At 37.6% G+C, this 42,058-nt stretch carries 37 protein-coding genes, 1 other RNA gene and 1 pseudogene; 26 read left to right on the top strand and 13 right to left on the bottom strand.

The window, feature by feature from the left end:
- A partial coding sequence (locus tag V7D82_RS07730; protein ID WP_333600401.1) for a hypothetical protein occupies window positions 1–2,653 on the bottom strand: 2,653 nt, incomplete at its 3' end.
- A gap of 755 nt (window positions 2,654–3,408) precedes the next feature.
- Here V7D82_RS07730 and V7D82_RS07725 point away from each other — a divergent pair.
- The 3 genes from V7D82_RS07725 to V7D82_RS07715 are packed head-to-tail and all read left to right on the top strand — an operon-like array spanning window position 3,409 to window position 6,930.
- Window positions 3,409–3,894: a SixA phosphatase family protein gene (locus tag V7D82_RS07725; RefSeq protein ID WP_333600400.1), complete on the top strand. Its 486-nt coding sequence runs from the start codon at window positions 3,409–3,411 to the stop codon at window positions 3,892–3,894.
- 2 nt (window positions 3,895–3,896) lie between these two features.
- Window positions 3,897–6,014 (top strand): polyphosphate kinase 1, encoded by a 2,118-nt coding sequence (ppk1, locus tag V7D82_RS07720; protein ID WP_333600399.1) that lies wholly within the window; start codon window positions 3,897–3,899, stop codon window positions 6,012–6,014.
- Between the two features lie 25 nt (window positions 6,015–6,039).
- Entirely contained in the window at window positions 6,040–6,930 is an 891-nt protein-coding gene (locus tag V7D82_RS07715) for a Ppx/GppA phosphatase family protein (RefSeq protein WP_333600398.1), read from the top strand.
- Between the two features lie 185 nt (window positions 6,931–7,115).
- On the opposite strand, the gene V7D82_RS07710 is transcribed toward V7D82_RS07715, so the two are convergent.
- Window positions 7,116–7,526 (bottom strand): DNA polymerase III subunit gamma/tau, encoded by a 411-nt coding sequence (locus tag V7D82_RS07710; RefSeq protein ID WP_333600397.1) that lies wholly within the window; start codon window positions 7,524–7,526, stop codon window positions 7,116–7,118.
- Between V7D82_RS07710 and V7D82_RS07705 the strand changes: the two genes are divergently transcribed.
- Entirely contained in the window at window positions 7,510–7,743 is a 234-nt protein-coding gene (locus V7D82_RS07705; RefSeq protein ID WP_333600396.1) for a hypothetical protein, read from the top strand. The two genes, V7D82_RS07710 and V7D82_RS07705, sit on opposite strands and share 17 nt — an antisense overlap.
- 28 nt (window positions 7,744–7,771) lie before the next feature.
- Here the strand turns inward: V7D82_RS07705 and dnaX are convergent, their stop codons facing one another.
- Window positions 7,772–8,854 carry a DNA polymerase III subunit gamma/tau gene (gene dnaX / locus V7D82_RS07700; protein ID WP_333600395.1) on the bottom strand — a complete coding sequence of 361 codons (1,083 nt, stop codon included), beginning with the start codon at window positions 8,852–8,854 and terminating at the stop codon, window positions 7,772–7,774.
- Window positions 8,855–8,979: 125 nt separating this feature from the next.
- On the opposite strand from dnaX, the gene rnpB reads away from it, so the two are divergent.
- Window positions 8,980–9,288, top strand: an RNA gene (gene rnpB, locus V7D82_RS07695) — RNase P RNA component class A.
- Here rnpB and V7D82_RS07690 read toward each other — a convergent pair.
- Both V7D82_RS07690 and V7D82_RS07685 read right to left on the bottom strand, forming a co-directional pair.
- Window positions 9,282–9,968, bottom strand: a pseudogene (locus V7D82_RS07690) (response regulator transcription factor); the annotation flags it as partial. The gene rnpB and the pseudogene V7D82_RS07690 overlap by 7 nt on opposite strands.
- A 3-nt stretch (window positions 9,969–9,971) precedes the next feature.
- Window positions 9,972–11,330, bottom strand: a complete 1,359-nt coding sequence (locus tag V7D82_RS07685; RefSeq protein ID WP_333600394.1) for a sensor histidine kinase — start codon at window positions 11,328–11,330, stop codon at window positions 9,972–9,974.
- Between the two features lie 124 nt (window positions 11,331–11,454).
- On the opposite strand from V7D82_RS07685, the gene V7D82_RS07680 reads away from it, so the two are divergent.
- Both V7D82_RS07680 and V7D82_RS07675 read left to right on the top strand, forming a co-directional pair.
- A complete protein-coding gene (locus V7D82_RS07680; protein WP_333600393.1) occupies window positions 11,455–13,545 on the top strand; it encodes an outer membrane beta-barrel family protein in 2,091 nt (696 codons plus the stop codon).
- A 90-nt stretch (window positions 13,546–13,635) separates the two neighbouring features.
- A complete protein-coding gene (locus V7D82_RS07675; RefSeq protein WP_333600392.1) occupies window positions 13,636–14,304 on the top strand; it encodes an FAD-binding oxidoreductase in 669 nt (222 codons plus the stop codon).
- A 2-nt stretch (window positions 14,305–14,306) separates the two neighbouring features.
- On the opposite strand, the gene rsmD is transcribed toward V7D82_RS07675, so the two are convergent.
- Both rsmD and V7D82_RS07665 read right to left on the bottom strand, forming a co-directional pair.
- Window positions 14,307–14,891 carry a 16S rRNA (guanine(966)-N(2))-methyltransferase RsmD gene (rsmD, locus tag V7D82_RS07670; protein WP_333600391.1) on the bottom strand — a complete coding sequence of 195 codons (585 nt, stop codon included), beginning with the start codon at window positions 14,889–14,891 and terminating at the stop codon, window positions 14,307–14,309.
- Entirely contained in the window at window positions 14,888–15,700 is an 813-nt protein-coding gene (locus V7D82_RS07665; RefSeq protein ID WP_333600390.1) for a DUF3822 family protein, read from the bottom strand. The genes rsmD and V7D82_RS07665 overlap by 4 nt, the downstream gene beginning before the upstream one ends.
- Before the next feature lie 122 nt (window positions 15,701–15,822).
- Here V7D82_RS07665 and V7D82_RS07660 point away from each other — a divergent pair, with 122 nt between their 5' ends.
- The 5 genes from V7D82_RS07660 to kdsB all read left to right on the top strand — a co-directional run bounded on the left by V7D82_RS07660 (window position 15,823) and on the right by kdsB (window position 20,640).
- Window positions 15,823–17,250: an ATP-dependent DNA helicase gene (locus V7D82_RS07660; RefSeq protein ID WP_333600403.1), complete on the top strand. Its 1,428-nt coding sequence runs from the start codon at window positions 15,823–15,825 to the stop codon at window positions 17,248–17,250.
- 13 nt (window positions 17,251–17,263) lie between these two features.
- Complete coding sequence (locus V7D82_RS07655; protein ID WP_333600389.1) at window positions 17,264–17,962, top strand: hypothetical protein; 699 nt, start codon at window positions 17,264–17,266, stop codon at window positions 17,960–17,962.
- Between the two features lie 142 nt (window positions 17,963–18,104).
- On the top strand, window positions 18,105–19,424 hold the full coding sequence (locus tag V7D82_RS07650; protein WP_333600388.1) for an alpha-amylase family glycosyl hydrolase: 1,320 nt from the start codon (window positions 18,105–18,107) through the stop codon (window positions 19,422–19,424).
- A 10-nt stretch (window positions 19,425–19,434) separates the two neighbouring features.
- Window positions 19,435–19,857, top strand: coding sequence for an EamA family transporter (locus tag V7D82_RS07645; protein WP_333600387.1), 423 nt, complete (start codon window positions 19,435–19,437; stop codon window positions 19,855–19,857).
- Between the two features lie 54 nt (window positions 19,858–19,911).
- Complete coding sequence (gene kdsB / locus V7D82_RS07640) at window positions 19,912–20,640, top strand: 3-deoxy-manno-octulosonate cytidylyltransferase (RefSeq protein WP_333600386.1); 729 nt, start codon at window positions 19,912–19,914, stop codon at window positions 20,638–20,640.
- A gap of 9 nt (window positions 20,641–20,649) precedes the next feature.
- On the opposite strand, the gene V7D82_RS07635 is transcribed toward kdsB, so the two are convergent.
- Together V7D82_RS07635 and V7D82_RS07630 are read right to left on the bottom strand one after the other, a co-directional pair.
- Complete coding sequence (locus V7D82_RS07635) at window positions 20,650–21,369, bottom strand: potassium channel family protein (RefSeq protein WP_333600385.1); 720 nt, start codon at window positions 21,367–21,369, stop codon at window positions 20,650–20,652.
- Complete coding sequence (locus V7D82_RS07630; protein WP_333600384.1) at window positions 21,366–22,031, bottom strand: spermidine synthase; 666 nt, start codon at window positions 22,029–22,031, stop codon at window positions 21,366–21,368. Before V7D82_RS07630 ends, V7D82_RS07635 begins: the two co-directional genes overlap by 4 nt.
- Before the next feature lie 58 nt (window positions 22,032–22,089).
- On the opposite strand from V7D82_RS07630, the gene V7D82_RS07625 reads away from it, so the two are divergent.
- The 5 genes from V7D82_RS07625 (at window position 22,090) to V7D82_RS07605 (ending at window position 27,594) form a co-directional block, all read left to right on the top strand.
- Window positions 22,090–22,641, top strand: coding sequence for a 1-acyl-sn-glycerol-3-phosphate acyltransferase (locus V7D82_RS07625; RefSeq protein WP_333600383.1), 552 nt, complete (start codon window positions 22,090–22,092; stop codon window positions 22,639–22,641).
- Between the two features lie 10 nt (window positions 22,642–22,651).
- Window positions 22,652–23,794 (top strand): M14 family metallopeptidase, encoded by a 1,143-nt coding sequence (locus tag V7D82_RS07620; protein WP_333600382.1) that lies wholly within the window; start codon window positions 22,652–22,654, stop codon window positions 23,792–23,794.
- Window positions 23,795–23,877: 83 nt separating this feature from the next.
- Window positions 23,878–24,360 carry an Lrp/AsnC family transcriptional regulator gene (locus V7D82_RS07615; RefSeq protein ID WP_121313528.1) on the top strand — a complete coding sequence of 161 codons (483 nt, stop codon included), beginning with the start codon at window positions 23,878–23,880 and terminating at the stop codon, window positions 24,358–24,360.
- Between the two features lie 80 nt (window positions 24,361–24,440).
- The gene (locus V7D82_RS07610; RefSeq protein ID WP_333600381.1) at window positions 24,441–27,026 is read left to right on the top strand and encodes a phosphoenolpyruvate carboxylase; all 2,586 of its coding nucleotides are present in this window, start codon (window positions 24,441–24,443) and stop codon (window positions 27,024–27,026) included.
- Window positions 27,027–27,075: 49 nt separating this feature from the next.
- Complete coding sequence (locus tag V7D82_RS07605) at window positions 27,076–27,594, top strand: DinB family protein (protein WP_333600380.1); 519 nt, start codon at window positions 27,076–27,078, stop codon at window positions 27,592–27,594.
- Between the two features lie 45 nt (window positions 27,595–27,639).
- On the opposite strand, the gene V7D82_RS07600 is transcribed toward V7D82_RS07605, so the two are convergent.
- The 4 genes from V7D82_RS07600 to aroB form a co-directional block, all read right to left on the bottom strand.
- Complete coding sequence (locus V7D82_RS07600) at window positions 27,640–28,062, bottom strand: DNA primase (RefSeq protein WP_333600379.1); 423 nt, start codon at window positions 28,060–28,062, stop codon at window positions 27,640–27,642.
- Window positions 28,063–28,073: 11 nt separating this feature from the next.
- Window positions 28,074–29,048: a deoxyhypusine synthase family protein gene (locus tag V7D82_RS07595; RefSeq protein ID WP_187661269.1), complete on the bottom strand. Its 975-nt coding sequence runs from the start codon at window positions 29,046–29,048 to the stop codon at window positions 28,074–28,076.
- Between the two features lie 109 nt (window positions 29,049–29,157).
- Window positions 29,158–30,558 carry an arginine decarboxylase gene (locus tag V7D82_RS07590; protein ID WP_333600378.1) on the bottom strand — a complete coding sequence of 467 codons (1,401 nt, stop codon included), beginning with the start codon at window positions 30,556–30,558 and terminating at the stop codon, window positions 29,158–29,160.
- A gap of 291 nt (window positions 30,559–30,849) precedes the next feature.
- Entirely contained in the window at window positions 30,850–31,917 is a 1,068-nt protein-coding gene (aroB, locus tag V7D82_RS07585) for a 3-dehydroquinate synthase (protein ID WP_333600402.1), read from the bottom strand.
- 136 nt (window positions 31,918–32,053) lie between these two features.
- On the opposite strand from aroB, the gene V7D82_RS07580 reads away from it, so the two are divergent.
- From V7D82_RS07580 to V7D82_RS07540, 9 genes are all read left to right on the top strand, one after another.
- Complete coding sequence (locus V7D82_RS07580) at window positions 32,054–32,344, top strand: TIGR03643 family protein (protein ID WP_333600377.1); 291 nt, start codon at window positions 32,054–32,056, stop codon at window positions 32,342–32,344.
- Between the two features lie 16 nt (window positions 32,345–32,360).
- The gene (locus V7D82_RS07575; protein WP_333600376.1) at window positions 32,361–32,780 is read left to right on the top strand and encodes a DUF2452 domain-containing protein; all 420 of its coding nucleotides are present in this window, start codon (window positions 32,361–32,363) and stop codon (window positions 32,778–32,780) included.
- An 18-nt stretch (window positions 32,781–32,798) separates the two neighbouring features.
- Window positions 32,799–33,437, top strand: a complete 639-nt coding sequence (locus tag V7D82_RS07570; RefSeq protein WP_333600375.1) for a flavin reductase family protein — start codon at window positions 32,799–32,801, stop codon at window positions 33,435–33,437.
- Window positions 33,438–33,439: 2 nt separating this feature from the next.
- Entirely contained in the window at window positions 33,440–34,951 is a 1,512-nt protein-coding gene (locus tag V7D82_RS07565) for a cryptochrome/deoxyribodipyrimidine photo-lyase family protein (protein ID WP_333600374.1), read from the top strand.
- Window positions 34,920–35,066, top strand: coding sequence for a DUF2256 domain-containing protein (locus V7D82_RS07560; protein ID WP_333600373.1), 147 nt, complete (start codon window positions 34,920–34,922; stop codon window positions 35,064–35,066). The genes V7D82_RS07565 and V7D82_RS07560 overlap by 32 nt, the downstream gene beginning before the upstream one ends.
- A complete protein-coding gene (locus V7D82_RS07555) occupies window positions 35,056–36,597 on the top strand; it encodes a cryptochrome/photolyase family protein (RefSeq protein WP_333600372.1) in 1,542 nt (513 codons plus the stop codon). Before V7D82_RS07560 ends, V7D82_RS07555 begins: the two co-directional genes overlap by 11 nt.
- Window positions 36,594–37,883: a DASH family cryptochrome gene (locus tag V7D82_RS07550; RefSeq protein WP_333600371.1), complete on the top strand. Its 1,290-nt coding sequence runs from the start codon at window positions 36,594–36,596 to the stop codon at window positions 37,881–37,883. Before V7D82_RS07555 ends, V7D82_RS07550 begins: the two co-directional genes overlap by 4 nt.
- Before the next feature lie 128 nt (window positions 37,884–38,011).
- Entirely contained in the window at window positions 38,012–39,184 is a 1,173-nt protein-coding gene (locus V7D82_RS07545; RefSeq protein WP_333600370.1) for a proline dehydrogenase family protein, read from the top strand.
- Between the two features lie 143 nt (window positions 39,185–39,327).
- Window positions 39,328–42,058 (top strand): lamin tail domain-containing protein (locus V7D82_RS07540; RefSeq protein WP_442902382.1); only part of this gene is annotated, 2,731 nt, incomplete at its 3' end.

Genomic DNA, 42,058 nt, shown 5'->3' with positions numbered 1-42,058 from the left:
CATTAGCCAGTACATTAGTGAAAGCCGTTCCACCTACATATCCGTTGATAGGAGCCGCAGTATCATTCACCGCATCAATAAGAGCAGCCGTTACAGAAACTGAAACCGTAGCCTGATCACAATTGGATGGATTAAGAACTTCACAGATTTGGTAAGTTAAGGTATAAGAACCAGCAGGAGTTCCCGGAGCCACAAGCACATTAGTGCCAGAAAGCGTTACTCCAGCATTAGTGGAAGACACAAAAGTAGTGTTCACTTGAGCCGGAATTACAGCCGCACCGTTAAGGGTATCATTAGCCAGTACATTAGTGAAAGCCGTTCCACCTACATATCCGTTGATAGGAGCAGCAGTATCATTCACTGCATCAATGGCAGTAGCCGTTACAGGAACAGTAACTATTCCGGTGGCACAACTACATGTTGCAGATACACCACATATTTTATATGTTAAAGTATAATTCCCGGCAGGTGTACCCGGTGCAACAACTACATTAGTTCCAGATAATGTAACGCCAGGGTTAGTGGAAGAAACAAAAGTTGTAGTTACCTGTGAACTTGTAATTGAATTGCCATCTAAAGTATCGTTAGCTAAAACATTCGTAAAGGAAGTACCACCCACGAATCCATTAATAAAACTGCCACTATCGTTATTAGCTACAAATTGTGCGGCATTAACGTTGATAGTTTGAGAAGCTGTACTGGTATTGTTACAGGTATCTTTGGCTGTCCAGGTTCTGGTTATTGAATAAGAACCATTACAATTTGGAGTAGTGGCTACATCATTAAAAGTCAAAGTGACTGTGTTACAAGTATCAGTAGCAACAGCTTGTTGGAAAGTTGGTGTTGTACTATAAGAAACGTTGCTTGGAGCCGGTAAACTGTTGAAAACCGGAGCTGTCGTATCATCAACTGTAATAGTTCTTGATACTGAGGCTAAAGCTCTTCCGCATGAATCGGTTGCAGTCCAGGTTTCGGTTACTTTTCCATTACAGGAACCAGCAACAGTAGTTGAGAATGTTGAAGGATTTGAAGTACCGCTAACTAAACAGCCACCGCTTAATCCATTGGTGAATGGAATTGTACTAGCAGCCGGAACGCCTCCACAAGTTACTGTAATTGGCGCTGGTGCCGTCATCGTTGGCAATGCAGCCGGACTTACAGTTATAGTTCTTGAAACCGGAGCCAAAGCTCTTCCACAAGAATCAGTAGCTGTCCAGGTTTCCGTAACGATTCCACCGCAGGCATTAGGAGTAGCTGTAAATGTAGAAGCATTTGAAGTACCACTTATTGCGCAACCGCCACTTAATCCATTGCTGAATGAAAGTGTGCTTGGTGCTGGTAATGAACCACAGGCTACTGTAGTAGGAGCCAGAGCTGTCATTGTTGGTAGTGCCGCTGGACTTACTGTAATAACTCTTGATACCGGAGCTAAAGCTCTACCACAAGAATCAGTTGCTGTCCATGTTTCTGTAACGGTTCCGCCACAGGCATTTGGTGTAGCTGTAAATGTTGATGGATTGGATGTTCCATTTATTAAACAAGAACCACTTAATCCATTGGTAAAAGGTATAGTGCTAGGTGCTGGTAATCCGCCACAAGCTACTGTAGTATTCCCCGGAGCCGTCATGGTTGGCAATGCTGCCGGGCTCACAGTGATGTTTCTCGTTTTGGTTATTATTCTGCCATAGGCATCAGTGTAAGTCCAGGTTTCTACTACTGTTCCTCCACAAGCACCGGTAGGTGTTTGGGTACTTAAAGTTGAAGTAACCGAGCCGCTGATTAGACAAGCTCCAGAGGCACTATTGGTATAAGTTAATGCGCTTGTTGTGGCAGCTCCACAAGGAACAGTAATGTTACTTGTAGCACTAAATACTGGAAGAGGTGCTGTAGTAGCGACTACTGTTCTCGATTTGGTAATAATACAATTGTTGGCATCTTTAATCACAACTGAATAGTCACCTGGTACCAAATTTGTTAAATCCTGGTTCGTTGACTGACCGGCAGGTACAACACCACCGTTGGAAGCTGTCCATAAATAAGTATAAGGAGCTGTTCCCCCTGTTGGTGTTAAATCTAAAGCTCCGGTTGCGGAACCACATTGCGAATCAATGCTGGCAAATTCACCATTTACACCACCGTTAACAGTAATGCTTGGGATTTTACCACATTTAGGCGAAATGTTGTTTGGGTCTAAAGGACAAGTTTCGTTACCACTTGAAGTGGTCCAGGCTTCCCATATATTTGAAATTTTAATAATATCACCGCAAGTATAGGTGATACTACCAAAGTTCAGATACGTAATTGAACCACCCGGTAACGGGCCGTTACATCCGGTTCTTGTTGTAGAAGAAATTAATGCACCGGTGGTACCACTGTAGATCTCAAGCGTTCCCCAAAAGGCAAACGAAGTTCTGGTAGATCCTGTGGTGTTATTAATTCCTAACATCAGGTTTCTTGTAATTGTTGTCGGGGTAGGACAGGAATTACATACATCTCCACCGGTTAATTTTGCCGCAACAACCTCAAGGTCTTTCGATGTACACGAGGTGTTGGCCGGGGGGAAACCAGTTTGCGCAAATGACATTGTAATACTAAAGAAAGTAAGAGCCAATGACGCAAACAATTTTTTTGAAATTGTAAAGTTTGATTTCATTTTTATTGGTTTTAAATCCTTAAAAATAAGATTGTAAAAAAATGAGAATACATAACTGACAAGCATATCAAGAGTCAGTAATAGAAATGTAATATTTGATTTCATACAAATTAGATTTAGGAGAATAATTTTTTGAAAACTAGCATTTTGTGCAGAGAGTCGTTTTGTAGGCGTTATGGTGAGATAGATAATTGGGTTATACTATTTGCTTGTAAAAATAGGCGCTTAGCTACTTTTTAGTCCATTTTCTCTATAAACGGCGCGAAAACTCGACAAAATGTCATTTTTCTTTCATTTTTGTATCGTATGATAGCTTTTTTTGGGGCTTTTTTCCTTGATTTTTGACATGATATTTAGGTTTTTGGGGTTACTATTTTGTTTTTTGCATTAGTTTAACAGTTCGAAAGTAGCATGTTTTTTTAGAACCACCAAAAAAAACATCGATAAAAAGCAATATTTCATAGATTAAATGCATTATTTAACATATTTAAAGGATAAAAACTTACAATTAATTATTAACAATCGCTGTTTATAACATTTTAATTTTTTTAACATTTATTTTAAAACTTTTAAGTATTCGCTAATTGAATATTTTCTGCCCGTTTCTTAATTATGATTTTTCTAGAAGTTTTAAAAAAAAACAATTTTAATTTTCAACTGGACAGTAAGTTTTGTATTAAACTCTTTCATTATATTTTCATTATACATATTAATAACTTAAATTTATACTTTCAAAACCTAGAAAATATTCCGTCATGAAACAGTTGATTCTTGTTCGCCACGCCAAATCCAGTTGGGAAGCACCACTTCGCGATTACGACAGACCTTTGACCGGCAAAGGCATTCAGGATGCTCATTTGGTTTCTTCCAATATTGGTAATCAGATTCCAAAATCGTTTGTGGTCTGGAGTAGTGCGGCTAAACGCGCTTCGGAAACAGCCATGATTTTTGCCCAAAACCTTTCCTTTCCGGTGGAGAGTATTGCATTTAAAGAAGAATTATACACTTTTGATGAAAGAAAACTGGAACAAATCATCAAGTCCTGTTCTGATGAATATGAGCATTTAATTGTTTTTGGGCATAACGAGGCTATTACAAATTTTGTCAATAAATTTGGGAACATTTTTATAGATAATGTGTCCACTTCCGGATTTGTGAACATTATATTTGACAAAGAGAGTTGGAATGACATAGAAAATGGCGTTACCCAAAAGGTTATTTTTCCAAGAGATTTAAAATAAGTATGAGCACAGAAACAAGTTTTCGATATATAGACAGAGAAAAAAGCTGGCTGGCATTCAACGCCAGAGTTTTACAAGAAGCCGCTGATGAAGCGGTTCCTTTATTAGAAAGATTACGATTCATAGGCATTTTTTCGAATAATTTAGATGAGTTTTTCCGAGTGCGCTTTGCGGCTATTCGTCGGTTAAGTTTGTCAGGCGTCACCGGAGAGAAGATCCTTGGTGGCATTTCAGCACAACAATTAGTTAAAGACATTACCGAAATAGTAATCAAGCAACAAGCGGAAAGTTTAAGGGTTTTAACGGCCATTGAAAAAGAACTGGTCAAGCAAAACATCATTATCATCAATGAAAATGAAATTTCGGATGAGCATGAAAACTTTATCAAAGATTTTTTCATCCAAAAAATAAGCCCTGAATTAGTTACGATTATCTTAAATGATTTAGCCGAATTCCCTTTATTAAAAGATACTTCGGGATATTTAGCGGTTAAATTGGTAATGAAAACAGAGCATAAATCTAAGATGTTAGGTTTGGTTAAAATAAAGCCGGAAGTTCGATACGCCATTATTGAAATTCCCAAAAACACCAATAGAATTGTGGAGCTTCCGGATAAAGATGGCAAGCAATATTTGATACTGCTAGATGATGTTATTCGATATAATCTGAGCAGTATTTTTAATATTTTCGATTACGAAAGCATCTCGGCCCACATGATTAAAATCACACGGGATGCCCAGCTCGATATTGATAGTGATATGAGTAAAAGTATGCTCGAAAAGATTGCTACTTCGGTAAAAGACCGAAGAATTGGCGAGCCTGTTCGTTTTGTTTACGATCAATCCATTGAAAAAGATACACTGAAATTTTTCCTGAACAAAATGGGAATTGATGCTTCCGATGGTATTATTCCCGGTGGAAGATACCACAACCGTCGGGACTATATGAACTTCCCTAACTTGGGTCGCTATGATTTATTATACCAACCTAAAACACCGCTGCCCGTAGAAGGATTGTCGCTAGATGGGAGTATTTTAAATAAAATTGCTAAGAAAGACTATCTCGTCAACGCACCGTTTCAGTCGTTTTCGTATCTGATTAAATTCTTGCGGGAAGCTGCCCTAGATCCCAAAGTTACCTCTATAAAAATTACATTATACCGTTTGGCCAAAAACTCTCAAATCGTAAGTTCCCTTATCAATGCAGCCAAAAACGGAAAGAAAGTTACGGTTCAAATTGAGTTGCAGGCGCGTTTTGATGAAGCCAGTAATATTTCGTATGCCGAGCAAATGCAGCAAGAAGGGATTGAACTTATTTTTGGTATCAAAGGACTGAAAGTACACAGTAAAATATGCGTGATTGACAGAATTGAAGACGAAAAATTAAAGCGTTATGGATTCATTTCCACTGGAAATTTTAATGAAACAACGGCTAAGTTCTACACCGATTTGACTTTGTTTACCAGCCATCAGCAAATATTAAAAGACGTTTCTAAAATCTTCGATTTCTTTGATGTTAATTATAGGATTCATCGCTACAAACACTTAATCGTTTCGCCACATTATACCCGTTCCAAGTTTTATAAACTAATAGACCGAGAGATAAATAATGCAACTATTGGTCGCCCGGCTTATATTAATTTGAAAATGAACAGTCTTTCCGATTATCCTTTGATTGATAAATTATACGAAGCCAGTAATGCGGGAGTGAAAATAAAATTACAGGTTCGTGGCATCTGTTCATTGATTCCCGGTGTAAAAGGAATGAGCGAAAATATTGAAGCTATTAGCATCGTGGATTACTTATTAGAACATACGCGTTCCTATATTTTTTGTAATAATGATGATCCCGAAGTATTTATTTCTTCTGCCGATTTCATGACGCGTAACCTAGACGGAAGGGTAGAAGTAACCTGTCCAATCTATGATCCGGAAATCAAAAAACAAATTATTGATACTTTCTATGTGGGTTGGGGGGGTAATGTAAAAGCTCGTTTTCATTCAGAAAAATTTGAAAACAAATACCGAATCCGCAAAGAAGGAGAACCTATTTTCAGAGCACAATTTGAAATGTATAATTACTATCGAGACCGTTTAGAGGTAATTCAGGATAAACTATAATTCTCAAATTTTTTACAGACAAAGAATGATTTCAATTAAAAAATATGCAGCGATCGATATTGGTTCCAATGCCATGCGATTGCTCATTGCCAACGTGGTAGAACAAGAAGACAAGGAAACGCAATTCAATAAGAGTGCCTTGATACGCGTGCCGATTCGTCTCGGACAGGATGCGTTTACCGTTGGTGAAATCTCTGAAGAAAATATCGACCGCATGATTGATGCCATGAAAGCCTTCAAACTTTTAATGAAAGTATATAAAGTCGAAAAGTATAAAGCCTGTGCCACTTCGGCCATGCGAGAAGCCTATAATGGAAAAGAAGTTGCGGATATAATTTTGGAAAAATCGGAGATTGATATCGAAATTATTGACGGTAAAAAAGAAGCGGCCATCATTGCTTCTTCCGATTTGCATAGCTTCCTGAAAACCGATCAAACCTACTTATATGTCGATGTAGGTGGTGGTAGTACGGAGTTCTCTCTATTCTCGGAAGGCAAAATGATAGCTTCCAAATCATTCAAAAACGGAACGGTTCGTATGCTGAACAATATGGTAAGCGATATTGTTTGGCAGGAAATCGAAAAATGGATTAAAACCAATACCGAAGAATACGACTATGTTACACTCATAGGTTCAGGCGGAAACATTAACCGCTTGTTCAAAATGTCGGGCAAATTGCAGGACAAACCACTGTCTTTCCTGTATTTGAATTCGCAATACCAATACTTAAACTCGTTAACATACGAACAACGTATCGCCGAATTGGCAATGAATACCGACCGAGCCGACGTAATTATTCCGGCGACCAAAATTTATTTAAATGCTATGAAATGGAGTGGCGCCCGTCATCTATACGTTCCAAAAATCGGACTTTCCGATGGTATAGTAAAAGCAATGTATTACGGAAAAATTTAACTTATGAAAATCTTTAGAATAGTTTTTTTTATAATTTCTTTAGCCTTAATTGTCTATCATTTCTGCAATATTGACTATGAGGATTTGAGGTTTAAAACCAATATGACTCACTACCTGGGCATCTTTGCTATGACTTTAGTAGCCCTAAGTTTTCTGTTAGGAATTATAAAAGATAGAAATAGTCACTAAACATCTAAATCAAACATCTTTTTCAAAAGCTCCAAATTCGGATTGATTTCTACCAATCGGTTGTATTTATCCTGATTGGTAAAGGCTTTTTTGGAAACTAAAGTCTCATTGACTTTTACCTGAATTTGGATATCGTGATTGTGCAGTTTCCCTCGAAGATAGCCCAATAGTTCCGGTCTTTCTTTTTCAAAATCTATTTTGGAACTTTCATTCGGCAGCTCGTGAATTATGGTTGTCCCATCTAGTGTAGGGTCATTAATCGTTAACAACGAAGCGATGATGCGATAGCCTTTGTCTTCCATGCGCTGGGCATACTTGAGCCATTGCTCCAGCATTTCGGTTTCGGTAAACGGTTCACTCGGATTGTGAATGTCTTCTTTAACGGTAGCTTTGAACGATTCCGCCATTTCTTTTTTAGCTCGAATACTGGCTAAGGATAAAGCAGAAACTTTGGGTTGGTTAGCCGTTATGGATTGTTCCGGGATAGTTACTTTTGGTTCTTCAGCTTTTACGGTAACTACTGCTTCGGTTTGCTGTGAAGGAATTTCTGCGGTGGTAACTTCTTCAACTTTCTCAACAGGTTGTACTTCGTTCTTCGCACTTCGGACTTCTTGTATAGAATAACTATTGTTTCGGAAATACGTGGGTGGGATTATGAAGTCAGCTTTTTTTTTTCTCCATCAAAGGTGATGGAGGCAATTTGCATTAGAGCAAGTTCGACTAAAAGGCGCTGGTTTTGCGAAGACTTAAATTTCAAATCACAATCATTCGCAATGTCTATTCCTTTTAATAAAAAGTCTTGTGTTACTTTTTGAGCCTGTTGTCCGTAGAGTTGTTGGGCAGCTTCGCCCATTTCCAATAAAGAAAGCGTCGCCGGATTTTTGGCCACTAATAAATCTCTAAAATGCGAGGCCAAACCAGCAATGAAATGATGGCCGTCAAATCCTTTGGATAATATATCGTTATAAGCCAATAACACTTCCGGGATTTTGTTTTCCAAAATCAAATCGGTCATGTTGATATACGTTTCGTAATCCAGAACATTTAAGTTCTCGGTCACGGCCAGACGAGTTAAGTTATTACCGCAATAGGAAACCACACGGTCAAATATTGATAAGGCATCACGCATCGCACCATCGGCTTTTTGGGCAATGATATGCAGCGCGTCATCTTCAAAAACTACGCCTTGACTGTTGGCAACATCAGCCAAATGCTCTTTGGCATCTTTTACTGTGATGCGTTTGAAATCAAAAATTTGACAACGCGATAAGATGGTCGGAATGATTTTGTGCTTTTCGGTCGTGGCCAAAATAAAAATCGCATGCTTTGGTGGTTCTTCCAGCGTTTTCAAAAAAGCATTGAAAGCTGCCGAAGACAACATGTGCACCTCGTCAATGATATACACTTTGTACTGTCCGGTTTGTGGCGGTATTCTAACCTGATCAATCAGATTCCGAATATCATCCACCGAGTTGTTAGAAGCGGCATCCAATTCGAATACATTGAAGGCAAAATCCTCAAACGGATCGTCATATCCTGGCTGGTTAATTTTTCTGGCCAAAATACGAGCACAAGTGGTTTTACCAACGCCTCTCGGACCGGTAAATAATAGCGCAGATGCTAAGTGATTGTTTTCTATGGCATTAAGCAAAGTGTTGGTAATAGCTTGTTGCCCAACAACGTCTTTAAACGTTTGCGGACGATACTTTCGGGCTGATACTACAAATTGTTCCATAGGTTTTTACTGGATTACAAATATAGAATTTTTGTTGGTTTGGCGATTTGGTAATTTGGTAATTTGAGGAAAACTTTTCCACAATTTATTAATAGGTTTTACCAATTCTAATTTCTTACCTTTGCGCCGCAGACCGCCTTATCGTCCCGATTTATCGGGGAGGAAAGTCCGGACACCACAGAGTAGCATAGCGGATAACATCCGTCCGTCGTGAGGCGAGGACAAGTGCAACAGAAAGTATGTACAGGTAAGGCTGTAGTGAAACCAGGTAAACTCTATGCGGTGAAATTCCAAGTATATCGGCATTTAAGGATTACTCGTCCGTTGTCGAAGGGTAGGAAGCTCGAGCCAATGAGCAATTGTTGGCCTAGATAAATGATAAGGGTTCACCACATCGGTGAATACAGAATCCGGCTTATAGGTCTGCTTTTTTTATTTTAAACTCCAATCCAATATTTCGGACGCTTTCAATGGAAATGTTTGCGTCATCCTTAAAATATTTCCTGAGCCTGCTGATGAAAACGTCCATGCTTCTTCCGGAAAAATAATCATCTGTTTTCCAAATGGCCTGCAATATTTGATCGCGCTTTAGTAATTGATTTTTGTTATGGTATAAGAAGGTAATTAAGGCGGCTTCTTTTTCGGTGAGCTGTTGGATTTTGGTTCCCAATTTTAATTCCAGTCTATAGGTATGAAAAAGATAATTGCCGATTTGGATTTCGTTTGCGGTAGGCTGAATACCATAAGACTTGGAAGTTCTTTTTAAGATATTGGTAATTCTCAAAACCAATTCGTCGGCTTCAAAAGGTTTTATGATATAATCGTCAGCTCCCAGTTTCAATCCTTTTATTTTGTCTTCATTTTGGTTTCTGGCGGTTAAGAATAAAAAAGGAATTTCAGGGCGAAGGCTAACACATTGTTCCGCCAAAGTGAATCCGTCCATTTTTGGCATCATCACATCAAAAATGCAAATATCAAAAAATTCTTTTTGAAAAATTCCCCAAGCTTCAACACCATCTTTTGCCCAATACACTTCAAAGTTGTGAATCTCCAAATAGTGTTTCAGTACGTGGGCAAAATCAATATCATCTTCGGCTAATAGTATTTTTTTCATAACTTAAACAGCAGGAATACTAATGGTAAATGAGGCACCTTTGCCTAATTCGCTGACCACTTTTACAGAACCTTGATGCGCTTTGATGATTTGATCCACATAATACAATCCGAGTCCGAGTCCTTTGGTATTGTGAAGATTTCCTTGTTCTACCCGGTAGAATTTTTCAAAAAGCAACGGCTGTTTGGTTTTGGCAATGCCGATACCATCATCCTGAATGCTGATTTGAAACTGATCGTTTTCTAGAGAAGTATGTAGTGTAATATTTTGGCAGCCATATTTTACAGCATTTTCCAAAACGTTAGTAATGGCGGTGGTCAAATGAAATTTATCCAACGAAAGTGTCGTTTCAGCAGTTTTGAAGTCCTGTAGGATTTGAATGTTTGGATACGCCAAATGGAAATCATCAAGGATGGTTTGCAATAAGACATTGGGTTTTAAAGTTTCTTTTTGCAAGGCAATTTCTTCAAAGCCAAGCGAATTGCTCATCACTTGGTCAATGATATTTTGCAAGCGGGTATTTTGACGGTTTACAGTATCAAGGACTGAGTTAAAAATCGCCTGGTTTTCCTTTACGTCTTGTCGGGCTAACATTTTGGTGGAAACACTTAAAGTAGTAAGCGGCGTTTTCAATTCGTGCGTGATATTGTTGATGAAATCGGTTTTAACATCGCTCACTTTTTTCTGTTGGATTAAAGCTTTGATGGCAATAACAAAAAGCGTCACCAGTACCAGCATGGAAAAAATGGAAATGATTAGTATCGTTGCCATACGTCCCCAAATGATTTGTTCCCAATTTTTTACCGATACATACAGGCAATCTTCGGTGAGTAATTTATAGTTGCCATTTTTAAAACCGCTGGTAGTTCCCACGTAGTTTCTAATCAAAAAGGCATTGTCTAAGGAAGCTAAATTTCCGTAAATACTGTTTCGGATAAGTGGTTTTTCGGAAAAGATGGTATCCGTTTTGGTCGCGTTGTCAAACACTATGAATTTATTGGCAATCACGGCAAAACTGACTTGTTCCTTTGGGAAAGCGCGATTTAATTTTTGGCGTAAGCGTTGCGTTAAAATATCGCGGTATTGATTGGCTAATAAATCTTCCTTTAGTTGGTTTCGGTAGTTTTTGTCGGTGATGAATTTTTGAACCAAACCTTTGTAAAGAAGGTCTTTTTTTATAAAAACACTCGAATCCAGTTCGGTGTAATTATTGGTTATGTTGGCAATTTTGTCCTTTACTTCGCTGCGAAACTGCTCTACTTTATAGTCGTAAGTAGTTTTGACCAAATAGATTTGAATAGCACAAAGCAACAATAATATTACTGTAGAAAATCCGATTAAGAAATTGATTTTACGCTTCATAAATGCTAAATGACTTTTCAAAAATACTGGAATTCTGCCAAATAAAAAGGTTTAACGCTGCATTAACCTCCAATTAACTTTCGCTGCTGAAAAAATGAAACATTTTTGTGGCAAATAAAGAACCATGAAAACACCACTTGTCATTTTAGCCGCAGCCTTATTAACCACACTAGCTACTGTTGCTCAGGAACAGGAAAAACCCAAAGAATTGGAAGAAGTCGTAGTAGAGAAAGAAACCCGAACCTTTACCACCAAGAACGGAAACCTCAAAGTAGACGTTGCTAATTCTATATACAAATCAGTTCCAACGGCGTTAGATTTGTTGGCGAAGTTGCCTAAAATACAGCTTAGTCCCGATAAAGAAAGCATCACCCTTGTTGGAAAAGGAAGTCCGTTATTGTATATCGATAATCAAAAAGTAGATATAAATGAGCTGAATACTTTGGCGGTGGATGACATCAAAACGATAGAAATTATCAATAATCCGTCTTCGAAATATGAAGCCAATGGCAGAGCTGTAATCCTCATCACGCGTAAATTCAGTAAAAAAGAAGGGTATAAAGTAATCCTTTCCGAAAATGCACAATTCAAAAAATACTTCAATAACTACTCGGGAATCAATACCAATTTCAAAACCGGAAAGCTCGAGTTTAAAGCCAATTTCAACTACAACCAACTCAAAGTTTGGGAAAGCAACGGCAATGATTTCACGATGCCCGATTATAATATTCATTCCAGTTATTTGGTTACGGCGGTTACGCACAGGCCTCAGTTTTACTATGGTGGCGGTGTTTTTTATAAGATTAAGGACGACGATTATTTCTCTTTAAATTTCAGTGGGAAAAGTCAAAACGATACGTTCAATATCTTGACTCACACGCTCAATCAGCAGCAAAATGTTATCGATGATATCAATACGATTAATCTTAATGCCGAACATCAGGGTTTTTCGAATGCTTTTCTGAATTACAATCATAAGATTAAAAGCCTGGATGTTGTTTGGTTTTCTGGGTTTCAGTATTCGAATTTTAATCAGCAGATGGCGAGTGTTATTTCCAATAATTATAACGATACCGGATTTGCATTGGCACAAAACAGAAATCAAAAGTTTGACATCAATGTTTTCTCTGGTAGAACTGATTTGGAGAAGAAATTTAAAAATGAGATGAAGTTAGAATTCGGCGGACTCTATCTTCAGGCGGATGCCGATACTGATTTTGAGATTGAGAATGTAAATCCACCAAGTACGGTCAAATCGGTTTATCATTATAAAGAACAGAACATTGCGGCGTATTCCCAGTTTTCGGGCAGCTTCAAAAAAGTAAATTATACTGTAGGACTAAGAGCTGAAAATACTATAGCAAAAGGGAAATATGCCACAGAAAGTGCTTTGTCAATCGATAAAAATTATATCAATATTTTTCCAAAAGCCGAAATCGAAGTTCCCATTGACAGCACTAATACGATCAGTGTGAATTATGCCAAAAGCATCACCAGACCTAATTTTTCTTCTACCAGTCAGGCTTCGGTTTATATCAATCCTTATTTTGTTTGGTCTGATAATATCAATTTGAATCCAACCTTAACGGATGAAATTTCATTAACCTATCAGTATAACGACAAGTCACTCCGAATGGTTTACTACAAAACAACCAATCCGGTGTATTATGGCGCGTCTTATGACAACTCTCAAAATTTACTCACTTTCACCACCACCAATTTTGAAAGCGAGACTGATTATGCTATAGAAGTTATGCTTTCTTTTAAATACAAATGCTGGACAACCACCAATGTGCTGAACCTAGGACAAACCAAGATTGAAGATAAATCGGCCGTGGTAAATACTTCAAAACCATCTTTATACTGTTATTCCAATCACATTTTTGCGTTGCCCAAAAAGATAGAAGTATCCATAACCGCCTGGGGTTACACGCCGCAGCAATTGGGCGTTTTCAACAGAGGCGGCCTTGTTACTATGGATGCGGCTGTTTCAAAAACGTTTTTCAAACAACTGGATTGTAGTTTGAGTTGGAATGATATTTTCAGTAAGATGAATTTCAAGGATAACTTTACGATTAATAATGTGGCGGCCAAAGGCAGGTATTACAGCGATTCACATTTAGTTGCCTTGTCAATCAAATATTCATTTGGCAAAATCAAAAAATCGGAATTCAAAGAAAAGAACATTGACGAAAATTCAGGAAGAATACGATAAGGAACTGCTTTATATTGCGATTCTTTTGCTTATCTTCATAACTTTGTTGGAACAGCAGCTTTTTATTGTCAAATTAATTAATCCGAAGTTATGAGCGAACACATTGTCAAAGTTCTTGAAGCCAAATTTATCACGCACGATGTCAAACGATTTGTTGTAGAAAAACCCGAAGGTTATGATTTTATTCCCGGACAAGCCACCGATGTTTCTATAAATATTCCGGAATGGAAAGACCAATTACGTCCTTTTACTTTTACCAGCTTGCGCGAATCCAAATATCTTGAATTCATGATTAAGTTATACAGCGACCATGAAGGAGTAACTAAAATGTTGAGCCGGGTCAATGCCGGTGATGAGCTGATACTGCACGATGTTTTTGGAGCGATACAATATGAAAAACCCGGTATTTTTTTAGCGGCAGGTTCCGGAATCACGCCTTTTATTTCCATCCTTCGCGAATTGTATCGCCGCAATCAGATTAATGGCAACCGATTGATTTACTGCAACAAAACATCTGAAGACATTATCCTGGGTGATGAGTTGTATAAGATGTTGAAGAAAAATTTTGTCAATGTGCTGACTCGGGAAAACACTGTTGGCTTTATTGGCAAGCGCATTGATCGCAATTTCCTGATTGAAAACATAGTCGATTTCAGTCAGCATTTTTATGTGTGTGGTCCCGATAGTTTTGTTAGTGATATCAATAGACAACTGATTGATTTAGGAGCCGATACCGATACGTTGGTTTTTGAAAAATAAGCCTAGCTTTCGTCTTCGTCTTCCAAATCCTCTGATTCTTCTTCATCGCCTTCAAATTCGAAGAACGTAAAGACAGAGCCACCATAGTTTTTTTGGAACGAATAATTCGCCATGTGATTCAACTTGGTGTATTTGGAATGTTCAACAACCAGCATGCCTTCTTCATCCAATAATTCATTTTCAAAAATGAGTTCGATGATTGTTTCGAATTCCTTCTGAGTCATGCCGTAAGGAGGATCGGCAAAAATAATGTCATAATTGCCTTTGTGTTTTTCTAAAAATTTGAACACGTCGCTTTTAATGGCGGTAATATCAAACTCAAATTCCTTAGCGGTTTTCTTGATGAAATTCACACAACCCATATCGCCGTCAATGCACAAAATAGGGGAAGAACCTCTTGACGCAAATTCATAACTAATACTGCCGGTGCCGGCAAAAAGTTCCAAAATTTTCAGTTCCGAAAAATTAAAATGGTTGTTCAGCACATTGAATACCGCTTCTTTACTCATATCGGTCGTGGGACGAACCGGAAGGTTTTTGGGTGGTGTTATGCGTCGGCCTTTGTATTTGCCCGAGATGATTCTCATGAGTGTAGGAGGATAAAGTGTTCGCGGTTTTCGGTTTCTGAGAAAGTATTCGTCATAAAACTCACATCAAATAAAGAAACGTTGCGAACGTATTTATAAGCGATGTTGTAAAGCGCATCGCCTTCCTTTATTTTGCCGAGTAATTCCAACTTAAAGTTTTCCGGATTCAACTGCAATTGCTCAGCAGCGAATAAGATATAGTACAGAAAATCTTCCGGCGTTTTATAATCAAACGAATTGTATAGCTGTAGTTTTTGGTTTTGAATGACTACAATTTCAAAATGAGAATCGCTAACATGCACGAACATTTTACGCTCCTCCTTGTTTTTGGATACATCCAACAATTTGTTGACCAAAACCGTATTGGAATGCTTGTAATCAAAAGTACCAAAGCGATCAATGAAATAGTTGTTCATATTGACATACGGAATGTACACATTGTTCATTTCATAATTCGCCAATTCGTCAAACGCAAAGAAATCGGTTTCAAAAACCTTGGTGTTGAATTGCAAATAGCTTCCCAGATAGTCTTCGTCAAACAAAGCGGCTGGCACAAACGTCGATAAGTTATTGCTATGAATAATCACGATATCGTCATAACCGGCTTTAAGCTCCGGATGATTTTGAAAGGCCTCGGCAAACAAGTCTTCGATTTTGGTTGTCACGTGTACTTTGCCCAGATCAATTTTTTGCAAGACTAAAGGTTTGTTCAGCAACGTATCAAAGGTAGCAAAGGACAAACCATTCAGAGAAACCTGAATCGCCAGTTTTTGGTACATTTTATCAATAACGCTGGTGTTTTGCCACATAGTTAAAAGGGTTGTATACGAACTTGGCAAACTTACAATTTTATTGATGAGTTTGAAAGTTTATTTAATTTCAAAATTTTAAACTCCTATATTTGACGTTCCAATTTGACTTCCCATTATTTATGACTTCCAGCCAGTTTTACAGTGTTTTGCGCAATCAGTTTCCGTTTCAGCCGACTGTAAAACAGGATATTTTTTTCCAACAGATTGCCGTTTTTCTGACCAATACCAATAAAGAAGAGCTTTTTGTTTTAAAAGGCTACGCCGGAACGGGAAAGACCACCGTGATTTCTACAATAGTCAATAATCTAATTTCGATTAATAAGAAATACGTTTTATTGGCACCCACCGGAAGAGCTGCCAAAGTCATTGCTAATTACTCGAATAAACCGGCTTTTACGATTCACAAGAAAATTTATTTTCCAAAGAAAGGAAAGGGTGGAGGCGTTTCGTTTGTGATGCAGCCGAACAAACACAAAAACACCATTTTTATAGTAGATGAATCGTCGATGATTTCGGATGTGAATACCGAATCGAAGTTGTACGAAAACGGTTCGCTACTGGATGATTTGATGTCCTACGTATATAATGGTGACAATTGCAAATTGATTCTTTTGGGCGATACCGCTCAGTTACCGCCGGTGCAGTTGGATGTGAGTCCGGCACTGAATACTGATTCATTGGCTATGCATTACAACAAAGAAGTGTTTTCGATTGAATTGGACGAAGTGATGCGTCAGGAAGAAAAGTCAGGGATTTTGTTTAATGCTACTGAATTGCGGGAGTTGTTGAAAAGCTCGTTTGCCGATACGTTTCAATTTAACTTAAAAGGATTCAAAGACATCGTTCGCTTGACGGATGGTTTTGATATACAGGATGCGATTCAAAGTGCTTACAGCAATTATAGTATAGAAGACACGTGCTTTATCGTGCGTTCCAATAAAAGAGCGAATCAGTACAACCAACAAATCCGCACCAAAATTTTAGACAAAGAGAGCGACTTGTCAGTAGGTGATTATCTGATGGTAGTAAAGAACAATTATTTTTGGTTAAAAGAAACCGATGAAGCCGGATTCATTGCCAATGGCGATATTGTTGAAGTATTGGAGATATTCAATTTCAAGGAATTGTACAGCTTCAAGTTTGCCAAAGTCAAAATAAGAATGGTCGATTATCCGGATCAGAAACCGTTTGAAACCATGTTGCTTTTGAACACGATTACCAGCGAATCACCTTCATTGACGTATGATGAAAGCAACACTTTGTATCAGGAAGTGATGAAAGATTATGAAGACGAAAAAGCTTCCTATCGCAAGTTTTTAAAAGTAAAAGAAAATCCGTATTTCAATGCTTTACAGGTGAAATTCTCCTATGCCATAACGTGTCACAAATCACAAGGTGGGCAGTGGAACACCGTGTTTATTGAACAACCGTATCTTCCTAACGGCATCGACACCGATTATGTGCGTTGGCTATACACCGCCGTAACGCGTGCCAAAGACAAACTCTATTTGATTGGATTTAAGAATGAGAGTTTTGAGGATAATTAAAATTAGAATAAAGATGAGATTTTTATCTATACTGTTGCTAGTATCGACTTTAGCTTCCTTTGCGCAAGAAAAAAAAGGAATATTGGATTGGGATTATAAACCACCGGTTTACTCGCCATTCAATCCACAAGCAGCCGAAAATACTTATGCTATCAAAGCCAAAGCGCTTCCTTTTTTTCTAGGAAACGGATTTGGAATATACAATTCGTTAGGTTTTGAAGCAGGCTTTTGTAAAAACAACTCAGTAGCTATTGATGGGTTTTACAATTATTCGCAAGATACCGAAGACGAAGTGACCGACCGACAGGGCATTAAGCACGAAACGGGTAATCGTTCTTATATGTTTGAGAAAGCAGTTCAATTGAGTTACCGGCATTACTATAGTTTTCAAAAGTGGCGAGAGCATTACCGACTTACCTTTTATAATGGCGTATTCTTCAGAACAGAACATGGTAGAAATAAAAAAGATGAAAACTATAATAACGAATATATAACACGTACCGCCAATACCAAAGCTTTTGGTTTAGTAACCGGAATGGTACAACGTTTCCAGGATAGCTCCCATTTTGGGATGGATTATAATTTCAGTTTAGGAAAAAAGTTTGAATCGGTTGATAAATACAAATTAGTCAATACGAATTATATCACTACAAATACCAAAAGCAATTCGTTTTATTTCAATATTGGAATTAGTGTCAATTATTGGTTTTAAGGATGAGCATTTTGGGGAGGAGAGGTGCTCTGTTGTAAATTTTCTATTCCATAAATGCAGTAACCCTTTTTAAATCAATACCTTTATGTCTCAAAGTCAACGCCCCAGAAAAATGAAAACGCATTTCCTAAATTTAGTTGTTGTGATAAGTTTACTAACTCTTTTCGCAAGTTGTAGTAGTAGCGATTCGGTTACTGACCCAACACCATTACCAACCGCTTTTCAAGTGCCGGCTACCGAAGACATTGTGATGTATGAAATCAATCCGTCGCCTTTTAGTGCTTCTCATGACATTCAGGGAATCATCAATCGCCTGGATAATATCAAAGCCTTAGGCATCAACACCATTTGGATTATGCCCATTTTTCCGGTAGGCGAAGTGAATTCGTTTGGCTCTTTGTATTGTGTAAAAGATTATACTTCGGTACGAACCAGTTTAGGAACCTTACAGGATTTTAAGGATTTGGTTACTGCTGCTCACGGAAAAGGCATCGCCGTGATTTTGGATTGGGTGGCTAATCACACTTCATGGGACAATGCCTGGATAACAGCACATCCTGATTGGTATACGCAAGACGGAAGCGGCAATATTATAAGTCCGGCCGGAACGGGTTGGAATGATGTAGCCGATTTGAATTTTGACAATGCTGCCATGCGTTTGGCTATGATTGATGCCATGAAATATTGGGTAGAACAAGCCGATATTGATGGTTTTCGTTGCGATGCGGCCAATTATGTTCCGGCCGATTTTTGGCAACAAGCCCTAACAGCTTTAAATGCTATTCCGAATAAACACTTAATTCTATTGGCAGAAGGCGATCAACCGGAACAATTAACAGCCGGTTTTCAAATGAATTTTGCTTGGAACTATATGACTACTATAAAGAATGTTTTTAATTTCAATCAGCAAAATGTAAACACCATTTTTGCTACTAATGCCAGCGAGTATGCTGTAGTACCTAGCGGTAAAAAGAAATTGCGGTTCACAACCAATCACGACGAATCCAATCAGGCAACACCAATAACGGTTTATGGTAGCGCTAATGGGGCTTTAGCCGCGTCGGTAATCACGATTTATATGCAAGGAGTTCCGCTGATTTATTGCGGACAGGAAGTAGGCGTGGCAGTACCATCCAATTATAGCGGCACTTCCACCATCAATTGGAATGCCAATGCCGGAATGCTGTCGGCTTATCAAAAGTTGCTGGGTTTTTACAATGCCTCAACCGTTGCCCGAACCGGAGATTTAACTAATTTCAGTAATGCTGATGTGGTAGTTTTTCAAAAAAGCAATACCACTGCTAAAGTTTTGGTGGTTGTCAATTCTCGTTCCGCTTCACAATCTTTTGCGGTTCCGGCTGAATTGCAAGGAACCTGGACCAATGCATTGACGAACGCATCGGTTACCCTTTCTGCTACTCTTTCGCTAAATGGTTACCAATATTTGATTTTGAAACAATAAATTCAAACGAATGAAAAATTGGGTTGTCTATTCTTTAATCTCGATGTTTTTTGCCGGATTAACATCGGTCATAGCTAAAATGGGACTCAAAAATGTGAGTTCCGATACCGGTTTGGCCGTAAGAACTATAGTTGTTTTTCTGATTGTTTGGCTCAATGTTTTTGTCTTCCAATCCGTCAAAGATTTTAGGAATCTCACGAAGATGGATATTGTTTTCCTGGCGATTTCTGGTGTTACCACTTCGCTTTCTTGGATATTTTACTATAAAGCCATTAAAATAGGCAATGTTTCGCAAGTGACCTTGATTGATAAAGCGAGTATCATTATTACCTTACTATTATCGTTTGTGATTTTAAATGAGCAATTCACATGGAAAATAGCTCTTGGTAGTGGATTCATTATCGCCGGACTTTTAATTCTAACTTTCAAATAAAAATTTCAATCCAACTCAGTATCTTAGCATCTCAGAAACTCAGTCAATCCAACTATGAAAATCATTGCCGTTATTCCCGCCCGTTACGCTTCCACACGTTTTCCTGCCAAATTGATGCAGAATTTAGGAGGTAAAACAGTTATCCACCGAACGTATGAAGCTGCAGTTAATACCGCTTTGTTTGATGATGTTTTTGTGGTAACCGATTCTATTTTGATTTATGATGAAATTCTGAATAACGGTGGAAAAGCTATCATGAGTGTTAAGGAACATGAAAGCGGTAGCGACCGTATTGCTGAAGCTGTCGAAAATTTGGAGGTGGATATCGTTGTTAATGTGCAGGGCGATGAGCCTTTTATCAATAAAGAACCTTTGGCAAAAGTAATCGATGTATTCCGAAATGATTTTGAAAATAAAGTTGACTTAGCTTCCTTAATGGTTGAAATTACTGATGAAGAAGATATCAAAAATCCGAATAATGTAAAAGTGGTCACCGATCAAAATGGTTTTGCGTTGTACTTTTCGCGTTCGGTCATTCCATATCCGCGTGATGCGGACGCCGGAGTTCGCTATATGAAACACATTGGTATTTATGCTTTTCGCAAAGAAGCTTTGTTGGCTTTCTATCATTTACCAATGAAATCGTTAGAGGCTTCTGAAAAACTGGAACAACTTCGTTATCTGGAATTTGGCAAACGCATCAAAATGGTCGAAACTACGCATGTTGGCATTGGCATTGATACTCCGGAAGATTTAGAGAAAGCGAGGCAACTTTTGCAATAATTGCTAAAGCTAAAACTCCTCGCTTTCGTGATCAAAGTAGCCTTTGTTTTTGATTTTATTCGAAAAGAAATTCAAGAACAATACCACAAAAGACAGGAAGAATAAGGCTTGAATACTCACAAGTACTTTTGCATACGTTGTAATTGGAACATAATCACCAAAACCAATAGAAGAGGAAGTGACCATACTGAAATAGATGGGATCATACCAACCCGTAAACGGATGATTCATATTGTTACCGCAGGAATACAACACCCCAAAGGAGAATACAATTTCGATATAATTAAAGAACAATAACAACATCGAGCGCTTGTAGGAACGTGGCCTCGACAGCATGTCGGAAGCAAAAATAAGCGTGGGAATGTACAAGACGGTTTCGAATAAAACATAAATCATCAGTGTTACCAAAACAGCATTGCCTTGCCAGTGATTCATCAGTATCAATAACGGAAAAGCTACTTTGAGCAACACATAAATATCCATAGTCAAATCCTGATATTCAAAGCCAATCTTGTGCGAGTAATGTTTAATATAAAGTCCGGGAAAAAGCAATTGCGATATCGAAAGGATTAAACGAACAATTTTCTCAATGCCGTTATCGTCCTGATGGTCATTATTCCAGATGGCGCGTATGTTCAGAATACGTTTTTGAATGGGCGTTACATTGAAGCGATTTTTGTCGCGCGAAGTGATTTTTCCCAGCAAAAGTTTCTTCAAAAAATGTCTCATCTGGCTAGTTTTTTAATGGTAAACAATTCGTTGTGCGTTTCTACTTTCGGATACATGCGTAAGGAATAATTGCCGTTGAATTTGCTTTTGTACAGCAGATTTCGCTCTTCCTGATGGGCTGTAATTACCATTGTATTGAACAAAATAAAACCATTAACATTCAGCAAATCATTAATGCGTTGAATGAAAAAATCCTCAAACAAAAAGTTGGGCATCATAGTGTCCTGAAAAATATCGATGATGATTAAATCATAGGTAAGTTTGGTTTTCAGTACAAATTCAAAGGCATCGTCGATGATTAGTTCTAAGTTGGGAATAGCATCCAGTTTAAAATAGTTTTTAGCAATCTCGATGACATTTTCGTCAATTTCTACGCCGGTTATTTTACCTTTAAATTTGATTTCATCGGTCAATGTCTTAATTACGCTACCACCGGCCACGCCGAGTACCAATACACTTTCAAAATTCCGAATGCGCTCAAAACCTATGTATTTCAATCCTTTCCTCAAAATGCGTTGCAAACTGCCATAGGAGTAATTCGTATGTCTGCTGTCTAAAACCAATTCCCCATTGTTCCAAGTTACTTCGAGTCTTTTACTTACTGAAGAGTTTTTCTTGTAAATAGTAATCGGAATAAAATAGCTAAGCAGTTTTTGAAACATTGAAAATAATTTTCTCAAAAATAAGAGATAAATACTAAATTTACGAAAAATAAAAGGATTGAAACGGTTACTGTATAAATTTATTTTCTTCCGATTGCTGGGCTGGAAAATTATCGGGACGGTTGATGAAGAAGTCAAAAAATGTGTTTTGATGGTGATGCCGCACACTTGTAATTTCGATTTTTTTATAGGTTTATTTTCCCGTGGAATTATTGGTCTGGAAATGAATTTTGTGGGCAAAAAGGAACTGTTTATGTTTCCATTTGGCTATTATTTCAGAAGTATTGGTGGCGCTCCATTAGACAGAACCGGCGGAAAAAACCTTGTAGATGCAATCGTGGACATATTCAATGCCCGACAAGTTTTCAGAATGGCCATAGCTCCCGAAGGCACTCGTAAAAAGGTTACTGAACTGCGCACAGGATTCTATTATATCGCTTTGAAAGCTAATGTTCCAATCATTCCAGTGGCTTTTGATTACAGTAAAAAAGAAGTGAGAATTGGCAAGCCGATTTCGGTTTCGGGGAATTATGAAGCGGATATGAATATCATTTTACCTCACTTTAAAGACGCCCAAGGCAAATATCCGGACAGACAATTTCATGTTTAAAACAACACTAATGAATTATTTAGCATTACACGAGAATTATAAGGAAACAAGTCTTTACGGAAGATATATCACGTTACAACATATTGAACCTTTAGTTGTAAAGTATGCAAATGAAATTGTTGGCCATTCGGTTTTAGGAAAGCCAATTTACAAAATCCAAGTAGGCACCGGAAAAACTAAAATTCTGATGTGGTCACAAATGCACGGCAATGAAAGTACCACCACCAAAGCCTTATTTGATTTCATTAATGTATTGCATTCGGGTACTGAATTGGGTAAAATGTTGCTAAGCAAATTCACTTTTTGCATGCTGCCGATGCTCAATCCGGATGGAGCAGAAGCCTACACTCGCGAAAATGCAAACAGCATTGATTTGAATCGAGATGCTCAAAATCAATCGCAGCCCGAAAGTGTTGTCTTGCGGCAAGTATTTGAAAATTTCCAACCGGATTACTGTTACAATCTTCATGATCAACGGACAATTTTTGGCGCTGGTGATTCGGGAAATCCGGCAACCGTTTCCTTTTTGGCTCCAGCCTATAACGAAAACAGAGATGTGAATGAAGTTAGAATCAAAGCGATGAACGTCATTGTGGCGATGAATGAAACATTGCAGCAATTTATTCCCAATCAAATGGGACGTTTCGACGATTCGTTCAATTTGAATTGTGTGGGGGATACATTTCAGTTTTTAAACGTGCCGACGGTTTTATTTGAAGCAGGTCATTTTCCCAATGATTATGAAAGAGAAGAAACTCGAAAATATATTTTTATCGCGTTACTTTCTGGAATGCACTATTTTAGCGAAAACGTTATAGTTAGCAACAAAATCGAAGATTATTTAAAAATTCCGCAAAATAAAGTCGTTTTTTATGACTTTGTTTATAAAAATGTTAAAATAAATTATGATGGTAACGAAAAAATTATCAATTTTGCAGCACAATTCAAAGAAGTTCTTACGGAAGATAAAGTAACATTTGAAGCTAGAATTGCTCAAATAGATTATTTAGAAAATTATTTTGGTCATCAGGTTATCGATGCGAAAGCAGCAGGCTATCATGATGATAAAGGTAATTTTCCGAATATCGAACAAAAAGCTGATTTTTCTTTAGGAAAAAATATAAAAATTGTTAATGGTTTAATAAAAAACTAATATTTAACTTTTTTTATTGAAAAAAATGTATTTTTTTTGTTCTCTGAATTCCTAACAAAGTATAGTAAACAAAAATCTTTTTTATGAGTAAGTTTCGTTTAGATGAAGTAGACCACCAAATCTTGGACATGTTGATAGACAACACCAGAATTCCATTTACAGATATTGCTAAAAAATTATTGATTTCAGCAGGTACTGTTCACGTCAGAGTGAAGAAAATGGAAGATTCCGGAATCATTATGGGTTCTTCGTTGTCTTTGGATTATGAAAAATTAGGCTATTCTTTTATCGCTTATGTGGGTGTGTTTTTAAATAATACATCACAAACTAAATTCGTTTTAGAAAGAATTAACGAAATCCCATATGTAACAGTAGCTCACGTGACTACAGGTAAATTCAATATTTTCTGTAAAATCAGAGCTAAAGATACTAAGCATGCGAAAGACGTTATTTTCATGATTGACGATATTGAAGGTGTTTACAGAACCGAAACTATGATTTCTTTGGAAGAAAGCATCAACGACAAAAAGCGTTTAATGCATACCATTTTTCAGGAATTAGACTAACCTTAGTTGAAAATATATTGAAAACCTCAAGTGAAAGCTTGAGGTTTTTTTTATACCTTAATGCCAGAATTCTTTGGCCTATGTACACCTTACCAAAAATCGAGCGTTTCAACCAAAATGTATTGTCAAAATATCACATCTATAACAGTGTGTTTATCACGTTGCCTTTTGATGCTATTGATAATACCGGCGTTTTGTTACCGCTATTTACCGAAGTTTGCGATAGCGGTTTTAAAAATAGTTGGTCGCCAAAACAAATCGTCGATTTCTTTGCCGATAAATATTTAGACAACGCTTCCGAAGACGATAAAATCGATTTACTGTTTCGGTTCATTCAGTATGTAGAGCGTCAAATTGTACTTTTTGATGCTATTGAAGATGCTGCTTTTCCGATAGTGAATAATTTGGAAGGCCGAGGTTCTTTGCGCGATATCAAAGAAAAATCAGAAGCCAAAGACAAGCGTGACGAACTGATTGCTTTTTTGGAAACTTTCAGTGTGCGAACAGTGCTTACAGCCCATCCGACGCAATTTTATCCTGGCGCTGTTTTAGGAATTATAACCGATTTGACCGAAGCAGTTCGCCAAAATGATTTGTTGCAAATAAAACAATTGCTGTCACAGTTAGGCAAAACCCCTTTTATAAAAAAAGAAAAACCAACGCCATATGACGAAGCGGTAAGCCTGATCTGGTATCTCGAAAATGTATTTTACAAAACCATAGGCGAGATGATGCAGTACCTGCAGAAGAATATATTCAATGGTGATATCATAGAAAACCCAATTATTAATTTAGGGTTTTGGCCAGGAGGAGACCGCGATGGGAATCCTTTTGTAACTCCTGAAATTACTGAAAAAGTAGCTAATCGTTTGCGAACTTCCATTCTCAAATGCTATTATTTTGATATTAGAAATCTGAAACGCAAGCTTACTTTTAATGAAGTCGACACTATCATTGCGAGCTTAGAATACAAATTGTACCGCTCTGTTTTTTATTCGCAAGGTGAACTTTTTATTTCTTTAGAGGAATTAGTAAATGAACTGAACATCGTAAAACAAATCATTATCAACGAGCACCAGTCGCTTTATTTAGACGATATCAACTTGTTGTTGCAAAAGATAAATCAGTTTGGATTTCATTTTGCTTCGTTGGATATTCGTCAAAACAGCCACATACACGATCAGGTTTTTGAAGATATTATTGTTTATCTGCAAAGAGAGAAATCGGTTTACTTTCCGGAAGATTTTGAGGCACTTTCCGAAGACGGTAAAATGGAAGTAGTGGGCAATCTTCATTTTGATTTAAAAAGTCATTATTTCGAAAACGAACTCACGCGCTCCACTTTGGAAACCATTGCCCTAATGAGAGATATTCAGGACAGTAATGGTGAAAAAGCCTGCAATCGCTACATTATCAGCAATAACGAAAGTGCTTTGAATGTGATGGAAACTTTTGCGATGTTCCGATTGTTAGCTTGGGAAAATCCAACGGTTGATATAGTGCCATTATTTGAATCGGTGGATGATTTGCAGAGGGCTGATCTAATCATGGAGCAGTTGTACCAAAATCCTACCTACCGCAACCATCTGAAAGAACGAAAAGACAAACAAACGGTAATGTTGGGCTTCTCTGACGGAACCAAAGATGGCGGTTATTTGATGGCCAATTGGAGCATTTTTAAAGCCAAAGAAACCATCACCGAAGTGTCGCGGAAATATGGTGTCAAAGTGATTTTCTTTGATGGTCGGGGAGGGCCTCCGGCTCGTGGCGGTGGTAAAACACACAAGTTTTATGCTTCGCTGGGTTCTACGATTGAGAATCAGGAAATACAAATTACAGTACAGGGACAAACCATTAGTTCCAATTTTGGCACCAATGATTCTTGTCGTTATAATTTGGAAAATCTTTTGAGCGCCGGCGTGGCCAATCAGATTTTCAACAAAGCTGAAAATAATTTATCCGAATCAGACAAAGCTATTATAGACAAACTCGCCGAGTTGGGTTATGAGAAATACACCAACTTCAAAAATCATCCGAAGTTCCTGCCTTATTTGGAGCAAATGAGTACGCTGAAATATTATGCCAAAACCAATATCGGCAGCCGGCCTTCGAAAAGAAATACCGATGGCAAACTCAACTTTGCTGATTTACGTGCTATTCCGTTTGTGAGTGCCTGGAGCCAAATGAAACAAAATGTTCCTGGATTTTTTGGAGTGGGAACGGCACTAAAATATTTTGAAGAAACCAATCGTTGGGCAGAAGTGCAGGCGCTTTATGACGATTCATTATTCTTTAGAACTTTACTGGAAAATAGCATGATGTCACTGGCCAAATGTTTTTTTCCACTGACGGCTTATATGAAAAAGGATGCTGAGTTTGGCGATTTTTGGCAAATCATCTATGACGAGTTTTTGGAAACGAAACGGTTACTGCTCAAAATTGCTGGACATCAGGAACTCATGGAAAACTATCCTGACGGCAAAGCTTCTATAGCGATGCGAGAGCATATTGTAATGCCGTTATTAGCGATTCAGCAATATGCTTCGTCACAGATTATTGCCATGAAAAAACAAGCTGTTGTGGATGAAAAACGGATAAGTGTGTATGAAAAACTGGTAACCCGTTCGTTGTTTGGAAACACAAATGCTAGTCGGAATTCTGCTTAGGGAATTAATCAAAAAAATGCAATCTTTGTATAAATAATAAATCATCATCATGAAACCATCACAATTACAATCCGACGAATTTGCGGGACATTTTGCCACTTATATCAATCAGGTATCCGACGAGTATACTTTGGTGGAAGAACTGGAAATCTCTGTACATCGCTTAATAAAATTTGTGCAAAACATTCCTATGGATAAATTTGATTACCGCTATGCCGAAGGCAAATGGACCATCAAAGATATTATTCAGCACATTATTGATGCCGAAAGAATTTTTGCCTACCGTGCTTTGCGGTTTGCCCGAAATGACAAAACGGCTTTAGCCAGCTTTGATGAAAATGAATATGTGGAGGAGGCTACTGCCAATAACAGAAGCATTCAGGACTTGCTGACCGAATTATTGATAGTAAGACAAGCTACACTAGCATTATTCAAATCTTTTTCGGAGGCGGAATTACTGCGGATTGGCACAGCTTCCAATAATCCTATGTCGGTAAGGGCTTTGGGTTTTGTTATTATTGGACATCAAAACCACCATCAAAGAGTGTTTGAAGAGCGTTACTTATAAGCAAAAAAAAAGCCCCGAAATAGTATCGGGGCTTTTTTTTATGTTTTATTCGTCTTCGTCCTCATCTTCGAGGTTGTTATCTGAATCGTCAAAATCATCTTCATCGTCGTCATCACCAGTATCATCCGAACCGCCACCGTCTTTTAATAAATCTACTTCTTCATCGTCTTCATCGGGCGTGATAGCATCTTCATCATCATCCAATCCTTTAATTGGATCAATAGGTTCAATTACTGAATCGATGTCATCTTCTTCGTCAAATTTCTCCATTCGGCTTGCCAGTTTGGTACTCACTTTTACTAAGTAAATAGTGTCCTCAGTTCGTACTTCTACTGCTTCAACCAATTCGTTTTGAGCATTTCTAAAACGAATGATGTCCGAGTCGTCGTAACCCTCAGGAAATTTCTCTACTAATAAATTTAGTATGTCTCCGGTTAGTTTCGCATAGTCTACAATAATTCTTCTCATAAAAAAATCTTTTATAAATCTAGTAAGTAAGCAAATATTAAGGGTGCTACAATGGTAGCATCCGATTCAATGATAAATTTGGGGGTATGAATGTCAAGTTTTCCCCAAGTGATTTTCTCATTTGGGACAGCTCCCGAATAGGAACCATAACTTGTAGTAGAATCTGAAATTTGGCAAAAATAACTCCAAAACGGAACGTCGTGCATTTCCATGTCTTGGTATAACATTGGTACAACGCAAATTGGGAAATCTCCGGCGATACCGCCACCAATTTGGAAGAAACCAACACCTCTGCCTGAGGAATTTTTCGGATACCAATCGGCCAGCCACATCATGTATTCGATGCCGCTTTTCATGGTAGTAGGTTTGAAAGTGCCTTTGATGCAATAAGAAGCGAAGATGTTACCCATGGTGCTGTCTTCCCATCCCGGAACTACAATTGGCAAGTTTTTCTCGGCAGCTGCTACCATCCAGGAATCCTTCGGATCAATTTCGTAGTATTGTTTTAAAACGCCGGAATTAATCATTTGGTACATGAACTCATGCGGAAAATAACGCTCTCCTTTAGAATCAGCATTATTCCAAATATCATATAGGTGTGATTGCAATCTGCGGAAAGCTTCTTCTTCCGGAATGCAGGTATCGGTCACACGGTTATAATGGTTTTCTAATAAATCCCATTCTTCCTGCGGTGATAAATCTCTGTAATTTGGAACTCTTTTGTAGGAGTTGTGAGCCACCAGGTTCATTATATCTTCTTCCAGGTTGGCACCGGTACAGGAAATAATATGTACTTTATCCTGACGAATCATTTCGGCTAACGATTTGCCTAATTCTGCCGTACTCATCGCGCCGGCAAGCGTTATCATCATTTTACCATTGTCAAGTAAATGTTCTTCATATCCTTTGGCTGCATCAACAAGTGCGGCTGCATTGAAGTGAAGGTAATTTTTTTCTATAAACTGACTGATTGGTCCTTTGCTCATTTTGTGTTATAGTTGTTTGTAGTTTGCGGTTCAAAGAAAAACTTTTTTTCTAAAACCACAAACTGTTTTTCTAATTTAATTATGTTAAAAGTAATAGTTTTTGGGCTAATTATTTCTTCTCGTAGCCTAATATTTTCAAGACATCATCAGAGTTTTGTTGTTCCGAGAAAATCTCAGTGGCTAAAATTCCATTTTCGTCACGGTCAATCAAAATATGTTTGGGTTGCGGAATCAAGCAGTGATGCAATCCGCCAAAACCACCAATTGTTTCCTGATACGCGCCGGTATTGAAGAAACCAATGTATAAAGGCTTTTCTTTATTGTATTTTGGCAAATAAACCGCGTTCATATTTTGCTCAGAGTTGTAATAATCATCGCTGTCGCAAGTCATACCTCCCAAAAGGACACGCTCGTAAGTATCGTTCCAACGGTTGATGGCCATCATTACAAAACGTTTGTTGATTGCCCAAGTATCAGGTAAGGTAGTAATGAATGATGAGTCAATCATGTTCCATTTCTCTCTGTCATTTTGTTGTTTTTGGTACAACACTTGGTAAATAGCACCGCCACTTTCGCCCACGGTAAACGAACCAAACTCAGTAAAAATATGCGGGACATCTACTTCGGCTTCTTCGCAGGAGATTTTGATTTGGTTTACGATTTCGTCAATCATATATTGGTAATCGTACTCAAAAGCCAATGAATTTTTGATAGGGAAACCACCGCCAATGTTCAAACTGTCCAGCGTAGGGCATTCTTTTTTCAGAGCCACATACACTTTCATACATTTCAGCAATTCGTTCCAATAGTAGGCTGTGTCGCGAATGCCGGTGTTAATGAAAAAGTGCAGCATTTTCAGCTCTACTTTTTTATTTTCTTCGATTTGTTTTCTGTAGAAGGGAACGATGTTTTTATATCCAATGCCTAAACGAGAAGTATAGAACTCAAATTTTGGCTCTTCTTCAGCAGCAATTCGGATTCCGATTTTGAATTTACCATCGATGGCTTCCTGCAACAAATCCAATTCTTCAAAATTGTCGATAATCGGAATGGTTTTGTTGTGGCCATTATTAATCAAACGCGCAATGTTTTCAATATATTGTTCTCTTTTGAAACCATTACAAATCACATAAGTGTTTTTGTTGATTTTGCCCTGCGCCATTAAATTCTCTACAATATTGATGTCAAACGCCGATGACGTTTCGATATGAATATTGTTTTTGAAGGCTTCGTTCATCACAAAGCTGAAATGCGAACTTTTGGTACAATAGCAATAGTAATATTTGGCTTCGTACTTATTTTTTTCCATCGCTTTTCTAAACCAACCTTTGGCTTTGTTGATGTTGTTTGAAATTTGCGGTAAATAAGTGAATTTTAACGGCGTGCCATATTGTTCTACCAATTTCATCAAATCGATATTGTGAAACTGAAGGTTGTCTTTGTTAAGCGTGAATTCTTCTTGTGGAAAGTAGAATGTTTGATTGATTAAGTCGAAATATTTAGTGTTCATTGAGGATGTGAAATAGAAGATTAATTATTTTATACAAACAAAGTAATCTTGCATTCAAACTCTAATATTAGCGTAAATAATCGGGAGTTTTTCCTGAAACAAAAAAGTGATGGGTGAACACAACGCTGTAAAATCACTTTTTTGTCTAAAAAAATGATTGGGAATAGCTAAGAAATTGTTAGTAGTTTCTTGACTATAAAGGCTGTAAACAGAAGTGTTGGCACTTTTTTTCATCTGGGCAAATGTAAAAAATAAAATTCGCGAATTGCAACTATTATGCTTAAAAATATATCAGCTTTTATAATCTTCAAATGATTTTATAATCAATTCAGAATCAACCTCTTGATTGATTTTGATATTTCCAATGGAATCAAGCAATGCAAATTGAATTTTTCCGTACTCATTTTTTTTATCGTGAATAAGTAAATCGAATATCGGCTGCAAGTCGTTTTCTTCAAAAACGATGGTGTCAAAAATGGCATTTATAGTATTTTTGATTTCTACATATTCCATTTCCGAAAGCAATCCTTTTTGCCAGGAAATATAACTTTCCAAAATCATGCCAACGGCAATAGCTTCGCCATGTAACAAGGTTTTTTTAGTGTCACTTTCCAAAAAGTAACTTTCGATGGCATGTCCCAAAGTATGACCAAAATTCAAAGCTTTTCGAATACCATTTTCGGTAGGGTCCTGCATTACGATTTCGTTTTTAATTTCGATGGAACGATGAATCAATCCATCAAAATCAGCAAAATCAGCCTGACTCAAATCTTTAAATTGTGCCCAATAGTTGGCATCCGCAATCAAGCCGTGTTTCAGCATTTCGGCCAATCCGGAACGCATCTCGTTTTGTGGTAAGGTTGACAAATATTCGGTATCAATCAGCACCATTTTCGGCACAGTAATCACACCGATTTGGTTTTTTAGATTTCCTAAATCCACGCCGTTTTTGCCGCCAACCGAGGCATCTACCATGGATAATAATGTGGTTGGTATGTGAATAAAGTCAATGCCTCTTTTAAAAGTAGAAGCTACAAATCCGCCAATATCAGTAATCACGCCGCCGCCAATATTGATTAGAAGACTTTTTCTATCACCACCAAGTTCGGTAAGGATAGTCCAGATTTCTACACAAGTGTTGATGTTTTTTTCGCTTTCACCGGCTTCAATTTCAATTATCTCGATGGTTTTTTCCGTTGCCAAAAAAGGAAGAAATCTTGACAAGCAATATTCATTCGAATGGGTATCTACTAAAATGAAAATAGTGGAATACTTGTTCTCTTCTATAAAAGTATTCAGAAATTCATATCCGTTTTCACTGAATAAAATGGGGTAACCATTGGCGGCTATTGATTGCATCATTGTCAAAAAAGTATGCAGCAAAATAAGGAATTTTTTTTCTAATAACAGCATAAGTTTTTGTAATAGGTTTTTGTTTTTTAGTGATAAATAAGTTTTAAATTTGTTTAACTATTTGTTAAAAAGTATAAACAAAGTGACCGTAACTAATAAAACCAATTTAGACGATGTAGCTATTGATCGAATCATTGAAATGGCTTGGGAAGACCGAACTCCTTTTGATGCAATTCAATTTCAATTTGGCTTGGCTGAAGCTGATGTGAAAGCGTTGATGAAACGAGAACTCAAATTTAGCAGCTACAAACTTTGGAGGAAACGCGTTGAAAAGTGTAAAACAAAGCATCTGGCAAAACGTGTTGAAGGAATCGATAGATTTAAATGCAAGTTGCAACGCGCGATTTCCAATAATAAAATTTCAAAAAGATAATTATATTAAGTGTAAAATGGAAAAAGAAAGACCTGATAATATAGTGTTTTCGGATCAACATGGGTACCATGCCAGTCTACTACCTTATGCCACAAATGTTGGAGCTCCAATAATTAAAGTTGATGATGTCGTTTCCTGGAAAAGTAGAGGGATTAGCGCTGTTAATAAAGAGTTTGAGGATAAGTTCAATGAACTCAAAATGCGATATCAAAATTTAATGAACGAATACGAATGGAATGAATTAGTCTACAGTGCGAAGTTTTCATTTGAGCCTGTTATTGGTGAAATTTATCATTTATACAGAGGCGATGACAGTATCAATTTTCTATCGTTAATTTCTCCACAAGAATGGAATAAGGAACACATTGGTACTTTTAAATTAAATAGTGATAAGAAATGGATTGTATTAAATAAGAAAGATAGTGTTTTTCAGTAATTACAAATAGACAATACCATGCAAAAACATATTTCTTTGGATGCGATAATGGCAATGGATAAACAAGAACGTGTCCATTTTATAAATAGTTTAGGAGGCTTTAAAAGTGTCTCACTTGTTGGAACTGTTGCTAAAGATGGAAAAACAAACCTTGCAATTTTTAGTTCTTTAATTCATATAGGTGCCAATCCACCTTTAATAGCGCTCATTTTTAGACCAAGTCCGCCCGAGCGTAATACGTTAAGTAATATTCTGGAAACCGGTTTTTATACTTTGAATCATATTAACGAAGCCATTTATCAACAAGCACATCAAACATCAGCGCGCTATGAAAAAGAAATTTCTGAATTTGATGAAACTGGCTTAACACCCGAATATAAAAATGATTTTAAAGCACCTTTTGTCAAAGAAAGTCTGGTGCAAATTGGAATGGCATTCCGGGAAAAAATAGACATCACCATCAATACTACCATTATGGTTATTGGTGAAATTGCCGAAGTGTATTTCCCCGAAAAGTGTCTAAGTAAAGACGGGTTTATCGATTTAGAAAAAGCGAATACGATTACCTGTTCCGGATTGGATAGTTATCACAAAACCATTCAATTAGACCGATTGAGTTATGCAAAACCGAATAAAGAGTTAACTTCAATTCTATAGCATTGGATAAAAAAGCCATAAATATTGTCTGGTTTAAAAGAGATTTGCGATTCACAGATCATGAGCCTTTATTTTACGCACAACAATCGGATTTGCCCATTTTACTGCTTTATTGTTTCGAGCCTTCTGTAATCAGTTATGATGATTCAGATGTGAGACATTGGCGGTTTGTTTATGAATCAATTCAAGGTTTGCAAGTACAATTAGATCCTATTAATGCAACGTTGTATTTTTTTCATAATGAAGTGAAAACCGTTTTCGAAGAAATCATTAAGGTTTATGACGTAAAATCTGTTTTTTCACATCAGGAAATTGGCAACAAAGTAACCTTTGATAGAGATATTGAAATGCAAAAGTACTTTGCTGAAAATGCAATCGAGTGGAAGGAATATCAACTGCATGGCGTCATTCGAAAATTAAAATCCAGAAAAGATTGGGACAAGCGTTGGGAAAATGTAATGCGGGATACGCCCAAAATAATTGATTTACATTCTTTAAAAATTGAAAAATTAGATTCCGATTTATACGACAATGTAAAAGGAGAAAATCTAAATAATGAAATCACAACTCGCAACAAAAACTTCCAGCAAGGAGGCGAATATTGGGCCTGGCGGTATTTAGACAGTTTTGTAAAAGAACGGTATGTTAATTACAGTAAGCATATTTCTAAACCCGATTTGAGTCGAAAAAGTTGCAGCCGCTTATCGCCTTATTTGACGTATGGCAATATCAGTATGCGTATGGTTTATCAATATACCAATCAGTTTTATGAGCAAGCTTCCAACAAAAGAGCAATGCTCAATTTTGTATCGCGACTACATTGGCATTGTCATTTTATGCAAAAATTTGAAGACGAATGTCGCATGGAATTTCATAACATCAACACTGCTTTTGATACTGTTATAAAACCTAAAAATGAAGTTTACATTCAAGCTTGGCAAGAAGGAAAAACCGGAGTTCCTATTGTTGATGCTTGTATGCGTTGTGTGGTTGCAACCGGTTATCTCAATTTTAGAATGCGAGCGATGGTGGTTTCTTTTTTTGTGTTTAATCTTTGGCAGGATTGGCGCGAATTACATTTTTTGGCAAGACAGTTTTTAGATTATGAACCCGGAATTCATTACCCACAATTGCAAATGCAATCAGGTGTTACCGGAATCAATACGGTTCGAATTTACAATCCGATTAAGAATTCAGAAGAACACGATAGCGACGGAATTTTTATCAAAAAATGGTTGCCAGAACTAGAAAATATTCCTTCAAATTTAATTCACGAACCATGGAAATTGAGCTTGATTGAACAACAATTGTATCAATGTGAAATCGGTAAAGATTATCCTGAACCAATCGTAGATATTGAAGCCACCAGAAAATTTGCCAGCGATATTATCTGGAGTTTTCGCAAAACGGATGAAGTCAAAGCAGAGGGGAAACGAATTCTGAAAAAGCACGTAACCAATCCCAATTCAAATAAAACAACTCATGCGCGGAACAAAAAAACAAAACTTACCTAGCAAAATTTGTGTGGTTTGCAATCGACCTTTTTCCTGGCGTAAAAAATGGGAGAAAGTTTGGGATGAAGTCAAATATTGTAGCGATAAATGCAGAGGCAATAAAAATGGAAACTAAAAAAACACTTCGCTTAATTTTAGGTGACCAGCTAAACATAAATCATTCTTGGTTCAAAACCGTCGATAATACGGTTACTTATGTAATGATGGAAATCAGAACCGAAACCGATTATGCACACCATCACATTCAAAAAGTAGTTGGTTTTTTTAGTGCGATGCGTTCTTTTGCAACAGAATTACAGTCGAAAAAGCATAAGGTGATATACATTCATTTAACGTATGAAAGCAATTTGCAGTCTTTCGAAAAGAACCTAGATGCATTAATAACTCAAGGGAATTTTACCCAATTTGAGTATCAATTACCCGATGAATACCGATTAGATGTTTTATTTAAAAGTTATTGTGCTCAACTTTCAATTCCACATGCTGTTTATGATACCGAGCATTTTTTCAGTACAAGAGAAGAATTAGGCAACTTTTTTGAAGGCAAAAAAATGTACTTGATGGAAAGCTTTTATCGTGCCATGAGAAAAAAACACAACGTATTGATGGAAGGCGATAAACCCACAACCGGTCAGTGGAATTACGATGAAGATAACCGAAAAAAGTTGCCCGTGAATCACAAACCAACGCCACCATTAGTTTTTAATAATGACGTTAGCCATATTGTTTCAGAACTAAGCAGTACAGATGTTTCCACAATCGGAACTATTGATGCTGCTAATTTTGTTTGGCCCATAAATAGAGAGCAATCACTTGCCTTACTCGATTTTTTTGTGGCTGAATGTTTGCCTTTATTTGGTTCTTATCAAGATGCTATGACGCCAAACGAGTGGTCATTATATCATTCCCGAATTTCGTTTTCTATGAATGTTAAAATGATTTCGCCAAAAGAAGTAATCGATAGCGCTATACAAGAATGGGAAAACCGAAAGAATGAAATAGAATACAACCAGCTCGAAGGTTTTGTTCGACAAATTATCGGTTGGCGCGAATACATGCGTGGAATTTATTGGCTAAAAATGCCCGAATATGCTTCTTCGAATTTCTTCAATCATACCGAAAAATTGCCCAATTGGTTTTGGGCGGGAAAAACCAAAATGAACTGTCTAAAAAATGCTATCTCACAATCCTTGGATTATGCTTATGCGCATCACATTCAGCGATTAATGATTACAGGAAACTTTGCTTTATTGGCCGGAGTTCATCCTGACGAAGTCGATGCGTGGTATCTCGGGATTTATATTGATGCCATTGAATGGGTCGAAATTACGAACACACGCGGCATGAGTCAGTTTGCCGATGGCGGAATCGTGGGCACAAAACCCTATGTAAGTTCCGCTTCTTATATTGATAAAATGAGTCATTATTGCGGCAGTTGTTTCTATAAAAAGACATTAAAAACTGGCGAAAAATCGTGTCCGTTTAACAGCTTGTACTGGAATTTCTACGACAAACATGAGGACAAATTAGCCCAAAATCCTCGCATCGGAATGATGTACAACGTTTGGCGAAAAATGAAACCCGAAGACAAAAGTGCTTTGTTAGAACAAGCCGATTATTATTTGAAAAATATAAATGAATTATGAAAAGAGCGATAGTTTGGTTTAAAACCGACTTGCGGTTGCATGATAATGAAACACTCGTAAAAGCAATAGCATGGAGTGATGAAATTATTCCTGTGTATTGTTTTGATGAAGCTCAATTTGAAGTCACGGAATACGGTTTCAAAAAAACAGGCAGTTTCAGAGCAAAATTTTTAGTAGAATCCGTAGCCGATTTAGATAAAAACTTAAGAGAATTGGGTTCCGGATTACTCCTCTTAGAAGGAAAACCTGAAGTTGAAATTCCAAAAATTGTGCAAGAATATAAAGCGTATAAAGTGTTTGCCAAACGCGAAGTTGCCCACGAGGAAAAGCAAACGGAAGCTTTGGTTCAAGCGGAACTTTTTAAATTGCGATGCGAATTCGAAACACTCAGCACCAGTACTTTATACCATGCCGAAGATTTGCCGTTTTCCATCAAAGATATTCCGGATGTTTTTACCAATTTCAGAAAAAAAACTGAGAAAGATGCCATCATCAGAAGTGTTTTTGAAAAACCTTTAGCCATTAATTCACCTAAAATTCCGGAAATCAATTTGCCCACTTTGTCTGATTTGGGTTTGAATAAAATTGTAATTGATTCAAGAGCTGTTCTTCCATTCAAAGGAGGAGAAAAAGAAGCGTTACAGCGTTTGCAACATTATTTTTTTGAAACCAAATCAATATCAAACTACAAAGAAACACGCAACGGGATGATTGGAGCCGATTATTCTTCTAAATTTTCCGCTTGGTTAGCACTAGGTTGTTTATCCCCAAGAGAAATTTATTTTGAACTCAAAAAATACGAAACGCAATACGAAGCCAACGAATCAACTTATTGGTTGGTTTTTGAATTGCTTTGGCGCGATTATTTCAGATTTATGATGAAGAAATACCACACCAAATTTTTTCAATTAGCCGGAATCCAAAACAAAGGAATTGCAGTGAATAAGCACAATATTCAGATGTTGCAAAGCTGGATTGATGGAAAAACTGGAGTTGATTTTGTTGATGCCAATATGATGGAACTTAAATTAACCGGCTTCATGAGCAATCGTGGCCGACAAAATGTAGCGAGTTATTTGTGTAACGATTTGAAACTCGATTGGCGTTATGGTGCCGCTTATTTTGAGCAACAGCTAATCGATTATGATGTGTGCAGTAATTGGGGAAATTGGGCTTATTTGGCTGGAGTTGGTAATGATCCAAGAGGCAATCGCTATTTTAATATCGAGAAGCAGGCACAGGATTATGATAAGAATCAGGAGTATAGAAATTTATGGTTGCATTAGTTAACAAATTAATATTTCCCAAAATACACTTACTCTAATAGCTGGATAAAATCGTTACTTAAAACTAGTTTTTTAAAATGAAACAATTCTTAAAACTCTTTTTATATTTGTCGGATTATTAGAAAAAAATGGAAAAGATTTTCAACAATACCAAAGTGGCTTTTGCCCTTAAAACTGATACCGAATTAGACCGGGCTTATTTTTTATTCAAAATGATTGATAACGAGCCGTTAGTGCGTATCGGAACTGCAGTTACCAATTTTGCCTTGAAAGCACATTTGCCTGTGGAAGGATTAATCAGAGCTACTGTTTTTGATCATTTTTGTGGCGGAACAACTGAAGAAGATTGCCTTTCTGTTGTGGATAAAATGTATACCAAAGGCGTTTCATCGGTTTTGGATTATTCTGTCGAGGGAAAAGAAGAAGAAGAACAATTTGATGCTGCTTTAGAAATGACGTTGAAAACCATAGAATTTGCCAAAGAGCGTCAGGCAATTCCATTCGCGGTGTTTAAGCCAACTGGTTTTGGACGGTTTTATTTATATGAAAAATTAGGCGAAAAGCAACCGCTAACTGCTGACGAACAAAAAGAATGGGATAGAGTAGTGGAGCGCTTCGATTTGGTTTGCAAAGCTGCTCACGATAAAGACGTAGCCTTATTAATTGACGGGGAAGAAAGCTGGATGCAGGAAGCTGCTGATGATTTGGTAACCGAAATGATGCGAAAATATAACAAAGAAAAAGCTATAGTTTTCAATACCTTGCAACTCTATCGTTGGGATAGATTGGATTATTTGAAAAATTTACATGAAGTGGCCAAAAAGGAAGGCTTTTACATAGGAATGAAGCTGGTTCGAGGTGCATATATGGAAAAGGAAAACAAACGTGCTGAAGAAAAAGGATATCCAACTCCCATCTGCGAAAGCAAAGAAGCTACCGATGTTAATTATGATGCTACTGTGGTTTACATGATGGATAATCTAGATAGAATGTCCATTTTTGCTGGAACGCACAACGAATTAAGTTCCTATAAATTGATCGAATTAATGCAAGCCAAAGGCATTTTGAAAAACGATAACCGAATATGGTTTGGGCAATTGTATGGTATGAGCGATAACATCAGTTACAATTTGGCAGAACACGGCTACAACGTGGCGAAGTATTTGCCTTTTGGTCCTGTTCGTGATGTGATGCCATATCTCATCAGAAGAGCCGAAGAAAACACTTCTGTAGCGGGTCAAACAAGTAGGGAATTAAACTTGTTGAAGCTCGAAAGAAACAGAAGAAAAATAGAAAAATAGATTAAAAAGCCTCATTTTAATGAGGTTTTTTATTGTGATTTTTTCAAAAAAATAGGGTACAGCCGTTAAAATCAATATCTTTGGGTTTTGTTTTTTGGTGATTACCCAAATAAATCAGGTACCTACTTAAAAGTTTTTTAAATATGAAGATAACTACTCTTTTACATAAAATAGTATTAGTAACAATAGCATTATTTTCCTTTAGTGGATTTTCCCAAAATCTGTTGGTGAATGGAGATTTCGAAAGTGGTGGAAGTGGAACTGGATTCCAAACCAACTATTTTCTTCCGGCCACTGTGGGAAACAGTGCGCCAAGAGAATACAACATTATAGCCGATTCGTTTACTATGAATACGGCCAATTTTGCTCACACCACAGATCATAGCGGTGCCGGTAAAATGATGGTGGTTGACGGCTCCGGCAATGGAGGAGATAAAATTTGGGAATTACTAAATGGCTCTTCTATTGGAGTGGTTAGTGGTACAACTTATCAATTTTCGTATTGGATTCGATCCATATCTGCGACTAATAATGCCGGTAATTCGGCAGTCATTGGCATTAATACCAATGGAACGACAACAGCACCTGTTTTAGTAGGCGGTTCAGCTACATGTCCTATCGGAAACCCTTCGGCATGGACAAAAGTTACTTATTCCTGGACAGCTACTACTAATAACGCCCAAATTTGGATAACAGATACTCAAACTGCTGGCGGTGGTGCCGGTAACGATTTTGCTTTAGATGATTTTAGTTTGATAGCTGTAGTGCCTTGTCCGGTACCAACGGTAAGTGTAACACAACAACCCACTTGCGCTGTTCCAACCGGAACCATTGTTTTTACTAGTCCTCTTAATCCATCTCCCATTCCAATTCCTTCCGATTTATTCATTTCAGAAGTTACCGATGAAGATGTTGGAGCCTTGACTTATGTTGAAATTTTTAACGGAACTGGCGTTACAAAAAATTTAGCCAATTATAGACTTAAAGTATATAATAACGGTAATGCATTACCTTCTTGTGATTTATTATTATCAGGAACATTAGCTAATAATTCTGTTGTTGTTATAGCTGTGGGTAGTGCTACTAATCAGGGTGGCGTTACTCCTAATTTGGTTTTTGCAGCTTGTGGCGGAGTGAATACCGATGATAACATAAGATTGACAACCAGCGCTAATGTTGAAATAGATCTATGGGGAAGAACAGATGGTGTCGCTTTTACTCCGGCTGGTGCGGCAGGATATACTTATCGAAGATTAGCTACCGTAACACATCCCAGTTTAATTTGGAATCCGGCTGATTGGACAGCTTTAGACCCTCAGGATTATACTAATGTGGGGAGTTACTTTTTAGCCAGTTATCAATACAGTGTTAATGCAGGAACCACTTATCAAACCAGCCCTACATTTAGTGGGTTGATTCCGGGCAATTATAATGCTCAAATCAAAGATTTGATTTCAGGTTGTATTTCCAATCCTATTCCATTAACAGTGAATCCAATTTCGGTTGCAGCAGCGCCAACAGTAACTTCACCGGTTACTTATTGCCAAAATGCTGTAGCTGTTCCATTGACAGCAACACCAAGTGCCGGAGGAACCTTAAATTGGTACGGAACCAATGCCGTTGGAGGAGTAGCCTCTGCTACTGCACCAACCCCATCTACAACAACTCTAGGATCCGTGAATTACTATGTAAGTCAGACCGTTGGTGGTTGCGAAGGACCAAGAGCAATGATAACGGTTACTGTAACCAATACAGCACCATCAGGACCTCCACAACTATTTTGTAATCCGATAAGTGATCCTATTAATCATCCGAATTCGGTCAATTTTGATTTTAATAACATAGGACAAACCGATTATACGTATACTTATTCTATTGATGGAGGACCTTCTGTTTCAGGAGTTTGGATTTCACCATCCAATTTTTGGGTTCCAAATGTGGCGCAAGGTCAAACCGTTAGTTTTACATTAACATGGAATGGCGTTTGTGCTCCGACACTTTCAGCTTCTACTACGGTTCCTTCTTTTGTTCAAGTTGGACCCTATTGTTCGGGTCAGGCGATACCGGTTTTGCCAACGACTTCTGCCAATGGAAAGGTAGGAACTTGGTCACCAGCTTTGGATAATACTACTACGACTACTTATACGTTTATGCCAAATTTAGGTCAATGTGCTTCTGTAACTACGATGACCATTGTTATTAATCCAAATGTTACACCAACATTCACTGCTGTAGCACCCATTTGTTCCGGACAAGCTTTGGCTCCTTTGCCAACAACTTCTACTAATGGAATAACCGGAACATGGTCACCCGCTTTGAATAATACAGCTACAACACTATATACTTTTACACCAACAGCCGGGCAATGTGCAACCACTGCAACTTTATCCATAACTGTCAATCCAAATGTTACGCCAACATTCACTGCTGTAGCACCCATTTGTTCCGGACAAGCTTTGGCTCCTTTGCCAACTACGTCCAATAATGGTATAACCGGAACGTGGTCACCCGCTTTGAATAATACTGCTACAACATTATATACTTTCACGCCTACAGCCGGGCAATGTGCGACCACAGCGACTTTAACCATAACTGTCAATCCAAATGTTACGCCAACATTTACTGCAGTTGGACCAATTTGTTCCGGAGCTCCTTTGTCTCCATTACCTACTACATCAAACAATGGTATTACCGGAACGTGGTCACCCGCTTTGAATAATACCGCTACAACAGTATATACCTTTACACCTACAGCCGGGCAATGTGCAGTAACTACGACGTTATCCATAACAGTCAATCCAAATGTTACGCCAACCTTTACTGCTGTAGCACCCATTTGTTCCGGACAAGCTTTGGCTCCTTTGCCAACTACGT

Origin of the sequence: Flavobacterium sp., assembly GCF_036741995.1 — a bacterium.
In the GTDB taxonomy this organism is placed as follows: domain Bacteria; phylum Bacteroidota; class Bacteroidia; order Flavobacteriales; family Flavobacteriaceae; genus Flavobacterium.
Note: the sequence above shows the minus strand (reverse complement) of the source record. Positions and strands in the feature narration are given on the sequence as shown.

Bases quoted from the DNA above. Each gene is read 5' to 3' on its own strand.
- V7D82_RS07725 (WP_333600400.1), top strand. From the start codon at position 3,409: ATGAAACAGTTGATTCTTGTTCGCCACGCCAAATCCAGTTGGGAAGCA.
- ppk1 (WP_333600399.1), top strand. From the start codon at position 3,897: ATGAGCACAGAAACAAGTTTTCGATATATAGACAGAGAAAAAAGCTGG.
- V7D82_RS07715 (WP_333600398.1), top strand. From the start codon at position 6,040: ATGATTTCAATTAAAAAATATGCAGCGATCGATATTGGTTCCAATGCC.
- V7D82_RS07710 (WP_333600397.1), bottom strand. From the start codon at position 7,526: ATGGCGGAATCGTTCAAAGCTACCGTTAAAGAAGACATTCACAATCCG.
- dnaX (WP_333600395.1), bottom strand. From the start codon at position 8,854: ATGGAACAATTTGTAGTATCAGCCCGAAAGTATCGTCCGCAAACGTTT.
- V7D82_RS07685 (WP_333600394.1), bottom strand. From the start codon at position 11,330: ATGAAGCGTAAAATCAATTTCTTAATCGGATTTTCTACAGTAATATTA.
- V7D82_RS07680 (WP_333600393.1), top strand. From the start codon at position 11,455: ATGAAAACACCACTTGTCATTTTAGCCGCAGCCTTATTAACCACACTA.
- V7D82_RS07675 (WP_333600392.1), top strand. From the start codon at position 13,636: ATGAGCGAACACATTGTCAAAGTTCTTGAAGCCAAATTTATCACGCAC.
- rsmD (WP_333600391.1), bottom strand. From the start codon at position 14,891: ATGAGAATCATCTCGGGCAAATACAAAGGCCGACGCATAACACCACCC.
- V7D82_RS07665 (WP_333600390.1), bottom strand. From the start codon at position 15,700: ATGTGGCAAAACACCAGCGTTATTGATAAAATGTACCAAAAACTGGCG.
- V7D82_RS07660 (WP_333600403.1), top strand. From the start codon at position 15,823: ATGACTTCCAGCCAGTTTTACAGTGTTTTGCGCAATCAGTTTCCGTTT.
- V7D82_RS07655 (WP_333600389.1), top strand. From the start codon at position 17,264: ATGAGATTTTTATCTATACTGTTGCTAGTATCGACTTTAGCTTCCTTT.
- V7D82_RS07645 (WP_333600387.1), top strand. From the start codon at position 19,435: ATGAAAAATTGGGTTGTCTATTCTTTAATCTCGATGTTTTTTGCCGGA.
- kdsB (WP_333600386.1), top strand. From the start codon at position 19,912: ATGAAAATCATTGCCGTTATTCCCGCCCGTTACGCTTCCACACGTTTT.
- V7D82_RS07635 (WP_333600385.1), bottom strand. From the start codon at position 21,369: ATGAGACATTTTTTGAAGAAACTTTTGCTGGGAAAAATCACTTCGCGC.
- V7D82_RS07630 (WP_333600384.1), bottom strand. From the start codon at position 22,031: ATGTTTCAAAAACTGCTTAGCTATTTTATTCCGATTACTATTTACAAG.
- V7D82_RS07620 (WP_333600382.1), top strand. From the start codon at position 22,652: ATGAATTATTTAGCATTACACGAGAATTATAAGGAAACAAGTCTTTAC.
- V7D82_RS07615 (WP_121313528.1), top strand. From the start codon at position 23,878: ATGAGTAAGTTTCGTTTAGATGAAGTAGACCACCAAATCTTGGACATG.
- V7D82_RS07610 (WP_333600381.1), top strand. From the start codon at position 24,441: ATGTACACCTTACCAAAAATCGAGCGTTTCAACCAAAATGTATTGTCA.
- V7D82_RS07605 (WP_333600380.1), top strand. From the start codon at position 27,076: ATGAAACCATCACAATTACAATCCGACGAATTTGCGGGACATTTTGCC.
- V7D82_RS07600 (WP_333600379.1), bottom strand. From the start codon at position 28,062: ATGAGAAGAATTATTGTAGACTATGCGAAACTAACCGGAGACATACTA.
- V7D82_RS07595 (WP_187661269.1), bottom strand. From the start codon at position 29,048: ATGAGCAAAGGACCAATCAGTCAGTTTATAGAAAAAAATTACCTTCAC.
- V7D82_RS07590 (WP_333600378.1), bottom strand. From the start codon at position 30,558: ATGAACACTAAATATTTCGACTTAATCAATCAAACATTCTACTTTCCA.
- aroB (WP_333600402.1), bottom strand. From the start codon at position 31,917: ATGCAATCAATAGCCGCCAATGGTTACCCCATTTTATTCAGTGAAAAC.
- V7D82_RS07575 (WP_333600376.1), top strand. From the start codon at position 32,361: ATGGAAAAAGAAAGACCTGATAATATAGTGTTTTCGGATCAACATGGG.
- V7D82_RS07570 (WP_333600375.1), top strand. From the start codon at position 32,799: ATGCAAAAACATATTTCTTTGGATGCGATAATGGCAATGGATAAACAA.
- V7D82_RS07560 (WP_333600373.1), top strand. From the start codon at position 34,920: ATGCGCGGAACAAAAAAACAAAACTTACCTAGCAAAATTTGTGTGGTT.
- V7D82_RS07555 (WP_333600372.1), top strand. From the start codon at position 35,056: ATGGAAACTAAAAAAACACTTCGCTTAATTTTAGGTGACCAGCTAAAC.
- V7D82_RS07550 (WP_333600371.1), top strand. From the start codon at position 36,594: ATGAAAAGAGCGATAGTTTGGTTTAAAACCGACTTGCGGTTGCATGAT.
- V7D82_RS07545 (WP_333600370.1), top strand. From the start codon at position 38,012: ATGGAAAAGATTTTCAACAATACCAAAGTGGCTTTTGCCCTTAAAACT.